This window comes from Shewanella scandinavica (assembly GCF_031932065.1).
In the GTDB taxonomy this organism is placed as follows: Bacteria; Pseudomonadota; Gammaproteobacteria; order Enterobacterales; family Shewanellaceae; genus Shewanella; species Shewanella baltica.
The window spans coordinates 1-57,671 of record NZ_JAUOES010000009.1; the positions used below are offsets into that span (position 1 = coordinate 1).

At 46.0% G+C, this 57,671-nt stretch carries 52 protein-coding genes, 2 tRNA genes and 1 riboswitch; of the genes, 25 read left to right on the forward strand and 29 right to left on the reverse strand.

The features are described from left to right. The 3 genes from Q4Q50_RS09570 to Q4Q50_RS09580 form a co-directional block, all read left to right on the forward strand. The coding region (locus Q4Q50_RS09570) for an integrase core domain-containing protein (protein ID WP_311899159.1) at positions 1 to 232 on the forward strand (232 nt) is incomplete at its 5' end. Positions 233 to 773: 541 nt separating this feature from the next. Then, a tRNA-Phe gene (locus tag Q4Q50_RS09575) sits at positions 774 to 849 on the forward strand. A gap of 7 nt (positions 850 to 856) precedes the next feature. Next, positions 857 to 932: transfer RNA gene (locus tag Q4Q50_RS09580), tRNA-Thr, on the forward strand. Positions 933 to 1,318: 386 nt separating this feature from the next. On the opposite strand, the gene Q4Q50_RS09585 is transcribed toward Q4Q50_RS09580, so the two are convergent. Further along, on the reverse strand, positions 1,319 to 1,504 hold the full coding sequence (locus tag Q4Q50_RS09585; RefSeq protein ID WP_006082535.1) for a hypothetical protein: 186 nt from the start codon (positions 1,502 to 1,504) through the stop codon (positions 1,319 to 1,321). Positions 1,505 to 1,657: 153 nt separating this feature from the next. Between Q4Q50_RS09585 and Q4Q50_RS09590 the strand changes: the two genes are divergently transcribed. Beyond that, positions 1,658 to 2,002, forward strand: a complete 345-nt coding sequence (locus Q4Q50_RS09590) for a DUF3634 family protein (RefSeq protein WP_012587157.1) — start codon at positions 1,658 to 1,660, stop codon at positions 2,000 to 2,002. Positions 2,003 to 2,097: 95 nt separating this feature from the next. On the opposite strand, the gene Q4Q50_RS09595 is transcribed toward Q4Q50_RS09590, so the two are convergent. From Q4Q50_RS09595 to Q4Q50_RS09650, 12 genes are all read right to left on the reverse strand, one after another. Next, complete coding sequence (locus tag Q4Q50_RS09595; RefSeq protein WP_311899160.1) at positions 2,098 to 2,328, reverse strand: hypothetical protein; 231 nt, start codon at positions 2,326 to 2,328, stop codon at positions 2,098 to 2,100. Between the two features lie 305 nt (positions 2,329 to 2,633). Further along, complete coding sequence (locus Q4Q50_RS09600; RefSeq protein ID WP_107402331.1) at positions 2,634 to 3,179, reverse strand: DUF3833 domain-containing protein; 546 nt, start codon at positions 3,177 to 3,179, stop codon at positions 2,634 to 2,636. Then, complete coding sequence (locus Q4Q50_RS09605) at positions 3,167 to 3,781, reverse strand: chalcone isomerase family protein (RefSeq protein ID WP_012587154.1); 615 nt, start codon at positions 3,779 to 3,781, stop codon at positions 3,167 to 3,169. The genes Q4Q50_RS09600 and Q4Q50_RS09605 overlap by 13 nt, the downstream gene beginning before the upstream one ends. Before the next feature lie 85 nt (positions 3,782 to 3,866). Beyond that, positions 3,867 to 4,448 (reverse strand): DUF2878 domain-containing protein, encoded by a 582-nt coding sequence (locus tag Q4Q50_RS09610; protein ID WP_259527796.1) that lies wholly within the window; start codon positions 4,446 to 4,448, stop codon positions 3,867 to 3,869. 81 nt (positions 4,449 to 4,529) lie between these two features. Beyond that, positions 4,530 to 5,816 carry an SAM-dependent methyltransferase gene (locus Q4Q50_RS09615; RefSeq protein WP_012587152.1) on the reverse strand — a complete coding sequence of 429 codons (1,287 nt, stop codon included), beginning with the start codon at positions 5,814 to 5,816 and terminating at the stop codon, positions 4,530 to 4,532. 1 nt (position 5,817) lies between these two features. Then, complete coding sequence (locus Q4Q50_RS09620) at positions 5,818 to 6,612, reverse strand: DUF1365 domain-containing protein (RefSeq protein WP_371830297.1); 795 nt, start codon at positions 6,610 to 6,612, stop codon at positions 5,818 to 5,820. A gap of 11 nt (positions 6,613 to 6,623) precedes the next feature. After that, positions 6,624 to 7,874 carry an NAD(P)/FAD-dependent oxidoreductase gene (locus tag Q4Q50_RS09625; protein WP_011847385.1) on the reverse strand — a complete coding sequence of 417 codons (1,251 nt, stop codon included), beginning with the start codon at positions 7,872 to 7,874 and terminating at the stop codon, positions 6,624 to 6,626. Continuing rightward, entirely contained in the window at positions 7,871 to 8,671 is an 801-nt protein-coding gene (locus tag Q4Q50_RS09630) for an SDR family NAD(P)-dependent oxidoreductase (protein WP_311899162.1), read from the reverse strand. Before Q4Q50_RS09630 ends, Q4Q50_RS09625 begins: the two co-directional genes overlap by 4 nt. Further along, the gene (locus Q4Q50_RS09635; protein WP_006082545.1) at positions 8,671 to 9,117 is read right to left on the reverse strand and encodes a nuclear transport factor 2 family protein; all 447 of its coding nucleotides are present in this window, start codon (positions 9,115 to 9,117) and stop codon (positions 8,671 to 8,673) included. The genes Q4Q50_RS09630 and Q4Q50_RS09635 overlap by 1 nt, the downstream gene beginning before the upstream one ends. A gap of 23 nt (positions 9,118 to 9,140) precedes the next feature. Continuing rightward, positions 9,141 to 10,643 (reverse strand): deoxyribodipyrimidine photo-lyase, encoded by a 1,503-nt coding sequence (phrB, locus tag Q4Q50_RS09640; protein ID WP_311899163.1) that lies wholly within the window; start codon positions 10,641 to 10,643, stop codon positions 9,141 to 9,143. After that, the gene (locus tag Q4Q50_RS09645) at positions 10,630 to 11,643 is read right to left on the reverse strand and encodes a MerR family transcriptional regulator (protein ID WP_311899164.1); all 1,014 of its coding nucleotides are present in this window, start codon (positions 11,641 to 11,643) and stop codon (positions 10,630 to 10,632) included. Before Q4Q50_RS09645 ends, phrB begins: the two co-directional genes overlap by 14 nt. A 60-nt stretch (positions 11,644 to 11,703) precedes the next feature. Beyond that, complete coding sequence (locus Q4Q50_RS09650; protein WP_006082548.1) at positions 11,704 to 12,657, reverse strand: YbgA family protein; 954 nt, start codon at positions 12,655 to 12,657, stop codon at positions 11,704 to 11,706. Positions 12,658 to 12,958: 301 nt separating this feature from the next. Here Q4Q50_RS09650 and Q4Q50_RS09655 point away from each other — a divergent pair, with 301 nt between their 5' ends. Continuing rightward, complete coding sequence (locus Q4Q50_RS09655) at positions 12,959 to 13,465, forward strand: hypothetical protein (protein ID WP_311899165.1); 507 nt, start codon at positions 12,959 to 12,961, stop codon at positions 13,463 to 13,465. Between the two features lie 24 nt (positions 13,466 to 13,489). Here Q4Q50_RS09655 and Q4Q50_RS09660 read toward each other — a convergent pair whose 3' ends face one another. Genes Q4Q50_RS09660 through Q4Q50_RS09670 form a run of 3 tightly spaced genes read right to left on the reverse strand, consistent with a single transcriptional unit; the run spans position 13,490 to position 15,247 of the window. Further along, entirely contained in the window at positions 13,490 to 13,774 is a 285-nt protein-coding gene (locus tag Q4Q50_RS09660; RefSeq protein WP_107402340.1) for a heavy-metal-associated domain-containing protein, read from the reverse strand. After that, the gene (locus Q4Q50_RS09665; protein WP_311899250.1) at positions 13,771 to 14,088 is read right to left on the reverse strand and encodes a hypothetical protein; all 318 of its coding nucleotides are present in this window, start codon (positions 14,086 to 14,088) and stop codon (positions 13,771 to 13,773) included. The genes Q4Q50_RS09660 and Q4Q50_RS09665 overlap by 4 nt, the downstream gene beginning before the upstream one ends. A gap of 16 nt (positions 14,089 to 14,104) precedes the next feature. Next, positions 14,105 to 15,247, reverse strand: coding sequence for a transglutaminase-like domain-containing protein (locus Q4Q50_RS09670; RefSeq protein ID WP_311899166.1), 1,143 nt, complete (start codon positions 15,245 to 15,247; stop codon positions 14,105 to 14,107). Positions 15,248 to 15,981: 734 nt separating this feature from the next. On the opposite strand from Q4Q50_RS09670, the gene Q4Q50_RS09675 reads away from it, so the two are divergent. The 3 genes from Q4Q50_RS09675 to Q4Q50_RS09685 are packed head-to-tail and all read left to right on the forward strand — an operon-like array spanning position 15,982 to position 19,142. After that, the gene (locus tag Q4Q50_RS09675; RefSeq protein ID WP_311899167.1) at positions 15,982 to 17,058 is read left to right on the forward strand and encodes a porin; all 1,077 of its coding nucleotides are present in this window, start codon (positions 15,982 to 15,984) and stop codon (positions 17,056 to 17,058) included. Positions 17,059 to 17,067: 9 nt separating this feature from the next. Beyond that, positions 17,068 to 17,478: a type 2 periplasmic-binding domain-containing protein gene (locus tag Q4Q50_RS09680; protein WP_006082554.1), complete on the forward strand. Its 411-nt coding sequence runs from the start codon at positions 17,068 to 17,070 to the stop codon at positions 17,476 to 17,478. A gap of 44 nt (positions 17,479 to 17,522) precedes the next feature. Next, entirely contained in the window at positions 17,523 to 19,142 is a 1,620-nt protein-coding gene (locus Q4Q50_RS09685; RefSeq protein WP_311899168.1) for a methyl-accepting chemotaxis protein, read from the forward strand. Between the two features lie 164 nt (positions 19,143 to 19,306). On the opposite strand, the gene Q4Q50_RS09690 is transcribed toward Q4Q50_RS09685, so the two are convergent. Then, positions 19,307 to 20,578 (reverse strand): SLC5/6 family protein, encoded by a 1,272-nt coding sequence (locus Q4Q50_RS09690; protein WP_311899169.1) that lies wholly within the window; start codon positions 20,576 to 20,578, stop codon positions 19,307 to 19,309. A 256-nt stretch (positions 20,579 to 20,834) separates the two neighbouring features. On the opposite strand from Q4Q50_RS09690, the gene Q4Q50_RS09695 reads away from it, so the two are divergent. From Q4Q50_RS09695 to Q4Q50_RS09705, 3 genes are read left to right on the forward strand one after another with little or no spacing between them, the layout of a single operon-like run. After that, positions 20,835 to 21,218, forward strand: a complete 384-nt coding sequence (locus Q4Q50_RS09695; protein WP_126492465.1) for a RidA family protein — start codon at positions 20,835 to 20,837, stop codon at positions 21,216 to 21,218. A 24-nt stretch (positions 21,219 to 21,242) separates the two neighbouring features. Next, positions 21,243 to 22,517 (forward strand): L-cysteine desulfidase family protein, encoded by a 1,275-nt coding sequence (locus Q4Q50_RS09700; RefSeq protein ID WP_311899170.1) that lies wholly within the window; start codon positions 21,243 to 21,245, stop codon positions 22,515 to 22,517. Between the two features lie 50 nt (positions 22,518 to 22,567). Further along, on the forward strand, positions 22,568 to 23,227 hold the full coding sequence (locus Q4Q50_RS09705) for a helix-turn-helix transcriptional regulator (RefSeq protein WP_006085738.1): 660 nt from the start codon (positions 22,568 to 22,570) through the stop codon (positions 23,225 to 23,227). Between the two features lie 51 nt (positions 23,228 to 23,278). Here the strand turns inward: Q4Q50_RS09705 and Q4Q50_RS09710 are convergent, their stop codons facing one another. Both Q4Q50_RS09710 and Q4Q50_RS09715 read right to left on the reverse strand, forming a co-directional pair. Further along, positions 23,279 to 24,868: an RCC1 domain-containing protein gene (locus Q4Q50_RS09710; RefSeq protein WP_311899171.1), complete on the reverse strand. Its 1,590-nt coding sequence runs from the start codon at positions 24,866 to 24,868 to the stop codon at positions 23,279 to 23,281. A gap of 203 nt (positions 24,869 to 25,071) precedes the next feature. After that, positions 25,072 to 25,986: a polyprenyl-phosphate transporter gene (locus Q4Q50_RS09715; RefSeq protein WP_259481833.1), complete on the reverse strand. Its 915-nt coding sequence runs from the start codon at positions 25,984 to 25,986 to the stop codon at positions 25,072 to 25,074. 224 nt (positions 25,987 to 26,210) lie between these two features. Here Q4Q50_RS09715 and Q4Q50_RS09720 point away from each other — a divergent pair, with 224 nt between their 5' ends. Continuing rightward, positions 26,211 to 26,711, forward strand: coding sequence for a hotdog fold domain-containing protein (locus tag Q4Q50_RS09720; RefSeq protein WP_006085741.1), 501 nt, complete (start codon positions 26,211 to 26,213; stop codon positions 26,709 to 26,711). A gap of 293 nt (positions 26,712 to 27,004) precedes the next feature. Here the strand turns inward: Q4Q50_RS09720 and xapA are convergent, their stop codons facing one another. Then, on the reverse strand, positions 27,005 to 27,832 hold the full coding sequence (gene xapA / locus Q4Q50_RS09725) for a xanthosine phosphorylase (RefSeq protein WP_311899172.1): 828 nt from the start codon (positions 27,830 to 27,832) through the stop codon (positions 27,005 to 27,007). Between the two features lie 136 nt (positions 27,833 to 27,968). On the opposite strand from xapA, the gene Q4Q50_RS09730 reads away from it, so the two are divergent. From Q4Q50_RS09730 to Q4Q50_RS09750, 5 genes are all read left to right on the forward strand, one after another. Continuing rightward, positions 27,969 to 28,886: a LysR family transcriptional regulator gene (locus Q4Q50_RS09730; protein WP_311899173.1), complete on the forward strand. Its 918-nt coding sequence runs from the start codon at positions 27,969 to 27,971 to the stop codon at positions 28,884 to 28,886. A gap of 65 nt (positions 28,887 to 28,951) precedes the next feature. After that, a complete protein-coding gene (locus tag Q4Q50_RS09735) occupies positions 28,952 to 29,389 on the forward strand; it encodes a nucleoside deaminase (RefSeq protein ID WP_071938312.1) in 438 nt (145 codons plus the stop codon). A gap of 168 nt (positions 29,390 to 29,557) precedes the next feature. Beyond that, positions 29,558 to 30,754, forward strand: coding sequence for a DUF418 domain-containing protein (locus Q4Q50_RS09740; RefSeq protein ID WP_311899174.1), 1,197 nt, complete (start codon positions 29,558 to 29,560; stop codon positions 30,752 to 30,754). A 38-nt stretch (positions 30,755 to 30,792) separates the two neighbouring features. Next, positions 30,793 to 31,332 (forward strand): DUF1294 domain-containing protein, encoded by a 540-nt coding sequence (locus Q4Q50_RS09745; protein WP_311889363.1) that lies wholly within the window; start codon positions 30,793 to 30,795, stop codon positions 31,330 to 31,332. An 82-nt stretch (positions 31,333 to 31,414) separates the two neighbouring features. Continuing rightward, a complete protein-coding gene (locus Q4Q50_RS09750; protein WP_261273167.1) occupies positions 31,415 to 31,882 on the forward strand; it encodes an Sbal_3080 family lipoprotein in 468 nt (155 codons plus the stop codon). Between the two features lie 74 nt (positions 31,883 to 31,956). Here Q4Q50_RS09750 and Q4Q50_RS09755 read toward each other — a convergent pair whose 3' ends face one another. Beyond that, the gene (locus Q4Q50_RS09755) at positions 31,957 to 33,312 is read right to left on the reverse strand and encodes a short-chain fatty acid transporter (RefSeq protein WP_311889364.1); all 1,356 of its coding nucleotides are present in this window, start codon (positions 33,310 to 33,312) and stop codon (positions 31,957 to 31,959) included. 234 nt (positions 33,313 to 33,546) lie between these two features. Here Q4Q50_RS09755 and bamJ point away from each other — a divergent pair, with 234 nt between their 5' ends. Continuing rightward, complete coding sequence (gene bamJ, locus Q4Q50_RS09760; protein WP_115334165.1) at positions 33,547 to 34,017, forward strand: BamJ family beta-barrel-assembly machinery protein; 471 nt, start codon at positions 33,547 to 33,549, stop codon at positions 34,015 to 34,017. A 96-nt stretch (positions 34,018 to 34,113) separates the two neighbouring features. Here the strand turns inward: bamJ and Q4Q50_RS09765 are convergent, their stop codons facing one another. After that, positions 34,114 to 36,720 carry a glycosyl hydrolase family 18 protein gene (locus tag Q4Q50_RS09765; RefSeq protein WP_311899175.1) on the reverse strand — a complete coding sequence of 869 codons (2,607 nt, stop codon included), beginning with the start codon at positions 36,718 to 36,720 and terminating at the stop codon, positions 34,114 to 34,116. A 113-nt stretch (positions 36,721 to 36,833) separates the two neighbouring features. Beyond that, positions 36,834 to 36,922, reverse strand: a riboswitch (cyclic di-GMP riboswitch). A 311-nt stretch (positions 36,923 to 37,233) separates the two neighbouring features. Next, positions 37,234 to 38,019 (reverse strand): ROK family protein, encoded by a 786-nt coding sequence (locus tag Q4Q50_RS09770; protein ID WP_115334163.1) that lies wholly within the window; start codon positions 38,017 to 38,019, stop codon positions 37,234 to 37,236. Between the two features lie 392 nt (positions 38,020 to 38,411). On the opposite strand from Q4Q50_RS09770, the gene Q4Q50_RS09775 reads away from it, so the two are divergent. Next, positions 38,412 to 40,199 carry an aminopeptidase P family protein gene (locus tag Q4Q50_RS09775; RefSeq protein WP_311899176.1) on the forward strand — a complete coding sequence of 596 codons (1,788 nt, stop codon included), beginning with the start codon at positions 38,412 to 38,414 and terminating at the stop codon, positions 40,197 to 40,199. Between the two features lie 225 nt (positions 40,200 to 40,424). On the opposite strand, the gene Q4Q50_RS09780 is transcribed toward Q4Q50_RS09775, so the two are convergent. After that, positions 40,425 to 41,690 (reverse strand): HD-GYP domain-containing protein, encoded by a 1,266-nt coding sequence (locus tag Q4Q50_RS09780; RefSeq protein ID WP_311899177.1) that lies wholly within the window; start codon positions 41,688 to 41,690, stop codon positions 40,425 to 40,427. A gap of 580 nt (positions 41,691 to 42,270) precedes the next feature. Here Q4Q50_RS09780 and Q4Q50_RS09785 point away from each other — a divergent pair. Then, entirely contained in the window at positions 42,271 to 43,839 is a 1,569-nt protein-coding gene (locus Q4Q50_RS09785) for a methyl-accepting chemotaxis protein (protein WP_259562213.1), read from the forward strand. Positions 43,840 to 44,245: 406 nt separating this feature from the next. Beyond that, entirely contained in the window at positions 44,246 to 45,547 is a 1,302-nt protein-coding gene (locus Q4Q50_RS09790) for a DEAD/DEAH box helicase (protein ID WP_311899178.1), read from the forward strand. A gap of 234 nt (positions 45,548 to 45,781) precedes the next feature. Here Q4Q50_RS09790 and Q4Q50_RS09795 read toward each other — a convergent pair whose 3' ends face one another. After that, a complete protein-coding gene (locus Q4Q50_RS09795) occupies positions 45,782 to 46,672 on the reverse strand; it encodes a hypothetical protein (RefSeq protein WP_311899179.1) in 891 nt (296 codons plus the stop codon). 360 nt (positions 46,673 to 47,032) lie between these two features. On the opposite strand from Q4Q50_RS09795, the gene Q4Q50_RS09800 reads away from it, so the two are divergent. From Q4Q50_RS09800 to Q4Q50_RS09810, 3 genes are all read left to right on the forward strand, one after another. Next, on the forward strand, positions 47,033 to 47,680 hold the full coding sequence (locus Q4Q50_RS09800; protein ID WP_311899180.1) for a peroxiredoxin-like family protein: 648 nt from the start codon (positions 47,033 to 47,035) through the stop codon (positions 47,678 to 47,680). 99 nt (positions 47,681 to 47,779) lie between these two features. Beyond that, positions 47,780 to 48,415, forward strand: a complete 636-nt coding sequence (locus tag Q4Q50_RS09805; protein WP_311899181.1) for a DUF2913 family protein — start codon at positions 47,780 to 47,782, stop codon at positions 48,413 to 48,415. 159 nt (positions 48,416 to 48,574) lie between these two features. Further along, positions 48,575 to 49,327 (forward strand): substrate-binding periplasmic protein, encoded by a 753-nt coding sequence (locus tag Q4Q50_RS09810; RefSeq protein ID WP_006082582.1) that lies wholly within the window; start codon positions 48,575 to 48,577, stop codon positions 49,325 to 49,327. A gap of 209 nt (positions 49,328 to 49,536) precedes the next feature. Here the strand turns inward: Q4Q50_RS09810 and Q4Q50_RS09815 are convergent, their stop codons facing one another. The 3 genes from Q4Q50_RS09815 to Q4Q50_RS09825 all read right to left on the reverse strand — a co-directional run bounded on the left by Q4Q50_RS09815 (position 49,537) and on the right by Q4Q50_RS09825 (position 52,924). After that, a complete protein-coding gene (locus Q4Q50_RS09815; RefSeq protein WP_311899182.1) occupies positions 49,537 to 50,058 on the reverse strand; it encodes a YdhW C-terminal domain-containing protein in 522 nt (173 codons plus the stop codon). Between the two features lie 81 nt (positions 50,059 to 50,139). Next, a complete protein-coding gene (locus Q4Q50_RS09820) occupies positions 50,140 to 52,263 on the reverse strand; it encodes an aldehyde ferredoxin oxidoreductase (RefSeq protein ID WP_311899183.1) in 2,124 nt (707 codons plus the stop codon). Positions 52,264 to 52,279: 16 nt separating this feature from the next. Next, on the reverse strand, positions 52,280 to 52,924 hold the full coding sequence (locus tag Q4Q50_RS09825) for a 4Fe-4S dicluster domain-containing protein (RefSeq protein ID WP_006085762.1): 645 nt from the start codon (positions 52,922 to 52,924) through the stop codon (positions 52,280 to 52,282). Between the two features lie 355 nt (positions 52,925 to 53,279). Between Q4Q50_RS09825 and Q4Q50_RS09830 the strand changes: the two genes are divergently transcribed. After that, a complete protein-coding gene (locus tag Q4Q50_RS09830; protein ID WP_311899184.1) occupies positions 53,280 to 55,649 on the forward strand; it encodes an OmcA/MtrC family decaheme c-type cytochrome in 2,370 nt (789 codons plus the stop codon). Between the two features lie 228 nt (positions 55,650 to 55,877). On the opposite strand, the gene Q4Q50_RS09835 is transcribed toward Q4Q50_RS09830, so the two are convergent. Continuing rightward, entirely contained in the window at positions 55,878 to 57,656 is a 1,779-nt protein-coding gene (locus Q4Q50_RS09835; protein ID WP_006082587.1) for a flotillin family protein, read from the reverse strand. Positions 57,657 to 57,671 lie beyond the last annotated feature (15 nt).

The following is a 57,671-nucleotide window of genomic DNA, read 5'->3' on the forward strand; positions in this document are numbered from 1 at the left end:
GCCGTCAATGACGGATGGTTATGATTGCTACCAAAATGCATTAGCAGAAAGAGTGAATGGCATACTGAAGCAGGAGTTTTTACTGCACCGATGTAGGACATTTGCGGAGCTGAAGATACTTGTTAGAGAATCGATAGCAATATACAACGATATGAGACCGCATCTGAGTTTGAATATGGCAACCCCTAATCAGGTGCACAATAGAAAAGGCCAGCTACTGGAGCTGGCCTAAAAACTGTCAACCTATCTTAGGACGAGACAGTTTTTTGTATCTTAAATTTGAAGTGTTCAGTACAAAGCGCAACTGACTTACTCTCGATAATACCGGTAGGTTTTGAACTCGACTTTTGGCCGTTCAACTCATGCCTGTTTAACAGGCATAATTGCAGACAAACATAGCTACCAAAATCTGCTGTCGATAAAAGTACCTAACACTCACTAAACTTCGCCATCAGACGATATTCCCCTCCCCTTCGCATACATTGCATGCCTTAAGTGTTAATTTTCTTTCTTAAAACATAGATTAAACGAGCACTGAAGTTAACCTTATCAGTCTAAAGGCAAGGCTATCATCACTAAAATGCTGAAACTTTCAGCGACTCAATATGAGTAAAGTGGAAGAATCAAATAAATGTTCGATTTTTGTTTAATAGTTAATCAGTCATTTAAAAAGGGCTTGCACAGCCAAAGCGAGCACTATATTATACGCGCACTTCGAACGAACAAGGTCTTTACGACTTAGTTTGGAGTAGTTAACTAACGCTTAGTTAGTTGCCCGAATAGCTCAGTCGGTAGAGCAGAGGATTGAAAATCCTCGTGTCCCTGGTTCGATTCCGGGTTCGGGCACCACTATTTAGCCGGCATAGCTCAGTTGGTAGAGCAACTGACTTGTAATCAGTAGGTCCCGAGTTCGACTCTTGGTGCCGGCACCATATAAACAACGAAGCCACTCAATGAGTGGTTTTTTTGTATCTAAAATTTGAGTTAGTTTAAAGCAAAGTGCAACTGACTTACTCTCGATAATTCCAGTAGGCCCCGAGTTCGACTCTTGGTGCCGGCACCATATAAACAACGAAGCCACTCAATGAGTGGCTTTTTTGTATCTGAAATTTGAATTAGTTCAAAGCAAAGTGCAACTGACTTACATCAACACCAGCAGTTTGTGTTGCTTGCCCTAAAAAAACTCACTATCGAACCCCGCCTTACTCAAGGACTCGATAAATTGCGTAAACAGAGCATCAATACTCACATCATAAAAAAGCCACTCATTGAGTGACTTTGGGCTCTTATACAAACTATCAGATCAAGCAGCTCGCGCTTATTTAATTAGCTCGAGTGGCATAGGCCTATCACCGGCTTGAACTTGATGTTGAACATGGCGCCACCCTTGAGTGAGCTCACTAAGATGTGCTTTTCTCTCGGGGAATTGCGCAGAAAGTTTTTCGATAACATCGATTTGCTTCTTACACAATAATGACCAACGATCTGCATTTGATAAGTACATGGCGTTTTCCTTAACTGAGGGGTTACTTTTCCTTAGCCAGTTAAGTCTAGGCGGGAATGATTTTATTGCCAATTCAAAATTGCGTGTTAGCGCACTGTTAAAACAAGTCACTCAGGAGTATCTTTGACCTATAAACATAAGATAGGAGGCGTTATGACAGCCGATATTTTCAAACTCATTTTTGTCGCTATTGGTATATTTCTCGTTTACAAACTGATATTTGGTGGCAAGAAAGGTCTGACTATTTTTGAAATGCATTTTAAAGATGGCCGCATGACTCAACATAAAGGCAAAATCCCCGAACGATTCGAGCGGGAATGCCGCCACATTGCTAAAGTAGAAAAACTGACGTGTACTGTTAGGGCTGAAAAATCTGGAGATGTACGCTTACATATTTCTGCCAACGTGAGTGACAATGTGAAGCAAAGGATCCGTAATCTGTTTCCGTTTGAATATTATGACAAAAAATCGATAGATAACAGTCGTCAAGCAGGCTAGTTCTTCGCCTTTCCCCTAGCAACCTCAATACTTAAACCTCAATGCTTATTGAAGGTTAAGTATTGAGGTTGCAGCGAGTCCCTAACTCACTTTGCTTATTGAAACTTAACTGGGTACCTAGGTTTTAAAAAATCGGATCCTAAACGACCATCTTCCCTCGCATCTCGAATACGGCGTTCATTATCTTGCACCATAGGATCGCTGGCTGGATGATAGGGATCGGCTTTTGTCTCAGCTTGTTCCTCAAACATAACATCAAAGGATGAACAAGCAGTTAACGATAAACTCAACAAGGCACCCCATAGAACTAAGTATTTTTTAATCATTTATCTATACCAACTTAAACTCGGAATAATTAAATAATAAACAATGAGTTACACCAACATGACTCTTGTATTTATCACTTTATGCCGCTAGCAAAAAATGCCTAGCTGCCACTTTGGTTTGAGCTGAATACTTTAGTGCAGACAAAAGGTAATTATTAGCCAAGCTATACTGTTTAACTCAAGTTAAGTCTCAATCAAAATTTAGGCCTTAATGAACATGTAAGCCTTAATAGACCTAGTGAATCCAAGACAGGCTGAGATAAATGTAATTAAGCTAAGCAAAGCAAAGCAAAAATTGGCTCATGTTATTTTTGGATTACTAAAGTCACCTGGGCGACTGTGATGCCAAATTTAATAATATCGCTCTGATTTATAATGGTATTGTCATTCACTAAGAACATCCAATCGTCGAAATGAACTTGGTATTCATCGCCATCCACGGGTAATAACATATCGTATTTCCAACGTAGCGCACTACCACTGGATTGACCATCGGCGGTGCCGATAATGTCACCTGCAGTTCCCGAGTATCGCCCTTCCCCTAGCGCTTTAATGCGCCACACACGAGTTTGAGTTTCGCCATCATCATAAACAAACCATTCATTGATGACGCCCTCGTTTCCCTGCCAACTGGCTTCCATAGTGACATTGAATTTACGGATCACTTTGCCACTAAAATCATGCACTATTCCAGACGCTTTTAATGGCCCATTAAAGAATGATTCCAACACCAGTGTAGGATGAGTATCTTTATAATCCGTCACTTCCACCGATGAGCAACTCGATAGCAGACCTATCATTATTAGGCCTAGCAATAACTTTTGACCGATAAGTCGTATTAACAATCGCATGGTTTTTCTCCGAGTAATTGCGCCCGCAAACTCGGACGGCTAGTGTCTTTCGATAACCAAATCGCTAAAAATGCCTCGGCAAAATTAGCATCGTGGATAATGTCGAGTGGTTGATGATTAAAGAAAAACTGGCTTGTTTGCCCATCCATAACCTTAAAACTTAAATGGTCGCCCTGCTTCACATCAGGCCAAGTGGCGGTTAATAAACTCAACCAACGCTGGATATCATTTTCGGCAAACGCTAGATGCTGCCATTGATCCTTGGTCGCTTCTAACAGATCTTCAGACTCTATATCTCGATAATATTCAATATCTAGCAGCAGAGGATATTGCCCCTGTTGATAACGGCCATTTACCGTCATCAGTCTCGCCTTATACAAACTAAACCACAGCCAATCCATTTCTCCGCGCCCTACTTCCTGAAAAGTCTGCGTCACATCGGCGGCATCATTCAGCTCGATAGTAATGTTTTCAAAATCTGGCGTTTTCGCCTCTAATGCTTTTAGAGGTGCGGTCAATAAACTGAGCGCCAATAAACTTAAGCAGCTTGAATTCAAAAATGAAAAACCAAGATTTGAGCTGCGATTACGAACTGACGACATAGGATCCCCTTTGACTGCATGATGTCTTACAACACGTATTGACTAAAAAATGACTTAACCGGACTCAATTCCTAGATTTCAATAATTAACGTCCAAACACAGTAAAAGAGCGAGCCTTAGTGCTTCGATTAAATCCATAGGGATTAGCAAGTTGGATTAAAAATGGCAGCAAGACTATCCAAACAAAAAATAACACCACAGCAGAAATGACATTGCCGTAGGACAAAGTCACCGCATTAAACTGCGCGCCCGCGACATAGCTTAACGTGCCAAATATTCCTCCGAGTAACGCCTGCAATATCAGCGGTAAGGGTCGCATAAACGCTAAGCTATGATTTAAACTCAAGCCAAAGTGCAGCCATAAACAGCCAAGCCACCAAGGGAAGGCAGCAAACTCGAACAGTCCTAAAACCGACAGCACAGCGTCAATGCCAATCCCTAGGGCGGCAACCTTGAGCATTAATCGCAAATCCACTTGACGATACTGGCCCTTACCCGACGAGGACAACAGGATAAAGTGAAGCAATAATAAAGGTATAGTTAGCAGCAGTGACAAGTTAAGCCAAAGCACACTAGACCACCACACAGCCTGAAAACTCAGGGCGTTATAGAGTATAAAACCCTGATGTTTAGGCAGATGCCGAGAGTTAGCTAACATTGACTTCATCTTTGCCTCACTTTTATCTTGCTACAACTACAGCGACAATTTCATTTAAACGGATGCACCTAAACGAACTACTCTCAACGGCTAATCTAGCCGGATTGCCGCAGGAACAGCTTGGCTAAGCTGACTATTGCCTAGAACGCGATAGTCCGGACGTACGGCAACTAAATGCACTGTGCTTGTGGTGCGTTCTAAAAATCCACCTTCACAATAACTTAGGTAGAATTTCCACATGCGGATAAAGTCTTCGCCATAACCTAAGGTTTGGATTTCACCCACAGCATGATCAAAATTCTCATGCCAATGCCTCAGCGTTTTAGCGTAATCGAGCCCCATATCATTGAGCGACCAGACCACCATATCCGTCTGTTTGGCAATGTGTCCGACCATTTGACTAACAGAAGGTAAACAGCCACCGGGGAAAATATAGCGCTGAATAAAATCCACACTTTTGCGATAACTGTCGTAACGTTGATCGGCAATCGTTATCGCCTGAAGCAGCATGCGCCCATGGGGCTTTAACAGTGATTCCAGCTTTTTAAAGAAACCCGGTAAATATTCATGCCCTACCGCTTCAATCATTTCAATAGAAACAACCCTGTCGTATTCCCCCGTCAGATTGCGATAATCCTCGGTCAGCAGTGTCACTTTATCGCTCAGCCCTTCGCTTTCAACGCGCGCTTTGGCATAGGCGTATTGCGCATCTGAAATCGTCGTTGTTGTAACGTGTACGCCATAGTGCTTGGCCGCATAGATAGCCAGCGCGCCCCAGCCAGTACCAATCTCAAGCAAGGTTTGACCGGGCTGTAAATCGAGTCGTTCGCAGATAGTCATCAGCTTAAACAGCTGGGCTTCCTGCAAACTGGCTTCCTCATGGGGATAAAGCGCACTCGAGTACAACATTTCACGGTCGAGGAATTGCTCGTACATGGCATTACCCAAATCGTAGTGGGCCAGAATGTTGCGCTTCGAGCCCTCCTGCGAGTTACGATTCAACACATGCTTCACGCGGTTTATCGTGCCGGTTAACCAAGAAAACTTAGCTTCAATCCTATCAAGCAAGGCTAAATTGCGGGCAAACAGTTGCACGACTTTGGTGAGATCTGGGCTCGTCCAATGGCCTTGAATATAACCTTCTCCCGCACCAATAGAGCCTGAAAGCATTATTTGGCGATAAAAACTGGGATGTTTAACCACCAGCGTGGCATGTAAATCGGTATGACTCTCACCAAAACGATAACTCTTATCGCCCTCAACTAAGGTCAAGCAACCGTGGGGCAGACTTTCCAGCGCCTTGAGCAAGACTTTACGCGCAATACTGTCGGGCAGTTTCCCTGTGGCGACTGAGGTTTGCGAAGCAGTATTTTCCATGTTATTTCTCCATCTGAGCTGGATGCGGCACAAAGGGCACACGTTTGAAAAAGAGTTTCAGCGCTTGCCAATAAATCCCGAAGAAGATCTTGAGAGTCATAAAAGGAAAGCGAAATAAAAGCGTCCGTAAATTGGCCGCCGTGATTGGTTGGCGTTTCATCATTAGATTGGCATTAAACAGTTTTTTACCATTTTCTTGCATCGACTTGTTTTCAATACCAATATTTAAGTCTTCACTCGGCGCAGCCACATGCCAGAGATAACGCATATCGAGGGTCATAAAAGGGGAAACGTGAAACACTTTGTCAGAAGGTTTGGGCGCGGCTACATCCACTAAATAGCAATGGCGTTGATCCCAAGGCGTGTTACTCACCTCGGCCAACATGTATAAAGGCGTTTTATCTTGATAACAAAAGTAGAAATTTACTGGGCTGAAATACACGCCAAAATGACGGATCTGACCCACAAACAAAACTCGGTCGCACAGCTTATCTGCACCTAACTCGGCCACTTGCGCCAGCACTCGACTCTTAAGTGCCGCGGTGCTCGGATCGGCAACTGCCACTTCACCGCTGTTATTGGATTTGGTCGTAAAAGACGTTAAATAGTCTTTCGGATTAAATCTCAGTAAAGCGCGGCGCTGACTGGCAAAAACTCGCCCCATGGCACTGATCTTATCGACTTCATCTAAGTCAATCGCCAGCAGCGCCATTGCATAACTAAAGCTATGTTTAATCGGCGTAAAACGGCTGTGGGATACAGTGCCATAATAAATGCCGCTATTTAGCTCTGTCATATTTAGATCGGTCATAGGCTGACACCAAAATGGGCGCACACATCCAGTGCACTGCGAACGCCATCTTCATGGAAACCATTGTGCCAATAGGCTCCAGCAAAATGGGTATGATTTTGACCCGATATTTCCTCACGGCGGCCCTGCGCCTTAAGGCTGGCTTCGTTAAACACTGGGTGGGCATAATTGAAGCGGCGTATCACTTTCGCCTCATCAATCAACTCTGACTGATTCAAAGTGACACAAAACGTCGGCGCATTGGCTGGTAACTGTTGCAGTATGTTCATGTTGTAAGTTACTGACGCTGGGCGTTTTAGATTGCCATCTAACCGATAGTTCCAACTCGCCCAGGCCGCTTTTCGCTTAGGCAGGATACGCGTATCCATGTGCAGCACCACATCGTTATTCTGGTAGCTGAGATCGCCTAAAATGGCGCGTTCTGTTGGCGTGGGATCGTTTAACATCCGCAGTGCTTGGTCGCTATGACAGGCTAAAATCACCTCATCAAACTCCAACCATTCACCGTTAACCTCTAGCTTCACCCCATTGCCATGACGTTCAATACCTGTCACGGGGGAGTTAAGGCGAATATTGTCTTTAAAGGGCGCAATAAGATCAGGAATATAGCTACGCGAGCCGCCCTTTAGCACATACCACTGGGGCCTATCACTGACATTTAATAAACCATGGTGCTGGAAGAATCGAATAAAAAACTTCAACGAAAACGCACGCATATCTTCTATGCTCGAAGACCAAATTGCCGCGCCCATGGGCAAAATATAGTGCTCGGCAAAAAAGCGCGAAAAGTTTTCACTGTCTAAATAATCACCTAAGTTACCTTCAGGGTAAATATCCTGTTGATAGAGTGCCTTACAGCCTTTATTGAAGCGTAGAATTTCTTTTAAAAAGGCCCAAAAGCGCGGATTCAGCAGGTTACGCTTTTGGGCAAACAAACTCCCTAAATTGTGGCCGTTATATTCAAGCCCTGTCAGCGCATTATGGACGCTGAAACTCATCTCAGTCGGTAATATGGTCACGTTAAGGCGAGCCAATAAACGCTCAAATCGTGGATAGGTTCTGTCATTAAACACGATAAAACCTGTGTCTATGGCGTAGGTTTGGCCTTGGTGCTCCACATCGACTGTCGCCGTGTGGCCGCCGATATAGTCATTGGCTTCAAACACTGTGACCTTGTGCGACTCGCTTAATAGATGGCCGCAGGTTAATCCAGAAATGCCGGTGCCGACGATGGCGATATTTTTCATAAACTCTTGTCCTTAAGCGGCTTGGCTTGAGTATCGTTTGCAATCATTTTTTGCCACACAAAGGCAGGTAAAAACGACATCAACTTCAATAGATAAGTAAAGCGTCGCGGAAAATGGATCTCGCGCTTGCCACCTTTAAGCCCATTGCGGATTGCCTTAGAAGCGGTTTGCACACTCACTTGCATTGGCATGGAAAAATCATTTTTTGCGGTCAGTGGCGTCGCCACAAAACCAGGGCAAATCAAGCTCACACCTATGTCATTCTTAGCAAGATCAAGCGAGAGACTCGAGGCGAGATACTGCACGCCAGCTTTAGAGGCGCCGTAGGCTTCAGCGCGAGGGAAAGGTAAATAAATAGCGCTGGAACTCATTAAGCCAATACGTGACCCCCTTGGCATTAAAGGTAAAAATGCGCTGAGACAATATCCCATCGCAATTAAATTGGTATGGACGACGCGCTCGAATAACGCATCATCGAAGGCCTTAGCATCGTCTATGTACTCACAACTGCCCGCGTTTAAAACCACCAAATCGAGCTGACAATCGGTTTTCGCCAACAGCTCGGCTAAATCGTGGCCAGCTTGTTGAACTTGGTCGCGCTGGGATATATCAAAAATTAACAACGTGACACCTACGAGTTCATTCAAGGCTAACGCATCTAATCTTTCTTGGGAGCGGCCACAGGCAATGACGTGCCAACCTAAGGCTAAATAATCCTGCGCCAGTTGCAGCCCAATGCCTGAGCTTGCACCTGTAATAAGCACGGTATTAATCTTCAATGGCTTAACAACGTCCATTACTTAGCCGCCCTGTCTTTAAGCAAGCGGATAAGCCCGCCCATGCAAGGCAAATGCTCGTACAACATTTGCCCTAAGTCGAAGTAATCCCTGTGAAAATAAATCTTGTCGTTGAATTTAAGTTGGCTCATGCCATCAACACGGATAAGTCCGCCTTTATTCAACTTAGGGTGGCTATATTCCATCTGCCAAAACAGCGCGGCTTGATTCGCATCCTGCTGTACTTCTTTGATCTCAAACTGAATATGCTTAACATTCTTATATAACTTCGCGAAGTACTGAGTTAACGACTCTAGCCCTTTGATCTGATGCATAGGATCGGTAAAGCTAATACTGTCGTCGTAAACTTGGCTCAACAGGTGCAAGTTATCTTTATTCAAGGCTTGATAAAGCTGAATAAAATCATCAACAAGCGTATTAGTCTCAGTCGTCGCTTGGTTTGTCATCTGGTTATTGCTCCTGATCCTATTTATTGGGCCGCGGCCTTTTTCAATACGCCTAATACGGTTAATGCCCTTGCTCTTGCTGCACTATGCTCGACAATCGCACTCGGATAAGCCGTTTTAGTGTTAAATAACGGCTGGTCAAACAAGGACGGTGTCTGCGCTGTACTGGGTTGATGTAATTGCTTAATTCCCCAAGATGCGAGCTCTGGTAAGTACTTACGGATAAAGCTGCCATCTGGATCAAACTTTTCACTCTGGCTCATAGGATTAAAAATGCGGAAATAAGGCTGGGCATCGCAGCCACATCCTGCGGACCACTGCCATCCGCCATTATTCGCGGCCAAGTCACCATCGATGAGCTTTTGACGGAAATAACGCTCGCCCCAACGCCAATCAATCAGTAGATGTTTCGTCAGGAAACTCGCGACCACCATACGCAGACGGTTGTGCATCCAACCCGTTTGATTGAGCTGACGCATTGCCGCATCGACAATCGGATAGCCAGTACGACCTTCACACCAAGCGGCAAACTCCTGCTGATTGTTTCGCCACTGCACATGGTCGGCTTGTCGATTGAAATTATGATTCTTAGATAAGTCAGGAAATGCCACCAGCAAATGACGATAAAACTCACGCCAGATCAACTCATTTAACCAAGTACGGGCTGGACTAGTATCGTCGACAATCACCTCAGGGAAGTCATGCAGCAGCGCGGCAACGCATTGTCTTGGGCTAACGACGCCAATGGCTAAATAGGGTGAAATTGAACTGGTACCATCGATGGCAGGGAAATCCCTATCTTGCTTATAATCCTGTACTTTCTGCTGAATAAATGCTGAAAGTATGCGCTTTGCCTGCCCTTCTCCCGCAGCCCAAAGTTCACTCGATACTTTAGTGACATTGTTAAACAAATGCGGCTTTGGCTCGGTCAACACAGGTCCAAGCGGCGCCGGAACTGGAAGCGGCAAAATGGCATGGCGGGCGGCAATTTCTCGCCACTTACGGCTAAAAGGGGTGAACACCTTATACATGTCGCCGGACAAGTTCAGCACTGTGCCCGGCTTAAGCAAACAATGCTCTTCGGTTAGCACCAGAGGAATGCCCGCCTGAATACAGGCTTGGTCGCGCTGTTGCTCGTTAATCTCAGGCTCACTGCCGGCAAACACGCGGCTAATACCCTGCTGCTGGCAGTAATCACTGATAAACGCTGGCACATCGGCAAAGGTATCTAACTGAATTAATTCGAATGTAATCCCCAAACTCGCCAGCCCTTGGGAAAGCAAATTGATGTGACGTTCGATAAAATCTAACTGAATGGGCGCCACATCATGGCGTTGCCACTGAGTTGGCGTAGCGATATAAATGGCCTTAAGTACCACGCCATTCTCCCGCGCCCAATCACAGGCTGCACTTAGCGCCTGATTATCGGCAAGGCGTAAATCTTGGCGAAACCACATCAGTGCATTATTGCCCTGCACTTTTATTGACATTGAATCTATTGGCATTGAATCGTTAACTGATGTCATTGTTTTCTCCACTATTGCCCTGCTCGCTTTTCCCTTTGCCTTTGTGACTTCTGTTGACCTTCCCCACTGAGCGAGACGGCATTTGTCCAATAAAGTCAGTCATCGAAGGCGCCCAGAAGGCCGATAAGGAAGTCAAGGTCGGTACAAAGGGGCCAACAAATCGGCAGGGGAAACTCATTTGTGCCAATACAGTGAGCATTTCAGTCTGCTCAGACCCCGAATGATTTGGATCAGGGATCAGCAAAAGTGCATCGACGTTAAGCCTGCCCTGCAGCAGCGGTAAACTGCCTATGGCCTGCTCCCCAAGGTCGATTACCGATACTCGAAGCGACGCTAACTCAAGCAATAGCAACAAAGAAAACAAGCTTTTAGTGCGAGTAGAGCTAGGCGGCGTGGCAGCGCCGCGGGATAACTGCACCACAGCCATTCGCGCCGCAATGGCCTGTCCGGTAAAGGCATAACGCCCACCCACTCGGCTGAGTAATTCGCTTTTTAACCAAGCGACAATCAATTCGGCATCGAGCCGCTCATCCACTAAGTCATCGAGTTGATTAAGCCAAGGTTGCAGTAACTTTTCTTTCACTAATTGAAACGGATATAAGCCAAATGCATCGTCTAATATCTGCTGCAATTTATGCTGATTGAAGTCGAACAATGCTGCATTCAGCGCAGTAATTTGCTCACCCCACAGATCGACAACTTGAGTTTCTACCATTTCAATAGACAAGGATTTGGCGGCACTCATCAGCAAAGGTTTAACCTTGCTGATCGCAACACCTTTAGCTAACCATGTATTAATCTCATGGATTTCTTGAATATTTTCACTCGTATATAATCTGTGTCCCTTGGGCGTGCGCGCAGGGATCACTAAACCAAAACGGCGCTGCCATGCCCTTAAGGTCACGGCATTCACGCCCGTTAAGGCCGACACTTCACCAATGGGGAGTAACACGCCATCATTGGGCTCATCGTTGGTTATGGACTGGGTATCTTGTTTCATATATCAGTAATAACTCACTAAATTCAAAGCTAAAAACTACTCAGTACAACAAAGCCAATGCTAATAGGCATAGCGCAGCTTTAACGCCTCAGGATGGGGATTCAAATACACTTGCTCTTCAATGTAAGGCGTTGGGAATTCCCGCAGATAATGATTTATGAGCGTGATAGGCACTAACAGAGGCAATAAACCTTCGCGATATTTCATAATCGCTTCAGACAGTTCTGTCTTTTGCTCTTTGCTCAAATGCTTTTTAAAGTAACCCTGAATATGCTGCAGCGTACTGGTATGATTTTTACGGGTCGCATTGATTTTCAGCGCCGTCATAAAGCCTTCAAAGTAGCGGGTTGCGCTTTGTTCAAGATCCTCAATATTGGCCACTATCGGCCCAAGCTCGCGATACCATGTAGGGCTGTGCGCCATTAACAGATATTTATAGCGGGAATGAAACTTCACTAACTTATGCTTAGTCAGCCCTTCATGCTTCATCAGATGCCAATCGTGATAGGCATAAACGCGGGTAAAAAAGTTCTCACGCAGCACCATGTCATGCAAGCGGCCTTCTTCTTCCACAGGCAATAGTGGATAACGCTCCATTAACTTGCGGGCGAACACACCAATCCCCGACTTAGAGCCATTGTTCGTGCCAATTTTGTACTCTGTCACCCGCTCCATGCCGCAGGTTGGCGACTTAGCGCAAAGCAAGTATCCGCCGAGGAAATCGAGCTCTTCAACCTTGTTTTCGCTGTATTCATTGAGCTTATCGGTCACATCTAAGCTACCGTCACCGCTCTGCACTAAGATGGTTTCACCATCACGGACTAGACGGATACTTTTACGGGGCGCACCTAGGCCAATCGCCATTTCAGGGCAAATAGGCACATAATCGAAAAATTGCTTAATCTCTTGATTACAATAGGTAGAATTTTTATGTCCGCCATCAAAACGAACCTTCTCCCCTAATAAGCAAGCACTGATCCCAATCTGAATTCGCTGCGGGTTAAACTTGTACATAAGTCGACTCCTTGTATCACTATGCCTTCAATTACGGACCATAGTTGTACAAGGATCAAGTTTTTGTATAAATATTTTTTAAAAGCCTCGTTCAAGCGTGACTTCTGATAAATCAATCACAAATGAACCATACATAAACCCCACATAAGCCTGAGTTGGCCTCTAACTTGCTTAATAAAATACCGAGCATCATTAGATTGAGCTGAACGCCCAGTAGCACCATTTAACCGTACAGCATTAAAGCCAAAGGTGACCAAGGGACTCAAGCGCAACCACTGGGCCATACCAAAAGGAATCGGACATGAGCACTATCAACCCCAACAGCTATACCAATCCCTATGCTAATTTGGCACTCACGCAACTCAAATCGAGTCAGAGTAGCCAAGCCAATGATCCCACTTTGATGGCGGCATCGGGTCCAACAGCGAGCCAAGATACTGTAACCCTCTCCTCATCTGCGCCTGTAGCGACAGCCGATACCTATAGCCATCTCGCACCTAACGCCAAACAAGGCTATACGGGTAATGTGCAAGCTATTGCTGGCAACCCTGAGTCAGATAAAAGCACCGACAAATTGGCTGAAGCCATGCAGACGATTCTCGATAAACGTACAGGTATCGATAGGGAAAAACTGAAGCAGCTAGAGGCTGAAATGGAAAAAATTGCCAACGATGAAAACCTGTCTGAAGAAGAAAAAGCTAAGCAACTAGAGTTACTGCAAGCGCAAAAAATGGATCTGATAAAGGAGTCTTCAGAGAAAAATGAACAGAGGCAGCGCAGTGTCGATCCCGAGGTGTATTACAGCTAATAAAGCAATGCTAGGCCAAGACGCTTAAGCTTGTTTCTCTATCTTGTTAATACTGCCCTTATAACCCGTTTCATCAACGGCCTTGAGTAAATTATCGAGATTAAAATCCTCTGGCACAGTCACTATTGCTTGCTCAGTTTTCAACGAAGCTTTGGCCTTAATCACCCCATCGGTTTTACGCAGGGCTTTATTCACGACAGTGACACACAGCGGACAAGTCATGCCCTTAACATTCAAGGTAACCAGCACGTTTGCCGCCCAGCTCGACGCTGAACACAAGCTCAAGGCGAAAAATAACACTAACTTCATTCGAACACCTCTAATAACCAAGGTAATACAAAAGGATATAACTGAAATGCCAGCACGACAGGCACAGTTAACCAGTACAGCCACACCATCTGAGTACGACTCAACATCGCAGTACACAGTGGTTTTTTTGCAAAATAGAGCCGCCAAAATCCCATCAGGATAAGTCCAGTAGACAGTATCAACATAGGCACTTGCAGCCAGCTCAGTTGCTCAATCCCTGACAGGCTCGCGGCCGACACCCCGAACACCAAATAAATAAGCGGGGCAATACAGCATAGGCTTGATGCAACCGCAGCAATCACTGCGGCGGCCATCGTCGCTAAGAGTCCCTTAGCGTTGTTCGATTGACTGGTAGTCATAGGCAAACACTTTTGGCTCATAATAATTCACAGGATCGCCATCGACTTCCGCATAGGGATAACCAAAGTTATTCAGTGGTGTCTGCTCGGCTTCAGGGAATAAATCAAAGTCGCGGCCATAGTTAAAGCCAACCCAATTCATTTCCCAGTTACCAAAGAGGTAATCATTCACTGCCTGAACCGCAGGATCGCTGTGTTCTTTTTTCTCTGTTAAGCGCATTTTAGTCACATCGGCAGGATCGGCTGGCAACCAACCATAACCCGCTAAATAGAACATAGCGCGGCAATGTTGACCGCCACTGACATCGGCAGCCCCTTTGTCATCGGCGCTCCCAAAGGCCTTTTTAGAATAATGACCCATCTTGATCGCCTGACCCAAGCGAATACCAAACATTTCACGGGCAGGGATACCCACAGCGCGCATTAACGCCACAAATACCGAGTTAATGTCGGTACACTTACCGCCTAACTTGCCACTTTCTAAAATGCTGGCCACATCACCTGTACCACAGCCAATCACACTATTGTCACGGAACATATTAGCGCTAACCCAAAGGTAAATCAGTCGCGCTTGTTTCAGTGGCTCCGTTTCGCTACCGACGATTTTATCCGCCGTTTGCTTCACAATACCGTTAATCGGCATATGTTTAGTCGGCAGTAAATAACGTTCTACATCTGCAGGATAGTGGATCTGTGTTGGTGTGCGATAGTGAGTCAAAGCGCCGCTTTTAACCGGTTCCCAATCTAAGGTTTCAATGTCTAACTCAACGGTCATTGTCATGCTGTCTTTGGCATCTGGCCAAGTCGCAAACAGCGTTTTAGCGCCATAACTGTTGTTTGAGCTGATATAGGCATCTTTAAAACTGCCGGTGAAATTCAGCTTACTAACCCGTTGGAATTGCGTGTCTTCAGGCAAAGGGATCCACAACTTAACCACGCCCTCAGAGCCTTCAGGAGCAACAAGATGGTAAGTGTTGGTTAAGATAAAACGGCGGCGTCCATCACTTGAGCTAGGTTCAACGACACTCGATTTAGAGGAAGATGCCAGTACCGGCGTGATAAACCCCGCAGTCGACAAAATAGCCGCACTTTTTAAAAAATTGCGTCTTTGCATTATGACATTCCTTTTATTGGATCATGTTAGAAAGAAGAGAACTCAACATCACAGAGCAAGATTATAGGTTCTATGGCCCTATGCAGCAATCAAACCCAATTTAGGCTGCTCACCATACAGTACAAAGGCCGTAAATCGGAGAAAAAGACGCAGTAAAATATGCCGCAGCGCCACATACTCATGAAAATGGGATAAATATCGACTTTTCTTAGAAGAGCAATTTTAGAATACTAAGACTATGAAAAATTAAGAGGATTATATAAGCTGAACAAATTTAAGCCGACTAAAACAAGTATTATTCGTATTACTTCTATAATCTCACCGCAAATTAATATAAACATTAGTCGAAGTTAATATTTATGAGGGAGATAATTCCTAGTTATTTATAGTGCAAACGTGCAGAGTTCTCATTTAATAAAATGAGTTATTCTCTTGGCCGAACTATTATTTTATTCACAAAAAATGAAACTGAATTTTCTAGCTAAAATTTATACGCTTAAATCTGCAATTTAAGTGTGTACTAAAATTGCGGACTCTAAACTTGCCCGAATTCAGGTCTAGATATTTGGCACATCTAGCGCTTTCAACTCCATAATCACAACATAAATTTCAAGCCCATCGTCCGAAATGGGACTTAGACCACCGTGTTACAAAAATGTTCCATAAAAGTTTGCGTATGTTCACACCTGTTCTAGGCTTAAAAACGAATATACCTCACTTTAAAGGGCTTTTTTATGAAACATAAGTTTTCATTAGGTCTTTGCTCACTCTTGCTCAGTTCCTCCGCTTATGCAGAAGTGAACATTTCAGGTTTTGCCTCAGTTGTCGCGGGTCAAGTTCTCGAAGGTTCTGGCGTTGCTGAGTTTGATTTAGGTCCCACCTTTCTCGCCGACTATCCACTCGTTGGTGCCTACGATGAAGATATTAGCTTTAAACCAGATACCTTATTTGGAATCCAATTTTCAGCGGATTTACTCGAAGGTTTAACTGCCACTGCACAGGTCGTCTCACGCGGTGCCGATGATTTTTCTGCAAGTTTTGAATGGGCTTATTTATCCTACGAGATCAATGATCATTGGACAGTACAAGGCGGCAAAAAACGCCTACCTCTCTACTATTACAGTGATTTCTTTGATGTTGGATATGCCTATCCTTGGATACGTCCACCCGCAGATAACTACACATGGCAAATATTTAACTACACAGGTGTCAGCGCGCTATATAACTATTTAATTGGCGACTGGACAATGTCAGGGCAAGTCTATTACGGTAGCGAAGATAGTGAACCCAATAAACTGTTATCTGACTTTTTCTTCCTCGAAAATACCCGAGAAGTGTGGAAGGACATAGGCGGTATTGTTGTCCAATTCAATAAAGATTGGTTAGATATTCGCCTTACACATATGCAATACACTAATGAACGTTATATTGGTGGAATTCAGCAGGAATGGAATGGCAGCACCCAACGTTCAGGCAAGTTTTATGGCCTGTCAGTTAACGTAGATTATGAGAACTTCCTCTTTCTATCAGAGCTTAACCGCTTAGATCTCGATGGTAGTAATCTAGATACTTACTTGCTCACTTTCGGTTATCGTATCGACTCAGTGATGCCATACATTTCCTATTCGGACTTCAATGATGGTGAAGGCGGCGAAGTGCACCATACAAGCTCGGCAGGAATACGTTGGGATTTCCATCCTTCGGCAGCCTTTAAAATTCAATATGATGACGTTAAAGATGATGGCGGCCCAGGCATGAAAGTCGCAGGGGATTCTAAATCCATCAGTCTTGGTATTGACTTAGTATTTTAGGAGAGAGATATGAAAAAATTACTTTGCTCAATCCTACTCAGTTTACTCTCAATGCCATTATTTGCTGGCGTAGTTGTCATAGTGAATCCCAGTAATGCGGATGCAATAGATCAAAAATCAATCGAGAATATTTTTTTAGGAAAAACAAAGACCTTCCCCGGAGGAGCCCAAGCAGTACCGGTCAATCTTGACAGCGCTATGCCCTTAAGGGAGACATTTGACACTAAAGTATTGGGCAAGTCATCCAGCCAACTTAAGTCATATTGGTCACAGAAAGTGTTTACGGGCAAAGGAACGCCACCCAAGGAGGTCACTAGTGGGGCGGAGATGATAAAATTAGTTGCATCTAACCCTAATATTATTGGCTATATTGATAGTAGTGAGGCCAATGATTCGGTAAAAGTTATTGCCGAGTTTTAGATTGGAGTGCCGGGCTTTAGCTCGGCACAACTTGGGGGCAAGGGATGAATTTCTTTAATAACATTTCTATTTTTAAAAAAGTTATCGCGATATTTATTTTAGCAGTCATCATTTTCGCTTTAAACTTAAGCATTAGTGTTATCTCCATAAATAAAAATCGCACCACTCTTAACTATATGGAGCAGCAAGTTTACCAAAGGGTTGAACTCGCCAATCAAAACGTGTTTTTTATCCAACGACTCGATGAGCTTTATACTCAATCCGTTTCTTTTGCCGACGAAGACCTGTTAACCAGTGCAGGTACTATGTACGAATCTTTACGCAAAAACCTCCAACAGTTAGACAATGTAGATCCCTCACAAGCCAATCAACTCAACAATCTATCGGCAAAATTAACCCGTTATAACGATATGACAATTAAGCTGGCTAAAGGCATGCTGGCAGGTACGATTGATATGGCAAATATTGGCCAAATCAGCCAAGAAAAATCCCAAGCCTATGAAGCAGTGCTCAATGAAATACAAAACTATAAACAAGAAAAAGTACTCGAATTTAAACAATCAATAAAAGAAGCGGGCGACAGATCGGAGCAAAGTTTATGGCTCACCCTCTCCATCGGTATCGCTTTGCTGATCGTGATGTTTATTGTCACTATCGCCATTGCACGCGCCATTAGCTCTTCTGCCCGTAATGTTGCCCAGTCATTGAGTGAGCTCGCCGATGGTAAGGGTGATCTTAGCCATAAACTTAACGTGTCTGGTAGTGATGAACTCGGCCAAGTATCGAGTAACTTCAATCGATTCCTTGGGTTACTCGGTGATTCAATTCGCAGAGTGGTGAATGTTACCGATCCCTTGCTTGCAAGCTCGCACTCACTCAAACAACGTATGGAAGATGCGACGCATGCAACTCAGAGACAAAGCCATGATGCCAGTGCTGTGCAAGTCTCAATGGAAGACATGCGCCACTCCGTCATTGAAATTTCACAAAATGCGCGCCAAGCCGCCAGTGCTGCCCAGATAGCCGAAAAAGAAGCCATGCAAGGTATGACTGTCGTCCAGCGGACTATTGATATTTCACAGGAATTAAATACGGGGATTCAGGCAGCTTCTAACTCGATTAATGAACTTGCCAGAGACACTGAAAATGTCACCTCTATCTTAAATGTGATTACCTCGATTGCTGAGCAAACTAACCTGTTGGCACTGAACGCTGCCATCGAAGCTGCCCGCGCGGGTGAGCAAGGACGGGGATTTGCCGTGGTAGCGGATGAAGTCCGTGCCCTCGCCTCTAAAACCGCAGATGCAACCACAGAAATTCGTCATGTGTTACAAAACCTTAAAACGGCGGCCATTTCTTCGGTTAGTACCATGAATGTGGCCATGTCTAAATCATCAGAAAATGAAACCAATGCCCAAAACACGGGCAGTGCATTGAAATCGATTCAGCAGCAGATTGTCAGTATCAATAGTATGAATACCCACATTGCCTCGGCAACGGAAGAACAAGCCTCGGTTGCTTCTCAAGTGGTCGATAACGTCGTCAATATGAACGCCTCATTCGAACAGACATTGCAAATTCTGTCGCAGGTTCGCAATGTTTCTGAGGGATTAGTCGATTTTGCCGATGAACTGAAAAACGCCACCTCACAATTTAAACTTTGAGGACAACTTATGATGATTGTTTGGGATCATGGCTTGTCATGATGGCTTGAAATAATTGCTTGAAATGATTGTCTAAGGTCGTTTTCCCCGCAAAAAACCGGTATTGAGTAACTCAATACCGGTTTTTATGCATCAAAGCTTAACTTCCCCCCATTTTAACCCTGCTAACTAAACGCCAAGAAAGGTGATACACACAGCAATAAACCTGTGATGATAATGATGTACAGCGACGCACCTTTGTACTTATGCAGTGCAGGCACTTGATACACTAAATAAGCAGGGATCAAACACCCGACCAAACCAAAGATTGGACTGCAAATCGATGTAAAGCTCAGCACTGGCGCATTCAATACAATCGCGCCCCACGACAGTAGAATCGTGAAAATCATGATGCCGTAACCGACAAGCTTTTTGTTGATGCGATCTTCAGGCATATACCGACGCAGCATATTCATGGTTAGCCCTTGGCAAGCTTCTCTAAAACCAAGATACACCCCAAAGTAAGCCGTCATGACGGCAAAAATGTTCAGTGTCAGACTCAGTAATTTCAGCGTTTGCCCCTGCATACCTTGGGCGACCATGGCCAAGGCCGAGATATTTTCTTCCGAAGCACGCACCGCTTGTTCATGACCCATAGCGAGCGTGAATGATACGGCATAAAAGAACACCACGACAAACAAGACACCAAAGGCAATATTCATCGCGCGCATCGCTTTAAAGCGCGCCACGGCTAAAGATTTTTCCCGTGAACGGTATGAAATCACCATAGGGCTTAAGCTTTGAATAAACAGAATCGATGTCAGCGTAAAAGGCAGCATAACGACCGCATCTTTTAACCAATCTCCCGTTGCCGGAATAGCGCCAATATTATTGATATCCCACTTGTCCACCATCAATAGCCCTAACACAGCCACTACGCCCAGCTTAGTCAGTACCATAAAAGTGGAGATCTTAAACAGTAGATTTTCGCCGCGGGATGCTAAAGCAACTAAGCCGCAGATCAGCGCTAACCCGTAGAAGGGATTATGTGACAACAAGTCTTTCGTCACCCCAAAGCTCTGCAAAAAAGAAGCACTGTCGTTAGTAATGGCCGTTGAATACACAAACACCCAAATAACCAGCATGATGAAGTACAAACCGCCCAACAACATGCCCCAGTTTTTACCTAAGTAACCCGAAATCACACTCGGGTAATCCTTACACTCAGGTGATTCAGCTAAGGTATTGATGAATAACCGCTGAAACATATACATGGCTGGATAGCCAATAATGCCTGACAGTAAGAACACCCATAGACCCATTAAACCGACCTGAACAGGCAAGAACACGATCCCCGCGCCAATTGCCATACCGATACTCATGATTATCCAGCCCCAATCCGTACCATCGAAGCGGGTATCTGCTTTCCACTGTGCAGCAGTAATTGTTGCATCCATTATTTCACCTTTACCTTGTTGCTATTATTTTGTGCAAATATATTTGAACAAAACAAACTCAGCAACCATTATACTCAACTTTTGTTGAACAAAGAGTTAACGCTCACAACTTAGCTAAAAACGGGATAAATAGCGCACAAATCACACTAGCAAGTGAAATTTATTAAAAAATAATTGCAATAAATGCAAAAAATACAAATAATGTTGCACATCAGCCGACCGCGGCATTCAATTTTATTTGCACGTTGGAGAGACAATGAAAACCATTATCCACGCAGAAAACGCTCCCGCAGCCATTGGCCCTTATTCACACGGTACGAGCTATGGCAATCTCATCTTCACCTCTGGCCAACTACCCGTTTGTAAAGAGAAAGGCGGCGTGGTTGACGGTGGGATCACCGCACAATCGATTCAGTCGCTAGACAATCTCAAATACGTGCTTGAAGCAGGTGGCGGTAGCTTAGAAACGGTTCTCAAAACCACTTGTTATCTTGCTGAGATCAGTGACTTTGCCGCCTTTAACGAAGTGTATAAAACCTATTTTAAAACCGACTGCCCTGCGCGTAGCTGTTTTGCGGTGAAGGATCTTCCACTGGGTGTTAAAGTGGAAGTTGAAGCGATAGCACACGTGAAAATTTAAGTATTAACAAAAGGTTGTAAGCTGATGAAACCCCAATGGCTGCAGTATATTAACATCATCAAACAAGTCGTTAAGCCCGCATTAGGCTGCACTGAGCCCATCGCCGCCGCTTACGCCGCCGCCGTCGCTCGCGCCTTACTGGGTGTTGAGCCCGATTCAATTGCTGTACAAGTGTCTGACAATCTTTATAAAAACTCTATGGGTGTGTTTGTACCTGGTACAGGCAAAATTGGTCTGGCAATTGCCGCTGCTGCAGGCGCCATTGCCGGTAATCCAGATGCGGGCTTAGAAGTATTGGCAGCGATCACGCCGGAGCAAGTCGCCAAAGCACAGGCACTGATCGATGCGGGTAAAGTCACAGTCGAGCGCACTGAAACCGCAGAATTTATTTATTGCTGCGTTATCGCAAAAAAAGGCGACCGCGAAGCCCTAGTGAAAATCTGTGGTGGCCATACACTGATCGCCGAGAAGCGCCTCAACGGCGAATCCGTCTTCAGTGCCGATAGCACGCAAGCTAAAGCCACGGGTTCCATCTGTGAAGGCGTGGATATCACTATCGAATCCATTTATCGCTTCGCCCAAGAAGTCCCCTTCGAAGAGATCAAGTTCATCCTCGAGGCCTCTGAGTTAAACGGCAAGTTATCCGATGAAGGCATGGCCAATCCCTATGGACTCGAAGTCGGCCGCACCATGAAAAGCGGCATAGCCGCCGGCATTATTGGTGAAGATTTACTCAATAAAATCGTCATGTTAACGGCTGCAGCCTCAGATGCGCGCATGGGCGGTGCTAATTTGCCCGCCATGAGTAATCTTGGCAGTGGCAACCAAGGCATCGCCGCGACCATTCCCGTGGTATTAACGGCGCAATGTTACAAGGTTTCGGAAGAACAGCTAGCCCGCGCCTTGATCATGAGCCATCTCGGGGCGATTTATATCAAGTCCCATTACCCACCGCTGTCGGCATTTTGTGGCAATACAGTCACCAGCGCCGCCGCGTCTATGGCCATGGTGTATTTGGCGGGAGGTTCGTTCGAACAATCCTGTTTCGCGATTCAAAACGTGATCAGTGACAGCTCGGGCATGGTGTGTGACGGTGCTAAAGCTTCCTGCGCCATGAAGGTCAGCACGTCCTCCAGTGCGGCCGTACGCTCATTTTTGATGGCACTCAGTAGTCACAATGTCTCCGGCCAAGGTATTATTGCTACCGATGTTGAAAAAACCATTAAAAACATTGGCAAAATGATCCTCAATGGCATGTCATCCACAGATGTCACTATTATCGATATTATGTCGGCATAATGATTTTAACCCGCTGAATAATGGCGGGTTAATAACCAAAGGTTGAAATTGTGAAACTGCAAGATTTAACGCAAAGTGATCTGGATATTCTGAAATCGGTCGAAAATATCGTCGATGGCATCGCAGCTATGTATGGTCAGCACACAGAAGTGGTATTGCACAGCCTAGATGCGAAACATCCGTCTGTGGTCAAAATTGCCAATGGCCATGTCACAGGTCGAGAAGTGGGTGCGCCGATAACCAACCTTGCCTTGCTTAAACTCAAGACAGGTCAGGATATTTCTAACTCTTACTTAACTAAATGCGCCAATGGTAAGACGCTAAGATCGATCACTACAGTTATCCGCAACAGTAAAAATCAGCCCATAGGTTTGCTGTGCATTAACAGCGACATGGATGCGCCGCTGCAATCTGTACTGCGCACTATGATGCCGGATAATCTCTTCAGCACTGAAGTAACCAGCTCACCAGAGATATTTGCCCGCAATATCGATGAAGCGCTCCATAGCACTATTGACAGTATCAACCATGAAGTGCGCTCCAACCCTGGGATTTCACCCTCACAGAAGAGCCGTGAAATCGTCAATCAATTGCATGAGTTAGGTATTTTTGAGCTCAAAGACAGCGCCCAAGTGGCCGCGACTCGTTTAGGAATTTCGGTACATTCGATTTATCGCTATCTGCGGGAAATCAAAGCCAATCAAGCTTAATTGCGTGCATGATTGAATCAACGGGCTGAAATGAAATATTCCAGCCTCGTTTTAATATGACATATCAGCATCAGCTTCACCGCCACTCCCTAACAGATCCCAAGTCAAAACTTTACCATCAGAAGTGAGCGCTATCATGTTTGATATGTTGCCACGCACCTCAATGACATCGGTTAGATCAATATCTTGTTTTTTAGCATGCCAACTCAGCCCGCCAAATTGCCAAACAGAAAGGCTCCCATCACGTCGCTTAGCGGTAAATCCCATAACACTTGGGATAAGCTCGATAACCTCAGAGACACCAAGCTTAGGTCCCGCGCTATCCTCTACTACAGTGCCATCCGCTTTCAACGCAGCATAACTCTGATTTAACGTAACCACTTGAACTACATCGGTAATCTCTTGCATCATAGGTTCACCACTTAAATCCTCTGCTCCTTGCCAACCTATTGATGTGCCATCCTCTCGCAGCGCAACAAACCCCGTATCTATCGCATATAGTACGCGTACATGTTGTAACTTATTTTGCACGGCCGAAGCATTACCGCCATGGCGTTTATGACCCCAAACTACAACATCGCCATTCGCTTTTAACGTAGCATAAGCGCCATCATTAGCTACAATATCAATGACTTTTTCTTGGCTATTAGCAGGCGAGTTCGCTAAGGCTAACGGAAAAAGTACACGACTCTCTGGCAAAAAACCTTCACCCCACGCATAGACTCTTCCATCAGCCATTAATGCAGTAAAACCAAATACTGAATGAACAACTTTGGTAACTGCCGTAAACTCACTGAGTCTAGCCAGTTGTCTTTGGCTTTCTTGACCATCATTGACGCTCCCCCAAGACATTAGCTCCCCGTTTTGAGTCACGGCAGTAAAGGCACTTGGCGCCGCATAAACAGCTTTAATATTCTTAAGTTTTGCGGCAAGGTGTTGACTATTACCACCGTGATAGGCCGAACCCCAGGTCACCACAGTGCCATCCTGTAGTAACGCAGCAAATGCTGCATCATTGATACTCACACTCTGCACATTCTTCAACGCTGGCGCTGAATAAATTCCGTGATTTAATTCATCCAAAGACCCATCCACGATAGACCAACTGATGACGCTGCCATCTCGTTTTATGGCGGCAAACAGATCATCACGCATTACAAAATCTGCCACTTGCGTGAATTTATCTTTAAGTAATGCTGGTGCATCCCCCATATCCCAAATCACCAGTCGATGGTCTTGGGTTAATGCCGCAAAACCACACCCATTTGTCGAAGCAAAAATGCTTTTTACATTGACTAATTCAGCCGCCACGGCGCTATGGTCGCCACCGCACTGACGATCGCCCCATGTCACCACGCTGCCATCTAGCCTAAGTGCCGCAAAAGCACCTTTATTACTGTAGATATGCCGGACATTCTTGAGGGAGTTGTCAGTTGTGAGATTGGTATTATCGGCTTGAGCATATTGGCCATATTGAGATGCCTTGCCCTTGGGCCCATACTGCTGCAAGGTGTTTTCCATCTGCGTGCGTTGCTCAGGTGAGAGCCCGACATCTTGCTTATTGATACTATTGGTAATCACATGGGTTAACGCGAAGAAAGCGAGCGCGGCGCCCGCCCATGAAACGGTATTCTTATTCACAAAACATCCTTATCGTAACGACAAACTCATACTGAATTTATACAGGTGCCTTCAACCAAAGCCACACCTCTGTAAAGGCTAAGTATTGTACAAAAAAACCATGAAAATTAAATATCTGTTGCCTTTGGGGCGAAAACAACAAAGCAGCGAAGGCTCGCTGCTTTGATAGGGGAAACGTTATATCAAGGGTATTAAATAAAGGATTAATCCCTTTTACCCACTTTCTCTAAACCCCATACCAGTGCAATCGCTGCCAGCATACACACAATCGCAAAGGCGAGTTGCGAAGGTTGGCCCGTCACTTGCTCAAAATTAAGCGGCGAAATATTTTGCTCCAGCAAAGGCACTTGCTCACCGTGGGAGTTAGTCCGCCAAGTTAAGGTTTCTTTCCATGGCCAAATTTTACCTAAGGTGCCTAACATTAATCCGGTTAGAAACACGATAGTGGCATCGTGGTGCTTACGCAGCAGTGCCGACAATAGATGACTGAATGTCAGTAATCCCATCACAGCGCCAACGGCGAAACAGGCCAAAATATCCAGCTGAATATTTTTTGCCGCGGCTAAAACCACGGGATATAAACCCAGTAATAATAAGATAAAACTGCCTGAAATCCCCGGCAATACCATGGCACAAATCGCAATCGCGCCACCGAAGAAGATATTAATGTAACTGGCTTCTACCGCGACCGGATTTAACACAGTTATCGCCCATGCGGCCAGCACACCTAAGGCAAATAAACCTAATCGTGCAACAGTGAAACCACTCACTTGCTTAAGCATATGCACAACAGAGATAATAATAAGCCCAAAAAAGAACGACCAAATCGGGATCGGATGCGTCGCCAGTAACCAAGAGATCAGCTTAGCAAAGGTAAAAATACTGGTCAGGATCCCCGCCAGCAGACTCACTAAAAAACCACCATTAATATGGGCAAATGCCCCTTTTATGCCCTGCGACTTAATCACGCCCCAAAGGGAAGGATTGATGCGTTTTACACTGTCGAGCAAGGTATCGAGAATACCGGTAATAAACGCTATGGTGCCGCCCGAAACGCCTGGCACGACATCGGCAGCGCCCATGGCCATTCCCTTAAAATACGTCAGCAAATATTTCACTGTGAGTCCTTGTAGTTAAATCAATATACCATTGCCGCTAAACGACAAATTGGCCGCAATTATACGGTGTTACACTAAAAACCGCGAAATGAAGTTTGCTTAATTGAGCCGACTGGTATTTCTTGTTATCCTAATGTTACACTCATCCGACCAGAGCAGTCCAAGCTCAACTTGGAACAGGCTCAAGATAACAATACCCTTTTGCATCATTATTAAGGATGACCATGAGCCAGACAGACTCTTCTAGCACTGCAGAACAAAAACCAAATAAAGTGCTCGCGCTCTACCATAAGACGCGCCGTTATCCCTTCGGCCAAAAACTGTTTTCAATCATGGTTTCACGCATGGCGCCCTATTTCGGCACCATCAAACCACTGATCACTGAATTACGCCTTAATCATTGCGCCTGTTTAATTAAAAAACGCCATGCCGTTCATAATCATATAAAAACTGTGCATGTGATTGCGATTTGTAACGGCCTAGAAATGGCCATGGGCGTGATGGCCGAAGCCTCAATTCCAAAGCATTTACGTTGGATCCCTAAGGGCATGAGTTTGGATTATACCGCTAAAGCCGGCAGCGATATTTTGTGTATCGCCGAAGTGACGCCAGAACAATGGACTCCCGGCGATATGCTCGTCCCCGTTACCGCCTACGACACCCAAGGTGTGGTTGTGGTGAAAGGACATATCAAGTTGTGGATTTCAGAAAAACCACAGAAATAAGCGTTTTACACGAGCGCTGTGCTTAATGTCAGCATCTAAAAAGGGAGCTAAGCTCCCTTTTACTTTTTTAGCCTTCAGCCGTATTTCGTTAAAAAACTCGGTTAGCGCAATTGCACGGCGCCTTGCTCGCTCACTTTTAAGTAAGGATTTTTAAGTGCGGATTTTTAAATCCGAACTCTTCAATATGAGCTCTTAAATACGAGAGCTTAGTTCGACCTGTTAAATACGAGCTTTTAAAATAGCAGCCCTTTATCGCAGCACTACCCTATATAGCAGCCCAGTTAAACAAGATGTTAAGCAAAATGACTGGCGGTAAAACGCTCAATCAAACGGATAAAGTCGGCTTCGGCAAGCTTGGCACATGTTAAGGTTTGTTCATGGGATAACTGCACATCCCCCAATCCTTCGGCCATATTGGTAATGGCACACACAGCCAAGACGGGCAAACCACAATGCGCCGCCGAAATCACCTCTGGCACCACAGACATTCCCACTACATCGCCACCGATGATTTGCATCATGCGGATTTCAGCCGCGGTTTCAAAACACGGGCCAGAGTAAGACACAAATACCCCTTGATTCACTGCAATCCCAGCCGCTTTTGCGACACTTAAGGCTTCTGCTCTCAGGTCTTTATCATAAGCATTGGCTAGGCTAAAAAAGCGTGGACCGTAACTATCATCATTTGCGCCCGTCATGGGCGTACCCGGCATAGTGTTAATGTGATCGCTGAAAATCACTAATGAACCCACGCCGATCCGCTCTGGTCGTAATGACCCCGCAGCGTTAGTCACCAGTAACAATTCACACCCTAAGCGTTTGAAAGTACGTACCGGCGTCGTCATCACTTTCATGCTTTGGTGCTCGTAAAAATGCCCGCGGCCTTTCATGCACACTATATCTACGCCATGTAAGCTGCCGAGCACCAGCTCTCCCGAGTGACCGACGACGGTACTCACGGGAAAGCCATCTAAATCTTCATAGGGAATCACCACTTTGTTATCTAAATTATCGGCAAACGCGCCAAGCCCTGAGCCCAAAATCATAGCAGCGCGGGGAGAGAAATTCGGTTTACGGGCTCGAATCGTCGCAAGGGCATTAATAACAGGATCATGACTCATACAAGGTACCTCATAGCAAAGGAATGAAAGAGTAAACGACCCATAGTATAAGCGGGCTTGGGGTTGCAAATAATCGCGATTAATCGCACTATTGTGCTGATAAAAAGGACAATAACTAAAAAGCAGTGAGCCTGAGATGAGCAAGATAAACGCACCAGAACTCGTCACCTTGAAGATGCTGCGGTATTTTCATCGAGTGGCTGAAGTGAAAAACTTTACCGCTGCTGCCGAGCAACTGCATCTATCGAAATCTCCGCTGAGCGCACAAATCAAAGAGTTGGAATCGCTCCTTGGCGTTGAGCTGTTCACCCGCAGCACTCGACAAGTGGAGCTCACACCCTACGGCCAATTGTTAAGAGAAAAGTGCGAGCAAATATTCGAGCTGGTGAATACCTCATTGGAGCAAGTGGCTCAGCTTGGGCGACTCGATAGAAACCATATTCGAATTGGTATCATGAGCTCGCTTTTTTGGATGGGATTTGGTGACATACTGAAAAGCTTTCGCAAGCAATGCCCTGAAAATGAGCTGATCTTTCAAGAGTTATCACCTGAAACTCAAAAAGTCGCCTTAGCGCATCAAGAAATCGATTTTGGCCTAGTGCGCTACGCCGACACCTTAAATCTGCCGAACCTCATCGCCGAAACCATCACCAGCGAACCTATGGTGTTAGCGCTGGCAAATAAACATCCCTTAGCCAGACGTAAAAGCATCGACTTGAGTGAACTCAAAGATGAGCCCTTCACCTTACTCAGCCGTGCCAACTCCGCCTCTAGCGATTTGATTATCGCCAGCTGTCAGGCCGCAGGATTTATGCCGAAATTAGTACAGGAAATGGTCGAGCCCAATAGCTTGATGGCCATCATCGCTGGCGATAATAGGGTATCCATAGTGCCGCAAAGTTATGCTTCACAACCTTGGCCTAGGGTAAAGTTTATTAAATTAAAACAAACCATCCCCGCCGATATCTGCCTGATTTATCGACCAGAAATAGCTTCGCAGCCAATTCTCGATAGCCTGAGGGACTTATTAAAGCAACAAATCAAAACCATTTAGATTGTCCATCAAACGAGTGCTATGCTGAGTTTAATATTCAGGGTTCATATTTTAAGGATATCAAGATGGATGAATTTTTAGCGGCAGCCATTGAAGAGGCCAAACAAGGACTCGCCGAGGGCGGTATCCCCATTGGTTCAGTATTAGTGATAGATGGCAAAATCGTCGGGCGCGGCCACAATAAACGGGTACAAAAAGGCAGTTCAGTACTGCATGCCGAAATGGATTGCCTCGAAAATGCCGGCCGATTTAGCGCCGCCGAGTATCAAAGAGCGACCTTGTATTCCACCCTATCGCCCTGTGACATGTGCAGCGGCGCGGTATTACTTTATGGCATACCTAAAGTCATCGTCGGTGAAAACACCACCTTCCAAGGACCAGAAGCCTATGTTAAATCCCGCGGTGTGGATGTCACTGTGGTCGATAACGCCGAGTGCAAACAACTGATGCACGACTTTATCGCTAGCCATCCCACACTCTGGAACGAAGATATCGGCGAGTAGTGGATCTTCACTCTTCTCAGTCACTTTCTATATTTCACTTGCTATCTTTTTTGTATTTCACTTTTTGTATTGGCTGTATTTCATTGGGGGCTAGCGCCTGCTAGGCTAGCCCTCCCAAATCCCAGTGAAAAGTGGAACATGCTTACTAGCGAAAGGAACTCAGCTAACGTGCCAGCCAACTTACCTAAAGACCCTTGGTCAAGAACAGACTCCACGCAGCCAGTCGTCATGACGATTCCTGCACAGCGTAATGCCAATCTCGATGCCATTCGCGGCTTAGCCGTGTTGGGGATATTTTTTATGAATATCTATTTTATGGGCATTACTTTTTTTGGCTATGCGCCCCACGAAACGCCGCCGATGTCGGATCACATAATCAAAGTGTTCAGTAACTTTTTCATCGAGGCGCGCTTTATCAGTCTGTTTTCCATCTTGTTTGGCGTCGGGCTTTTTATTCAATATCAGCGATTTAGCGCCAAAGGTCTAGAAGCTTATCCTTTACTGCGCTCACGTTTGAAATGGCTAATGGTGTTTGGCTTACTCCACGGCATCATTATCTGGCCAGGTGATATTTTATTAACCTATGGGATAAGCGGATTTTTAGCTTTGTGTTACAAAGATTTAAGTATTGAAGCCCTTAAGCGCAAAGCGAATATTTTTATTTTAAGCGCCTTAGTGATCATCACGCTGATTAGCTTTACGGGCAGCGATGAACCTTTCACTCGAGAATCGAGTCTATTTGCAGAGCAATACGGAGCATGGACCTCAAGCTATGCCGACCAATTGTTCCTGCATTTGATACAAGTGGGTTATATGGCGTTGGTGATCCCTTTTACCATAATGTGGTTTACGGCGGGCTTAATGTTGCTCGGCATGGCCTTGTATCAACAGGGAACTTTTGAGCGGGGGTTTAGCAAGCCACAACTGCTGAAATTAGTGCTCGCCAGTGTGACGGTATCGCTACTCGATATCGGTTTAGACTTTAGCAATAATCCTATTCTAGTGACGTTTTCAGATGTGTTGATCATGCTAAGCGCTATTCCAATGGCGCTGATTTACATTCATATTATGGTTAAAATTTGCCAGAACAATCCTAATAGACTGACTCCATTGCAAAATGTTGGCAAGCTTGCTTTTAGTCTCTATATTCTGCAATCCATCGTTGGCGTGTTAGTGTTTAGGCACTTAGCTCCAGAATTGCTATTGAGTCTAGACAGATGGGGATACATGGCCATGGCACTGGTTTATTCAGTAGTGCAATTACTGTTAGCCAGCCTGTACTTACGCTATTTCAAGCAAGGGCCATTGGAAAAACTTTGGCGCCACCTCGCGTTTAAAAAATACGCTGCATCACAAGAACGCTAGCAAGCTTAAAAACACTGACACGAGATTGATACCAGATAATGACGAATTCAAAACCAGCCAAAACGGGCAACAGCGCTTCACCTCAAACTAATCGTGCTCAAAAGAATCGACCACAAAGCAGTCGTGCTCAGAACAGTCGCACTTCAAACAATCGTGCCCAAACAAACAATCGAGCCCAAAGTAGCCGTACTCAAAAATCCAATGCAGCCACTTCAGGCTCAAGCCTTATGCCGCTGTTATTGGTGGTGATTTTTCTTGCTGGTTTAATCGGCGCAGCGCAGCAACATATGCTGCCCTACGGCATTGCGGGCATGTACCTCACACTGAGCCTGCTAACCTTTATCGCCTACGCTATCGATAAATCCGCCGCAAAACGCGGTAAATGGCGCACGAAAGAAAGCACTTTGCATCTGCTCGCCCTCGTGGGTGGTTGGCCCGGCGCCCTGTTTGCCCAAAACGTGTTAAGGCACAAGTCAGTTAAAGCCTCATTTAGAAACGTCTTCTGGCTAACCGTTGTCGCTAACTTAGCCGTGCTGGGTTATGGCATAAAAACCGGCGCCGTAGATATGTTTATCTAGCAAGCTATGGATTCTATGAAAATCTAAAGTTTGTCACTAAAACGCTTTAACTTATTTTAATACAAAAACAAAAGGTTAAATTATGAAAAAATTTTTAGTTGCAGTTTTGGGTGTTGCAATACTATCGGGTTGTGCCGCACCTCGCTATACAGCAAAACCAATAGAAACAAATACTAACAATGTAGAAATAGTCATTATTAAAGATAAAGAAACACGTGACGGCTTCCAAGAAACAATGGAGACATGGCTAAAAGCAAATAATTACACCTACACAGTGCAGCCTGATGATTCTAAACATGATTTAAATAAACTCACATTAGAATATGAAGGCAATTGGACTTGGGACTTGGCATTATATTTAAAAAGCGCTGAAATTAACGCATTTCAGAATGGCCAAAGAGTTGGCAGTGTTAAGTTTCAAGTACCCTATACTGCGAACCCGAGTAAGTTTGGTAATGCTGCGAATCGTATTAGCTATATGATGTCAGCTCTATTTGGTCAAATCACTGCTGATGAAGCAACAAAAAAAGTAAATGGTTCAAGCGATTAATATCATTGAAACCTTAACTAAAAAACAGGGTAATCATAGAATTACCCTGTTTAGTTTTGCACTGTTTATTATCTTTAAAACCAGCTCAACGCGATACTGATAATCACGCCTGTGATCATCAACTGCATTAAACAAAATCCCATAATATCCCGCGCTTTTAAGCCCGCAATTGCCAGCACGGGCAGTGCCCAGAAAGGTTGAATAAGGTTAGTCCAGGCATCACCCCAAGCTACGGCCATAGCTACCCGAGCAACATCGGCGCCCAAGGCTTCGGCAGCGGGTAACATAATCGGCGCCTGCACGGCCCATTGCCCCCCTCCCGATGGCACAAAAATATTCACAATTCCTGCACTGATAAAGCTCCAAAATGGCAGGCTCTCGGCACTGGCTATGGCCACAAAACCTTCCGAAATACTTTGGGCTAAACCCGACTGCACCATCACCGCCATAATGCCCGCATAGAAAGGGAATTGGATCACAATCCCTGCGCCGCCCTTAATGGCCTCATTCAAGCTGGTTAATAAACTGCGTGGCGTTTGATGTAAGAGGATGGCGAGAAACAAGAATAAGAAGTTCACTAAGTTAAGGTTTAAGCTGCCGCCCTGTACCCAAAAGTAATAGCCTAAGTACACAAGCCCAGCGCCACCGACGCTCCAGCCGAGTAAGCGGCTATTTTCAAGCTTATCCGCAGGTCGGCTTTCAAGCTGACACTCGCTCACATTGGCAGGGGTAAACTCCAGCGCCGAAGCTGCGGGGTCGCTGCCTTTGTCGTCAAGGGCACTTGGGTCGACATAAATGCTGTCCTTGTCTTCAGGCAGCATAAAGCGATTCACTAATGGCATGACCACAAAAAGAATCGCCACTAACAGTAAGTTAAAGCTCGCGAAAATGGTTTCACTGGTGGGGATAATGCCAATTTGTGCTTCAGAGAAATGCCCCGCCGTTGCTATGGTTAATGGGATAGAACCCGCAAGCCCACCATGCCAAACCACAAAGCCAGAATAGGCGCTGGCGACCAGCAGCCGATAATCCACTTTCACTTTACGCGCTAAGGCTTTGGCAAATAACGCGCCCACCACTAGCCCGAATCCCCAGTTAATCCAACTGGCGGCCAGTGAGACCAAGGTCACTAAAATAATGGCTTGCGGTGCCGATTTAGCGAATCCTGCAATCGCATCGAGCAGCTTTTTAATCGGCGGCGAGCTTGCCAGCATGAATCCCGCCACCAGCACTAACAGCATCTGCATCGAAAAACTCAGCAAGGTCCAAAAGCCATCGCCCCAATAATTGATGACTTCCAGCGGAGTTTTGTGTTCTGCGACCACAGCTGCAATTAACACCACTAAGGTGAGTAAAAGGACGAAAATATAGGGATCGGGTAGATATCGGTCGACGAGTTTGACCAAAGGTTTTGCCGCTTTGTTTAACATAGACTTTCCTTGTTTATTATCTAAATTCTAGTTTTTATCTGTTTTTATTGAATTTTTATTGAGTATTAAGCCAACAGATTAAGCGATCTCTAAAGCGGGATAAAGTCTTGAGGGGATTTTTAACGCCTTGAAGTGGTAGCAACAGATATCCCCCTCAATGCAGGTGCGAGTGCCAATAGCATCTCAAGCTAAAAAACTGATAATATGGCGAAAATTAACTAAGGTGCTCTTTATATGAAAATGTTACTTGCCGTTGCTGTGATTGCTGGGGTGATTTTTTACTTCTTTACCTCGATGAACGGCCAAAAAGCCGCCCAAGAGAATATCCGTTTAGGCAATGAATTTTTAACGCAAAACAAAACTAAAGAAGGTGTTATCACCACAGCTTCGGGTTTGCAATATCAAGTGTTAACTCAAGGCGATGGCACAGTTCATCCTAAAGCCAGCGATACAGTGACAGTGCATTACCATGGCACTTTGATCGACGGTACTGTGTTTGATAGTTCGGTTGATCGCGGCGAGCCTATCGCATTTCCGCTTAATCGGGTGATTAAAGGTTGGACCGAGGGCGTACAACTTATGGTCGTTGGCGATAAAGTGCGTTTCTTTATCCCGAGTGAACTCGCCTACGGCAACAGCAGCACGGGCAAGATTGGCGGTGGTTCAGTGCTCATTTTTGATGTAGAACTGCTTAAGATTGATTAAATCTGTCTGCAATGAGCCTAATCGCATAATAAAAAGCCCTGCATTATCGCAGGGCTTTTGTCTCTATAACTCAAATAATATTAGTATGTTGGATGATTAAGGACAGCTTGCAGCGCCAATATCAACCCACACCGCCGCAACGCCAGGTACATCACCTTTAGTCCAGTAACTCGCCTTCCATAAACGACCGTTATAGCTGGTAGTTTGACCGCCGTTGTACACCACACCCGCATCCCAACCGAGATCAACTTGGCTGAGTAGCTGCCATTGATCAGCGGTGCGAGATGGCGTATTGCCCTGCGTCCAGTACTTGGCTTTCCATACCAACTGACTGTGACTCACAGTATCGCCCGTGTTGTACACCACACTGGCTTGCCAAGCAGGATAGTTACCGGCATTAGGATCGGTAGCATCACAACCACCACCGATTACTTTTGGCGTCACGGTCAGATTCGTCGATGCGCTCGCATCTAAGGCACCATCGGAAACCAGCACGCTCAAACCATAGCTGGTCGCTTCGATGACATTAGGCCCAGTGACCACTAAGGTGGCACTATTTTGTCCGGTTGCCGACACGCCAGCGGGCACAGTCCAAGCATAAGTTAAGGCATCACCGTCGGCATCAGAGGCACTCGCCACTATGCTAACAGTTTTACCCGCTTCCACTGTGGCAGTGGCAGCTACACTCACCACGGGAGCTTGGTTCGGAGTATCCACCTTATTGGTCACTGTCACTGAATCTGTGGCAGATAGCCCTTCTGGATCAGTCACTTTGAGGCTAAAACTATAGGCAACATCAGTTTGCGTTGCAGCCAATTGAATCGCCGCATTCGCCATATCGGCGTTTGCGATGGCAATCGTTGGGCCAGACACTTGAGTCCAAAGATACGTCAGCGCCTCATTTTCAGGATCGCGCGATCCGCCACCATTGAGCACCACATCGGCGGGACCTGTGACATTCACATCCGCACCTGCATTGGCAATCGGCGCTTTATTCACCGGTGGCGTAGTTCCTTCGCCATGACCTAAACCTTCGTGCATCGCATTTAGAATATCGCCGTTATCGGCATCAATTTCCCATGCAAATAAACCACCTAGCTGATTGGCAAGCACATATTGGCCCTTGGCTTTAACGGAACGCGCATCATCGAAAGTGATTAAATCTCCCGTAGATGCCTTGAACAATGATGGCGCCTCGGCCGTTTCGTCATAGCTGTAAGTCCAACCGCTCCCCATGTACTCGTTCACTATCTGGCGATAATCCACCACGCCATCTTCCCATGTGCCTTTCACTTTGCCCGTCGCTGTCCCTGTGAATGGGTTATTGCCCGTGTAGCCATTCACGCCTGTCCAGCCGCGGCCGTACATAGCGGCACCAACCACAATTTTTCCTGGGGTAACACCTTGAGTTAACAGAGCTTTAATACCCTTGTCTGTGGTGTAGCGGGTATCAGGATCCCAACTCGCCTCATAAAGATTGGTTTGATGACCGAGTTCAGTGTTCGTCCAACCGCCATTGAAGTCGTAACTCATCAAGAAGATGTAATCCATGTACTGCTGAGCGGCCTGATAATCGACCTTTGCCATTTTTTGAGCATCGATACCAATTGCGGAAGTCAGTTCATAGGTACGACCCGTCTCAGCACTTAACTCGTCGAGCATGGCGCGCAGTTCACGCATCAGGGTCACATAGGTTTCACCGTCATTGGCATTACCTAAGTTTGGATTCGCACCGCCACCACCTGGATATTCCCAATCAATGTCGACACCATCAAAGAACTTCCACGTTTGCAGGAATTCCTTCACCGATGCGACAAAGGTATCGCGCTTAGTTTTATCGCCAAAGTAGAAGAAGGGATCAGATAACGTCCAGCCACCAACCGAAGGTAAAATCTTTAGATCAGGATGGGCTTGCTTAAGCGCCATCAATTGACCGAAGTTACCTTTGTAGGGATCGGAGTAGTCACTCACGCCCGCCTGTGGCATTTGGACCGCCGCCCAAGGATCATGGATAGCGACTTTAAAATCTTCACGGCCACTACAGGCACGTTGCAACGCTTGGAAACTGCCGTCGATTTCTTTCAAGCTATCGTTAATGCCATCACCACCACAAATAGGGGTAAAGCCATATAAAATATGAGTTAAATTTTGTGCTGGGATCTTATCGACTGGGAACTTACGGCCGTACACACCCCATTCTACAAAGTAACTGCCGACCACTTTGCCCGACCTGTTATCGTATGGACGATTGTTTTCTTTAAGCGGAGCATTGAGTGGCACTAAATGGCTGCCATCGGTATCGGCCACGAGGATTTCTTTGGCATCGCTCGCCGTACAACCATCGCTGTTACACAGTTGCACTTGCATCTGATAACGGCCGCCTTTGTTCACCTTAAAGTTAGCGGTGCCCGAAGCGCCAGAGGGGCCCTCCCAAGCGACATTACCGTTGAGCAGCACTTGGGCTTTATTGCCCACATCACCACTCCAAAGGTTCCAGCTGACGGACACGTCGGCAGCATCTTTAATGGTCACCAACTGATTGTAAGCCGTAGCGGCTTGATTAACTTCGATAATAGCGAACTTGGTTTCGCCCCAACCTATAGTCGGTTTGCCGGGCGCTGCGGCAAATGCACTGACACTCACGGTAGATGCCAGCGCCGATGCCACCAGCAAGGCTGATGTTGAAATTTGAGTCTTGAACATGAGATATCCCTATTGAATTTTTATATGAATCAATAAGGCAAACAAAGCGTAGACAGGAAACAACACTCTCTTAAGACCATGCAACACGACAGACAATTGCACGAAGAAAAACCTGTGGTATCCCCGCTATCATAGGTACAGACGAACCCTTAGACCGGAGGCTTTGCGTCCCAGTTTTTCAACTGGTTTGCCTTTTACACGCAATGACAACGTTGTCATCGCGATAATCAGCATAGACGTAAGCGCAATAAAAATGCAACAAAATATTATCAACTAAGGTAGTGGTCTGATAAGAAAGCAATTAAATACAGTTCAACTATTTCTAATATTTACTTTGATAATTAATGATTTGCTGACTATTTTAGCCATAAAAAACAGGACACGATAAGCCAAAGGCATCACCTGTCCTGTTATCAATTTCACTATTTATGCTGCTAATACTGCTTAAATTGCTAGGACTAAGCCACTGTAATCTAATAGTTCAAAACCAGAAGCGAACAACATCTATGATCTTTATGCGCGAGGATAATCCCTTGCGAGCATCACAGATAAACCTCGGCACACTAAGGTTTCCATATCATCGACGCGGTTGATTTTCATCTCAGCTAAGGGCGCGCTCAATGCCATTTGCTTTAAGCTTTCGAGGCAGCCTTTGTAGTAAGGAGCACTGTTCATCATGTTACCCGCGAGCCAAATCCGATTGGGATTAAATAAATTTACTGTCCACGCCAGCCCCATACCAAGGTAACTGCCCGCACGGTATAAATCATCCTGAGTGGTGATGTTACGGCTGCGTACAGAATCGCCACTGGCGAGTTGTTCTAAACTAAATTCGCCTGATTCTGTCATCACGCGGCAATGGCCCAACTCCCCTGCCACCCCTGTCGCTCCAGTAAAAGCTTGCCCATTAAACGCAATCGACATCCCTATCCCAGTGCCGCACATGACCAACAACTCACAGGCATATTTGGCATCGCACGTGGCTTGCATACCCGCATCCATATCGTTGCAAATAAACTTAAGCTCGCCTTGAGTTTTCACTGTGTCAAAACTCAAACCATTGAGTCCGGGTAACGATTTACAGGCAACCAAACGATTATTTTGTACGAGTCCTGGTACGCCAATCGCTAATTGGTAATGCTGTAAATCGTAATCGCGTTCAAGTGCAGCGATTTGATTATTTAACTCTTCAATTTTAAAACCTTCGCCTGTGGGGATTTTATATTGTTCTGTATGTCCCGCGAGCTGAAGTTCGAACAGGGCTGTCGTACCGCCCACATCTATTGTTAGTATTTGCATCGCTTACTCCACTGATACATGCGCCCCACTCTGACCCCGAGCGGAGATGGCAAATGTTAGCATAGGGTCCAAATGTTAGCGATTGAATAAAACTTAAGTCGCTAATTTGTAAGGAACAAGTCTACAAAAAATATGACTGACATTTTGTTTTACTCAGGTTTTATGCTAAGAATCACACAAATAAATTAAGGGTAAAACACTTAGCTTGCTCATCACCGTCAGCACAAATTCACGATTGTATACAAAATCCTTTATTCGCTCCGCTTGCATCTCGCGCGTTAGGCTTGCGATAATCCGAGCTGGTTAGAACTCAAATCAACATAGACCTACTTATCCTTAGGCAAGCTTTGCCTACCGACTCGCACAGCGTGCCAGTCTCACTTGGAGCCCATATGTCACATTCTATCGCCAGCCGCCTCGGTGCCATTCGCAGCGAATTATCTTCCGCCAATCTCGATGCTTTTATCATTCCCCGCGCCGACGAGTATCTGGGCGAATATGTGCCAGAACATAACGAACGTTTGTACTGGGCAACCAACTTCACTGGCTCGGCAGGTATGGCTATCGTATTGAAAGATAAAGCCGCTATCTTTACCGACGGCCGTTATACGGTTCAAGTTCGTCTGCAAGTGGATGCCGCACTTTTCAGCTATGAAAGCCTGACCGATACACCACAAATTGAATGGTTATGTGACACGCTGCCAGCGGGATCTCGCGTTGGCTTCGATGCACGCTTACATACTTTAGCTTGGTATGAAAATGCCAAAGCAACCTTAAGCAAAGCCCAAATTGAATTAGTGGCGGTTGAGCAAAATCCTATCGATTTGCATTGGCAGGATCGCCCCGCACCATCAAGTGCGCCAATCACGTTATTCAGTAACGAGAGTGCCGGTAAAACCAGTCTGCAAAAACGTACTGAAATTGGCGCCTTAATGAAAAAAGCCGGTGGGGACGTTGCTTTGATTGCCGCGTTAGATTCTTTCTGCTGGCTATTAAACATTCGCGGTAACGATATTCCGCGTCTGCCTGTCGTGCTCGGCAGTGCCCTGCTTCATGCTAATGGCGATATGCAGCTGTTTACCGATTTAAGCAAACTCCCTGACGGCATTGAGGAGCATGTCGGTGCAGGCGTTAGCTTTAAAAGTGAAGCGTCCCTCGCCGATACGCTGGCGAGTTTATCAGGCGTTAAACTGCTTGCCGATCCAAACTCAGCTAACGCTTGGGCACAAAACCTCGCCCGTGAAGCGGGTGCTAAATTGATTGCTGGCATTGATCCCGTTTCTTTGCCTAAAGCGCAGAAAAATCCCTCAGAACTTGCCGGAATGCGCGCTTGTCACATTCGTGATGGCGTTGCTGTGAGCCGCTTCCTTGCATGGTTAGATGCCGAAGTCGCCGCCAAGCGTATGCACGATGAAGCCACACTTGCCGATAAATTAGAGAGCTTCCGCCTGCAAGATGAGCGCTATCGCGAGCCAAGTTTCGACACCATTTCTGCAGCCGGCCCCAATGCCGCCATGTGCCATTACAATCACAACAATGGCACACCAGCGATGATGACGATGGACAGCATCTACTTAGTGGATTCTGGCGCGCAATATATCGATGGCACCACAGATGTGACCCGTACTATTGCGATTGGCAAAGTCACTGATGAACATAAAAAAATGGTCACGCTAGTGCTAAAAGGCCATATCGCGCTAGACCAAGCTCGCTTCCCTAAAGGCACTTCAGGCCAGCAACTCGATGCATTCGCCCGCCAGTATTTATGGCAACATGGCTTTGATTACGACCACGGCACTGGCCATGGCGTGGGTCACTTTTTAAGTGTGCACGAAGGTCCGCAGCGCATAGGTAAAAATGTCAACGGTATCGCACTGATGCCCGGTATGGTGCTTTCCAACGAGCCGGGTTACTACCGCGCTGAGAGTTTTGGCATTCGCTTAGAAAACTTAGTCGTAGTGCAACACTGTGAAGCACTGAAAGGCGCTGAGCGTGAGATGTATGAGTTCGATGCACTGACTATGATCCCTATGGATGCCCGCCTAATCGATAAGAGCTTGCTAACGCAAGGGGAAATCGACTGGTTCAATGCTTACCATCAGCAAGTGTTTAATACACTTTCGCCGCTGATGTCCGGTGATGAACTCGCGTGGTTAACGCAAGTAACTAAAGCGATTTAGAGCGATTTAGCACTCCTGCGGATAAGTAGCGATTTAAGTCGTCATTTAAATCATCTTCTAAATCCGTTATATGCTACAAAATAAAACGCCCAAGGCTATAAGCCTTGGGCGTTTTTTTAGCACTGCTTCTGTACTTTCAAGCCTAGTCCTATTTCAATAGTATGCTTTCAGGACATGGTTTCAAAACACGATTTCTATTTCAAACATGATTAAAAACACGAGTCGCTAAACCATAGTGGGCTGCGCCATAGGCTGATAAGCATCATCCAGCGATGCCTTAGATAACACTTCAAACTCCTGATGAATTGCCATAAAACAATCAACTAATTCAGGATCGAAATGCTTACCTTTGCCTTCAATCATTAAATCGATAGCTTCTTGGTGGCTAAAGGGTCGCTTATAACATCGCGGCGAAGTCAGCGCATCATAGACATCCACCAAGGCAACGATGCGCGCCGAAAGCGGAATATCCTCACCTTTCAACCCTAAGGGGTAACCACTACCATCCCACTTTTCATGGTGACCCGAAGCAATATCTTGGCCCATCTGAATAAAAGTACATTGGGGCGCATATTCCAACAAACTGCGTAACACTTGGCCACCAATCACAGGGTGGGCTTTGATCTGCTCAAACTCCTGCGGGGTTAATTTACCCGGTTTGAGCAGAATCGCATCGGCAATACCAACTTTACCTATGTCGTGCAAAATGGCCGATAGACTAATATCTTGAATAAAATCATCGTTCAATTCAGCCGGTGGATTGTCGGCCTGCAGTCGCTGCGCCGCGAGCATTTTTGAATACTGCCGCATACGTAGTAAGTGCGCGCCCGTTTCGTTGTCTCTGTATTCGGCAAGTTTGGCTAACCCTAATACAGTCGCTTGGCGTGAGGCTAAGGTTGAATCGAGTGAATCCGCCAACTTACCTAATAAGTAAGTGATGGTTAGGGTCAACATGGCATTGGTTACAATAAAATTGACCACGACAACGGCCCAAATACCCAAACTGTAACCGTGAATATCAGGCCAGTTTAACCAGCCAAAGTGATAGGCAAGCCCAATCAGTACCAGACTCAGCCCATTTAAATATTGGGCATATAAGCTCGCGCGACTTCCTAAGAAAATGCCAACTAATGGCGCAAAGATATATAACCAGAAGAACCCCGCACCCGATGGACCAATCGCAATCAAAAAACCAACGCCAATAGCAAACCCCAAGAAGCAGCCACAGCCAAAACGCGTGCTATCAGCAAGCTTAGGAAAATACAGCAAAAATAGTAAAAAAAGATAAGCCAGCGTATCGAATACCACCATAGACCAAAGATCGGCGATGACACATAAATACACGCTGGTGATATATACGGGCACGCAGAGAAGCGCAAGAAAGCCAAATAGACGTTCAAAAATCAAACGTCGCCAATGGGGCAGTGCCGCTGCTGTCCCCAAGGACGTGGTAGCCAATTTAGCTACGCCACGTCTAAGTGATATCGCCATGGGAAAATCCTCTTATGTTGCATTCCCGCTAGGAGCTAATGAAGCTGAACTTATGAACCTAAGCTAATGAACTAAAGGGTGAGAATGAGATGACAAAACTGAGGCAAAACCAGATAAATCACACACTCAGCAAGTCATAGTTTGTTGCCCATTAAAGAATAGACTAAGACGAATAAAGCGCCCGAATGAATGCCGCGATATGGCAACCGAATCAACGACATTAGTCCAATATCGCCGAGCAGATTTAGTCGATAACATGAGCGTCTAATATCCACTCAATATCTGAGGAAAAATAACCCTATACAAAATACTGAAATTTACGTTTCAGCAGGATAAACGCTCGTTTAATTCTGTATTCGCACTACTTAAAATTTTTATATTTTGCAATAGCTTATAAATACAACGAACGATTGATTTTCATAGGTGAGCCATCAAAAAGCGCTCTCCTATACCCATACAAAAATGATAGTCTTATCACATAACAAGCTTACCCCAATGAGAGTAAGCGCAAGAAAATTAGCGCCTAACACCGCGACACTGAACCCCAATAAACCATATCGGCCCTGAATGGACACACTAAATGAGCCAGAGTAACGCATCTGCCAACAGAACACTGAATGCACAGAGATCAGATCAAGAAATTCGCTTAACACCACAGGACGAACTCATTTCCACCACCGACACTCGCGGTGTTATCACTTACGTTAATGCCCGTTTTGCCGAAGTCTCAGGCTATAGCGCCCAAGAGTTAGTCGGCAGTGCCCACAATATGGTTCGTCATCCCGATATGCCGAGCGCCGCCTTTAAAGAAATGTGGGAAAAGCTTAAGTCGGGCCAATCTTGGCGCGGCATAGTGAAAAACCGCTGCAAAAATGGTGGCTTCTATTGGGTCGATGCCTTTGTCTCGCCATTGTTTGAAAACGGCACCATTGTCGGTTATCAATCGGTACGTATTCAGCCTCAGGCCGCCTACGTCAGCAAAGCAAATGAGATATACCAAAGACTTAAACTGGATAAATCCATTTCTAAGCCCTTAAGCTTAATGCAAAAACGTATCCTCTCGGCGGTTGTCGCCTCAACAGGCTTACTGATCGCAGGCTACTTTTGGGGCTGGGGCGTGATTATCGCGGGGGCGGTTTTGATGAGTTTAAACTTGGCTATATTCTACGATGAGGCCTTTCGCATTCCCGCTAAACTGATTGAAATGCAAACCAAATACGACTCTATCAGTCGTTACATCTACTCGGGTGCCGATACGTCTTCTATCCTCGATTTCCAGCTCATCATGCTGCAAGCCAAAATGAATGGCGTACTGGGGCGCACACAAGATCAAGCCAATCAATTGCACGCGATTGCCGATCAATTAGTGGTCGCGACCGAGCAAACCTATGTCAGCCTAGATCAAGAGAAAAGTCAGTTAGAACAGCTCTCTGGCGCGATGGAAGAAATGAGTTCAACCATCACAGAAGTGGCGCAGAATACCCATCTCACGTCCACCAGCATCAATACCGCCTACGATCTCTGCCTTAAAAGCAGCGCCAATATGAAGGCCAATACTCAAAAAGTGGAACAACTGGCCAAGTCTGTTGCCGATGCCGCTAACAATGCCCATCAATTGAATAAAGAAGCCGAGCAAGTTGCTAATGCGATGGGCGAAATTGACTCCATCGCCGAGCAAACCAATCTTCTCGCCCTCAATGCGGCCATTGAAGCTGCCCGTGCGGGTGAACAAGGCCGTGGGTTTGCCGTGGTCGCCGATGAAGTGCGCGCGCTGTCGAGCCGAACCCAACTGTCGACCAACAGTATTTCAAAAAGTGTCGATAAGATGTTCACTATGCTCAACGCATGGGCCAAAGAAATGGAACAAAGCCGCCAACACGCGGAGCGCTGCGCTAGCGACATCCAACTATCCGCCGACAATGTGAATACCATTTACCAAGAAGTGAGTGATATCCACACCTTTGCCCAGCAAAATGCGGTCGCAGCGGATCAACAGCGTCAAGTTGTTAATGAGATTGCCAGCAACATACACTCCATCACCCATTCAAGCGCGGAGAACTTGGCCGCGACCCATCTGATTGGTGATGCAGCCCATCTGCTTAAGCATAATGCCGAGAAAGCCCTCGGCTTGAGACGCACCTTCGGTTAGTCATAAGCAAGATATAAAATGCCGCAGCCAAAACTGCGGCATTTTTCTATCGCGTTATTTTAGCCCGTTCTTTCCGCCAGCCGTCACTCAACCTTAAATCATACTCTACTAAGAGCATACTCAATCCAGTACTGATCCAACCCAGTGCTTGCAGAATTGGCCCTATCCCGCCTGAGCCGTCGCTAAGGCTTTTATCTCTTGGCGATAAAATGATGCAGATAAAATGCCAAAACACTAAAAAGTTCAGGTTTTAACCGAAATTTTTGCTATACTCCGCGCCCGCCATTTTTCTTATAAAATCTGTGTGGAAGAATGAGCCAGTCGGCACGCCTCTCTCCTTAGTCGAGTAAATAATAGAGGCTCGCGGTGCTTGAATGTTTGAATAAGTGAACGATAGGAATCCAAAATGAGATTTGAATCTTTTAGTTTTTCCCCCGAGATTTTGCGCGCTATCTCAGATTGCGGTTATCAACAAATGACGCCTATTCAGCAGCAAGCGATACCTGCTATCCGCCGCGGCCAAGATGTCTTAGCCAGTGCCCAAACCGGTACGGGTAAAACCGCCGCTTTCGCGCTGCCGATCCTGCAAAAGATGGTTGAAAATCCAAGCGAAACGTTAAAGTCGAATGCCCGCGTATTAATCCTTACGCCGACCCGTGAGCTTGCGGCTCAAGTGGCTGACAACGTTACGGCTTACTGCAAGTACTTAAACTTCAGCGTGTTAACCATTTATGGTGGCGTAAAGATAGAAACACAAGCGCAAAAGCTGAAACGCGGCGCCGATGTGATTGTTGCCACCCCAGGTCGCTTACTTGAGCACCTTACCGCCTGTAACTTAAGCCTGTCGAACGTCGACTTTTTAGTCCTAGACGAAGCCGACCGTATGTTAGACATGGGCTTTAGCGCCGATATCCAAAAGCTCCTTCAAGCGGTAAATAAGAAGCGTCAAAACCTGTTGTTCTCGGCCACTTTCTCAAGTGCGGTGAAAAAACTCGCCAACGATATGATGGTTAAACCGCAAGTGATCAGCGTTGATAAGCAAAACACGACGGCCGATACGGTTAGCCAAGTGGTTTATCCGGTTGAACAACGCCGTAAACGCGAACTGCTTTCTGAGCTTATCGGCAAGAAAAACTGGCAACAGGTCTTGGTATTTACTGCGACCCGTGAAGCCGCCGATACGCTAGTCAAAGAATTAAATTTAGATGGCATCCCATCTGAAGTAGTCCACGGTGATAAAGGCCAAGGCAGTCGTCGCCGCGCCCTGCGTGAGTTTGTTGCAGGTGATGTCCGCGTACTGGTTGCCACCGAAGTTGCCGCCCGTGGTCTGGATATTCCAAGCCTTGAATACGTAGTCAACTATGACTTACCTTTCCTCGCCGAAGACTATGTCCACCGTATCGGTCGTACAGGCCGTGCGGGTAAAACTGGCGTAGCCATTTCATTTGTGAGCCGCGAAGAAGAACGTACCTTAGCCGATATCGAAAAACTGATCGGTCAACAAATTCGCCGTGTCACTGTGCCAGGTTATGAAGTGGGCAGCCGCGAATTGCTATTAAAGCAATTGCAAACCCGCCGTAGCTTTGCCAAGAAGCAACAAAGAACCGACAATGTTGGCGCTCAAGTTACTGCTGAGAAAAACATGCAAGGCCGCCGCGTAAAAATGAAGGTGGGTCAAGCACCTAGCAAAGCGAAAAAGCTGAAATAAACAACTAACATAGGCAATGCACCTCGCCTATCCAGTCTCGTTATTAAAGCAAAAAAGCGTCCCAAGGGACGCTTTTTTATTGAGCCGAATTAATGAGCTACAAGCCATAGGCTATAAGAGTGACTCGCTCTAAAGATGGCTTATCTCAGTCCGAACTCTGTGACGGACTCAATCGGCAAGTTATCCCCTACCTCATTTGCACAATACTTAACCCACGGAACTGAGGCCGATCACTTATTCCAAAAAACCACCAAATAACTGTTTAAGCCTTTGCTCATCAATGGGATTTTCGCCGCGCCAGCCCGCAAGCGGTAAGATGATGTCAGAGCGAATACTGCCCGGGTATTTGATATTGCAGATCTCCTCAAATGGCGTAAACGCTTCATAAAGCGGCTCAACATAGGAATTTGGCATGATGCCAAGCTCAGCTAACACCATCAGTTGGCCACGGAAACTGTACTTATTAAAATTGGGGATAATCTTGGCTTTCTTCACCCTTTGCTCGAGTTTTCCGGGTGTTTCATCTAAAGGAGCCTGACGGATAGCTTCAATTAATGCACTGAAGATGGCCACATCCTCTGCATTGGGTTTACAAGGCGATAGCGTACAAAATTCTTGTAATTCTATGAGGTTGTGCGCCCAGCGCTCGTTCCACACACTGCCAGCGTAACAGGAAAAGATTTTTTGCCCCTGCTCAATCCAGTTAACGCGCTTGATGGAACACACAGGACAAATATCATTAGCGGTTGCCATCGAATGTTCTGGTAGCGCCTTCGCAAACAGATAGCTGAGAATGGGTTGACGACCGCGCGGGAAACTTGAAAAACCACATAAATAGGCCGCCAACAGATTTTCCAGTGACAAATTAGGCTCTAGGAGTAGTTTTTTATAGGCAAGAACGGCCTCATCATGGCTTAGCTTAACCCTGTTATTGACCGGATAGCCACTCTGTTCAATCAATGCGATTTCGGTATCAGATAGGCCTTGATAGGAGTAGATATTAGTTCCCGTATCGACATCAAACACATCGCCATTATCGATTCTTTGTTGATAACCATGCTCGTCTTTGCGGTACGACTTTTTATAATAGACTTTCTTTAACGCCTTAAATAATCCCTTATCCATTTACCACTTTCCTATTGAAAAAATTACCAAACATCACTTCAGCCTTTCAAGGCTGTGGCAATATTATCACTTTCGCGTTCGGCGCCCCACCTTAGCTCACTCGAGCTGCTGACTCGATTAGCTCACTCAATTAGCCCACATTATCGGTTCACACCATTGACTTATATGAGACTAAAACGAGCTTTTGGGTGATTGAGCTGCATTGCTTTAAAAACACCACTTAATCTGGATACACACTGCAATAAATTGCAGCATTCGCCGTTCTTATAACAGTCTTCCCCATTCACGCCCCAACAAGCGTACAAACCAGAGCCAATCGCTTGAATTAATAGAATAACCCATAACAAAGAGAGATTACTTATGCCGTCCCTACTACAGCGCTTTTTACTGACCACCAGCCTACTGCTTGGCAGTTTTACCACACTAGCTCAACCTATCGCTAAGGATGAATATTCGGTTAGCCCACTGCTCAATGGCGAACAAATTCCCGCAATTACCTTACAAGATATGAATGGCCAAAGCGTTGATTTAGCAAAATTAACCGCACAAAAACCAACCATTTTCTTCTTTTACCGTGGTGGCTGGTGCCCATTTTGTAACAATCAAATGGGACAACTAAAAGCCATTGAACCTGAGTTATTAAAAATGGGCTTTCAGTTAGTGGGGATTTCACCCGATACACCAGCTCAACTTAAGGCTTCGGCGGCAAAAAATGAACTTAAATATCTGCTACTTTCCGATGAAAAAATGCTGGCATCCCAAGCCTTTGGTTTAGCTTTTTACACTAGCGAAAAGGTGACTGAAACTTATACCGCACGCCTTAATCTCGAGAATCCTTTATGGATCACCCCAGAAGGTGCCAAACGTTTAGTCTTACCTGTACCCGCCATTTATATCAGCGACGACAAAGGTTTGATTCATTTTCAATATATCAACCCTAACTACAAAGTGAGGCCCGCGCCAAAGCTGATTTTAACCGCCGCGAGTTTGGTGGGATCGCAAGAATAAATATCGGTTTAACGACCGCTTTGCTAAACTAGCTCCGCCGCAATCAATATCGTCCAAGTTCAAATAGATAACATCACTTCAGCCCGCGGCGGAGTCATAATGAATTCTCAAACCTATAACCAAGCTGTGCTCGAACTCGCCCTTGCGGGTCTTGCCGATTTAACCGCTTCAGCACAGACCAAGAAAGCCCAGCGCACCTCCGCGCAGGAAAGTCATTTTTTGTGTAATTGGATGGTCGAGTCCTTAAAGGAAAAACGCTTTTCTAAATTAGTAGCCGACGATCTCACGGCTTGGATACGTTTGGCTCGCAGCCAAGGTGCGGGCGCCGAACTCAAGCGTTTACTAGAAAGGATTGTGCATCAATATCAAACAGTTGAGACATCGGAGCAAGCTTTGGGTACGGCATTAAATGCCATGATAGCAACCTTAAAGCAAGCCGAATGGTTAGTCTTTACTGACACTGAAATCAGCGCCAAGCTCAAACTCGATGGTGATGGTCAATCTAGCTTAGTAATTGATGCAAAAGAATTTAATCAACATATTCAAGATAATCAGTTGGTCAAACCAATCAACTTATATGTCCGCGCCGATGAACAGACACTAACGCGTATCGCCCTATCCCATGGGTTATTACTGAGCCAAGGCAATAAGAAAACCAGCTTGGTTAAGCACCATAAAACCTACCAAATTTTTCCGCATAATCAGCAGCCAGCCCTGTGTCAGCTATTGGCTTAGGCGCCATAGCGTAAAGTGTAATGGCGTAAAGGTGAAAACTGTTTAACTATGGCTGATGTGACTGATTGTGACCCAATAAACAATTTATTCACACAGTTTAGGTAGAATGGCCATCGGATAGGCCTTGGCTAAAGCAGAGATAACAAGGATAAAAGCAATATGGTTAAGCGATGTTTGCAGTATAAACACTTAGTTCGATTTGCCTTGTTCGCCCTTTGCTTTACTCAACCACACGCCTATGCGGAGCAGCTCAAATACAATATCACTGGCTCCTATTCTTGGTATCCGTATTTTATCGGCGACCAAGCAGAGGCGCCGGGGATGATCACTGAGCTTATCCCGATGATTTTATCCCTCGCTAAAATCGACGGTGAAATCCTCACCCTGCCGCCAAAGCGCACTAATAACGCACTGGAAACCGGTCAACTCGACTTTGATATCGTCAGCCCGAGTTGGTTTGAAAAGCAGGATTTGGGGCCGCTGTTTGTCAAATCCGCCCCCATAATGCAAATCACCGAATATGTGGTCACCCTGCCTGAAAATGTCAGTAAATATAAGGATATCGACCAGATAAAAGGTAAACAAATCGGGACTGTGCGCGGTTATTTATACCACGACGATAAGGACTTTATCCGTGCCGACTTTACCTCTGAGCAAGAGTTAGTCAAAGCCTTAGATAAACACAGAGTCGATGCGATTATTTCCGGTAATTATCCAGCCTTGTATTGGTCGACTCAGTTGCGGATCCCTGTCGCCCTTGCGGCGGTGCATTCCGATGGGGACTTAGTGTTTAGGTTACGTAAGGAACATGCCGATTTGCTGCCTGCCATCAATCAAGCGATTGCGACCCTAAAAGCCAATGGCAAGATTGATGCGATAGTCAAAAAATACACCCAAACACTGACAAGCTGATCCTATGCTCAAGCATTGGCGTTATTAAGACCACAGTTACAGCTTGGGCTTAGCTCAATCGTTTTTTTCGTTATAACATCATCGGCATGCCATCTGTCCACATTTCCCGTCATCAATAAAAAAGCGCCCGCAGGCGCTTATCGATACAGATCCAAGGTTGATCAACACTTATCAGTGTTGATCAATAGCTCAACTTAGTCAGCTTAATGTCAGTTTGACCATTCACAGGGATCGTAATTGGCGAGGACTGCGGCATAGCTGTGGCTCAGTCCTTGAGTCGAGTAATAGTAACCTTTGCCCTGTTTATCCACGGCATAATGGATATCTTCCGCCCCAAGCTGCTGCGGCAATTGCTCACGCACATTAGCTAATTGGGGCCCATCATAAAGATAGGGGGCAAAAGTCAGCACGCTCTCCTGATACACCTCAGTATGGCGGCAACTATTGCGGCGAATTTGAGCAATGATGGCCTCAAATGCATCACCGCGCTCCAGTGCTAACCATTGCTCGGCATAACGCTCAACGATACTTTTGTCGGAATAGAAAAAATGCCGCTTATCCGACAAGCGCATCTGCACATCCGCATAAGCCTCATTGAGGATTAGCTGAATATAACCCGCAACCGTTTGCTTATTATCCCAGTCCAACCCAGCCACGGCGGCAATTTGCTCCGCCGTGACTAAACGTCCGTGTTGGCTAAATACTCGGATATAACCGACGAGTTCAATCATTTTTTCACTCATAATGTCCAGTCACAGTGTTCACTCATAGTGTCCAGTCATAGCGCCAATCATAGTGCCCAACTAGAGTTTTCAAGCGGGTAGTAAACCTCGCGCCGCTAATTTGTCGGCGACAAAGCCCAGACTAAACTTGTCGAGTGTGGCCCGCGTTGGCGCTCCTGTTTGAATGTCCCAACCAAAGGCTTCGTAGAACATGTCCAGCGAGGTTTGCATGTCGGCGCGGTCCATCTTGATGGTGCCCTCTTCACCAAAATTTTTGTCTGGGTCCATATCGTAAACCCAGTCACTGAGCACATCGTGCTCTTCACGCATATTGCCCTCATTCATCTGCAACATGGTTAAGGCGCGGTGCAGATGCAAGACTCTTTCCGCCTTGAAATCTAACTCAGTTTCACTGGTTTCAATCCCTGTAACTAGGCTGAACATTTGCGATTCTATGGTGCTATCGCCTTCATAATTACGGTTCTTATCGGGCGATGCCAAAAGCGGGAACATCCAATTACACAATGTCAGCGAGTCATGCAGCACGTTTTTCACTAAAGACCACTTAGCGAAACGAACCTTAGCGGCATTAATCGGGGTATACCACTGCACCTTATCAAAGGCGCCCTCGCCCCATTTTTTCTCGGCGATAGCGACTGTCATATCGTGGGGTAACCCACTGTTAACGATGTTGATGTGGGAATGGCACTGGGCATCGCGGTTAAAGACGACGTTGATTAAGGTGCCCACCTGACCTGCAGTTTCACTCGCATGGTGCACGGCGGCGTTGGTTTTTCGGTTAAAGACCTTGGTTTTACTCTCTTTATGTATGTCCCAATACCCTAATGCGGGGTTTGTGCCATCTAAGCCCCAACGCGCGATTAAGTCATACAATCCATCCGCCATATGGGAAATCTCGCCTTCTTTGTAGGCAATGCGGCGATAGAAATCAATTAAGAAGGCAGGATCTTGATTATCCCAAAGCGCCCAAGGAATGCTGTTGTATTCCTCTTCTGGCAGTAAATCTTTGAACATATCGTGTGTTTTTAAAAACTTAAAGATATGAGAAATCAAACCATAGTTACACCAAATGCCGTAGTCATCGAGGATCTGTGCCCCCAAAGCTCCCGCCATCGCATGTGCTTCAGAGCCGTTTGTGGTGCCCATCAAATACTGAGGCACGAGGAATCCCATACAGACGTTGGCAATATGCTCGGTCTTACGACCATATTTACTCTTCAGTTCAGGGACTTTAAGCTCGCAGAAACAACGTATTGGGCATGAATGGCAACCGCCAGTGCGCTTCATCCACTTGTTGGCATATTCGACGCCTATGTAACTTTCGGCCATCGAAGTACGAAATCCAATACGGTTACGCTCATTCCAAGGCACTTCGCCTAAATCAATTTCTTGATCAGCGGCGCCCCACTTAAGGCTAGGTCGTGATTTCCAGCGACTGATAGGGGCTGAGTACTCGGCCCAAGATTGCGGCGTCGAAGGCACCACACCATTATTATTGGCGCCGATAATCCCTAAAATATGGTCATCTAAAGCACGCATCTTTTCATTATTGGCGGCAATTTTAACGGCGCCGGTACCGATAATGCCGATCCCTTTACAATTTTTTGAGCCCATAACTGAGCCATGACCACCCGCAGAATGTCCGCCCTGAGTCATGATGACAGACAGAGGCACTTGGTTTTCACCCGCTTGGCCAATGGCCGCCACTTGTGCATTGGGGCCCATCATTTGCGCTATCATGGCGTGGGTATCGAATATGCCTTTGCCCCATAGTGCATCGGCGGGTTCTAAGGTGACCTTGTCATCGACAATTTTTAGCCACACAGGGCTCGCCGCTTTGCCTTCAATTGCAATCGCATCGAAGCCGGCAAATTTCATTGCAGGTGAAAAATGGCCACCAAAGTGACCGTCGGCAATAAGGTGTTTTTCAATCACCGGACTACGGGAAGTAATCGTTGTTCGTCCAGTACAAATCACGCCTGAACCCGTTAATGGCCCCGCAGAGAAGACAATAATATTCTCAGGATCGATTGCCTTTATATTGTCCTTATGACCATCCCACAATATTTTATAGCCAATACCCATACCACCAATATAGTCATAATATTTTTCTATGGGATCATACGAAATCGTATTTGTCGTTAAATTAACTCTAAGGACTTTTCCTGCCCAACCACCAATTATATTACTCATCATATTTCACCTCGATTCAAGAAACTAAGCCGGTATATTTTTCATATTGTTCTAATGCAGCTTCGGCTTCATCCCAAGGATAAAATTTAATTGCCCCAGTAGGACAAACTTGAGCACAAGCAGGCTGGCCATTGCATAAATCGCATTTCACGGCTTTCATTTTACTGCGGACGACTTTAATCACTTGCTGCGGACATTTATCAGCACAATAACCACATCCAACACAGAGTTCTTCATCAACCACTTTGGCGCCGGTTAGCGGGTTGGTTGAAATAGCCTGTTGCGGGCACACTTGTGTACAAACTTCACATTGGCGGCAAGTGGCAGGAATTATGGTGCCATCACCGCATTCGCCATGCTGTATGTGATAGTTGAATTGCATGCCATGCGGGCCGAAGTTCATGTTATGTTCGACTTTTACGCGCGCCAGCGTTGGACTACTGTCGCCCTCGTGGTTCCAGCTGCAGGCAATCTCGCAGCGTCGACAGCTCACACACACCACAGGGTTGACCACCATTAAACCACCGGCCATGACTTCTACGACTTCCTGACTGTCATTGTCGCTGCCACAACCGGTAAGAAAGCTAATCAGTGTCCCGTGATATACAGTACCGACAGCAACGCCCATACTGCTTTTAAGTATTCCTCTTCTGGTAATCATATTCGATCCTTTATTAGTCAAAGCAATATAATTAAAATATGCATACACTTTGATTCCCGACAATTTATGCTAGAGTAATATCTATTATTATTTTACGTCTGCGTCACACTTACCCAAATTGGGGCAGTATTAGATCAAGTTACACGACTTGTGTCTGACTAACGCTTTTAAGAATCAACAATTAAATATATCGAAAATCAAAATAATGCTTCAATTCAAATTACTTCAATATAATTAATCGAAAAGGTTTAAAAGCGATTAATTAACTGCCACTCAATGCATAACTCAGTTAATATCTAAAACGCATACATTCCGATTAGAGTCCCGACAGAATCTAATTAAAAAGGAATGGAAAATGATGAACACGAATACCCGTTCTCAATGGAAAATCTTTACGCCAATTGTTGTTGCAGTCTGTCTGATGACCGCCTGTTCCGATGGTGAAGAGGGTAAAGAAGGCCCACCTGGAATTGTGAGTATCAGCATAGAACAGGCCGATACTCTTAAAGCGACAATCGAAAAAGTCGCTATCGATGCGCAAACTCAAGTGCAGGTCGATTTCTTTCTCAGTAACGCCAATGGCATTGCCGTCACTGGACTAGAAAACCTTAAGGAGCTCGACACCTTAGGCCTTGGTATCGCCAAGCTTGCACCGCCGCAGGCGCACTATCACATCACTCAAGCCACAGCTGACGCTGCGGCGCAGAATAGCGCTGTCACAACGAGTGAGACCGCCAGTACGACAGATACCGCATTGCAATGGACCAGCTACATCAACAACCAAGTGGAACCCGCGACCAATGCCCAAACCAATGCCGTAACACAATTCCAAGCGGGCATAGAAAGCAGCTGTAAAACGACGTGTTTAACCTCGTTAGGCGCAGGTCTATACCGTTATACCTTTAGCAAAACTCTGACGGCATACCCGCAATTTTCGGGGCTCGATACCCAATACACGCCAGAACTGACCCACAGGATTTACCTAGAACTCAAACCGTTAGCCAATAGCCCAATCGACACTCAGTTGATCAACAGCGTATACGACTTTGTTCCCGCCACGGGGCAAACCGTCGCAGCGGACATGGGCCGCAAAGTTATCGCACCTGAGCAAGCCTGTTTTAGTTGCCATAATGCCGATTTGGCCAATGCCGATACCCGCCTTTTGATGCACGGCAGTAAACGTTTTGCCTTTGAGGGCTGCGTGGTGTGTCACACGACTTATTCTGGCGATCCTGAAACCGGTAACAGCTTAGATATGGCGACATTGACGCACCAGATCCACCAAGCTAAATATCAAATCGTCGGCCACAAGGGACAGTTATATGACTTCTCCAATGTGACCTTTCCCGGCGACATGAAGCAGTGCCAGCAATGTCATATCGCTGACGCAGCGGCGCAAAGCAGCAATTACAATATCCCCAGTAAAACCGCCTGCCTTAACTGCCATAAAGCGCAAATTCCCGCCGACTGGAATGGCACTGTCGCGGGGTTATTCCATAATAGGGATATTTTTGCCAAGCCATGGGCACTCAGCTGTAGTGGCTGTCACCCCGATAGCAATAATCCCCAAGGTGTGGGGCTATTTCACAATGCCGCAGTGAACACGGCCGCTAAACTGGCGAGCGATTACCAAATTAAGTTACTGAGCTCGCAGCTCAGTGTTGAGGCGCAAACTCTAGTCGTCACACTGCAAGTGCAGCAATTGGAGCAACTCCCCGCGACTCAAGCCATGATTAAATCTTTCTGGTTAATTGCCGCGGGTGAAACCAATCACGCCAACATGCCAGTCAATAATGGCCAGCGTAAAGTGTGGGATTTATTGGCAAACACGAGCGATGTTGCCTTAAATATCACGGCGCCGAATCAGTTAACGGTCACTATATCTAACTTGTCGACAACGGACTTTGGCGATCTAAGCCAATCTAAGCTCTACACTAAATTGGTGCTCTGCGCCGATAAAAACACTGGCTTTGCCGTTGACTGTAATATCGCCAATCACAATGTGAACCTCAGCGCGTTGAATACGCTCACCCTGCAAGGTCAAACGGTTACGACAAAGGCTAAGGTCGATGAAAAGGCTTGTCGCCAATGTCATGATCAAGGCTTAGAGGATAGAGTTCTGTCGGCGCATCAAATGAGGGGGATTTTTGAGCCCACTAGCAGCTGCGGCACTTGTCATGCACCGCAAACCGCAACCGCGCTAACAGATGGACAATGTCAAAGCTGCCACAGCAATGATGCAATCATGTATCTCAATGCAGGCATAATGCATACTCCAGGTGCCGACCAAATCAAGCCCTATCGCACCATCAACAATACCTTGAGCTACAGGGAGTTAGTGCATTCACTGCACGCAGGAACCCGTACTGTCGTCGGTTTTGACAACCCACGCCCAGAACTCACCTACCCTAATGCGAAAAACAACTGCAGTGTTTGCCATAGCGCTGGGCAACTGGATCTCGCGGGACTGAGTGCAGAGCAATCCCTGTTAGTTGCCGCACCCGATGCGGTCAACAATGGTCAAATTGCCGAGTATTCGCCAACCTTGGCAACCTGCGCCGCCTGCCATACACAAACAGATAGCTTAGTGGTTCATGCACGTGGCTTTGGTGGGGTTTATCAAAGCGATGCCAGCGGAGGGCGAATTTACCAAGCTGGGCAAGAATCCTGCGCCATCTGCCACGCCGAAGGTCGTTCATCGGGTGTCGATAAGGTGCACCAATAGGCTGGTAGATTTTATCTCGCCCAAAAACAAAACCGCTCGCAATAATGCGAGCGGTTTTATTTAATCAGGTTGATTTATCAAGCTGATTTATCGTGCTGATTTACCAAGCCTTGACTCAGTGCTGACTTCACTCAGCGCAAAAGCTTACTGGGCGGATTTAATCTCATAAAGCTAATCTCATAGGGCTAACCTCATCAAGCTAACCTCATAGAGTTCGCTAAGTCGACCTTACAGCTTAGGCACGCTTTGACTCTCGACCACATGCGTTTGGCTGTAATCTTTAAGCTCTGCATGAGACGACTTCACACCACTTAACGCCTCGGCGGTTAACGTATTATTGCCGTTCAATAAATCATTCAAGGTGCCTGTATCGCCGTTCACTAAGCCCAGCTCTCTGAGCATGGCATCAACCACCGGCGCATTAGCGCGATAGTTTAATGCGGCACTGGTGACTTGCTCGGCAATACCACCTTGATGGTGAGCGCCTTCGCCACCCGCGGCAAATTGATTGCCAGCGCCATAGCCTTGAAGAATTTTAATGCCTTCGATGTTTTCCAACGGTTTAACGGCTTGTGCCACAATTTCAGGCAACGCTTTTAAAATCGCGAGGGATTTTTGCAGGGCAATTTGCTCATCACTCAAGACGTTTTCAGCTTCGTAAAGTGCTTGCTTACCCGCAGCTTCAACGGCATAGACTTTCTCATCTGCTTCGGCCTGCAGTTTTTTCGCATCGGCGCTAGCGCGCGCTTCAATCAAAATCGCACTCGATCTGTCTTCAGCGGCACGTTTCTCGGCTTCGGCTTGTACTGTTACGCCTACCGCATCACGCTCAGCTTCTTTACGGGCGTCAATCACTTCAATCTCTTTACGACGATTCGCTTCGGCCACTTGGCGCGCTGTGATTACCGCTTCTTCTTTTTCAACTTTCAGCTTTTCGGCTTCAGCTGCACGGGCTCGGGCAGCAGATTCTTCTTCAGATTTGGCCGCAACCGCAATGCGTTTTTCCTGCTCAGAAACTTCGATATCCCTTTGCTGTTGAATGCGCGATTGCTCAATCGACTTATATTTTTCAATCTCGCGGGTTTCGATGTCTTTCGTCTTTTCGATTTGAGCCGTTTCGATAGCGCGTTCTTTAGCAATTTCGGCTTCGCGTTCTTCACGGGCCTTGTTTTCTTTCTGCTTAATGATTTCCGCTTTTTGATCGGCGCGTTTAAATTCCAAAGACTGTTGCTGGATCAGGCGTGCTTCTTCTTCCGACTTTTCAATCTCTAGGGATTCTTTTTCGGCTTCGAGGTTTCGTTGCTCGATCTTAATCCGGTTATCCTGTTGGATATCGTTGGTTTCTTTACGTTTCTCTTCAATGATTTTCGCCAGACGTGCACGACCTTCGGCGTCGAATGCGTTGTTTTCATTGAAGAACTGTAGATCAGTTTGGTCAAACCCGGTTAACGAAACCGACTCAAGTTCGAGACCGTTTTTCTCCAGATCGTTAGCCACGTTGTTTTGCACACGTTGCACAAAATCGGCACGCTGCTCATGCATTTCTGTCATGGTCATTTCAGCGGCAACGGCGCGCAGCACGTCGACAAACTTAGACTCCATCAGCTTTTTAAGCTCTTCAACGCGGTTTGTGCGCGTACCTAAGGTTTGCGCCGCCATCGAAATACCATCTGAATTTGGAGCAACTCGCAAATAGAAGTCGGCCTTCACATCGACACGCATTCTGTCTTTGGTGATCAGCGCATCTTTCTGAGTTTTTTCCACTTCGATACGCAGGGTATTCATGTTGACCGAAATGGTTTCATGCAGCACTGGCAGTACGATAGCGCCGCCATCTTTAATGATTTTTTCACCGCCAAAGCCGGTACGCACAAAGGCCATTTCTTTGGTTGCACGTTTATATAACTTGGCAAAAATTAACCCGATCACGATAAAGCCAAGTAACACCATACCGGCAACGAGCAAAATAAAACTACCGGATGAACCGATATCAGTTAACACATCCATTTGATTTCCTTTCAA

Coding starts and splice junctions, on each gene's coding strand:
- Q4Q50_RS09685 (WP_311899168.1), top strand. CDS start 17,523: ATGAATTTCTTTAATAACATTTCTATTTTTAAAAAAGTTATCGCGATA.
- Q4Q50_RS09690 (WP_311899169.1), bottom strand. CDS start 20,578: ATGGATGCAACAATTACTGCTGCACAGTGGAAAGCAGATACCCGCTTC.
- Q4Q50_RS09805 (WP_311899181.1), top strand. CDS start 47,780: ATGAATTCTCAAACCTATAACCAAGCTGTGCTCGAACTCGCCCTTGCG.
- Q4Q50_RS09735 (WP_071938312.1), top strand. CDS start 28,952: ATGGATGAATTTTTAGCGGCAGCCATTGAAGAGGCCAAACAAGGACTC.
- Q4Q50_RS09590 (WP_012587157.1), top strand. CDS start 1,658: ATGACAGCCGATATTTTCAAACTCATTTTTGTCGCTATTGGTATATTT.
- Q4Q50_RS09750 (WP_261273167.1), top strand. CDS start 31,415: ATGAAAAAATTTTTAGTTGCAGTTTTGGGTGTTGCAATACTATCGGGT.
- Q4Q50_RS09615 (WP_012587152.1), bottom strand. CDS start 5,816: ATGGAAAATACTGCTTCGCAAACCTCAGTCGCCACAGGGAAACTGCCC.
- Q4Q50_RS09650 (WP_006082548.1), bottom strand. CDS start 12,657: ATGTACAAGTTTAACCCGCAGCGAATTCAGATTGGGATCAGTGCTTGC.
- Q4Q50_RS09660 (WP_107402340.1), bottom strand. CDS start 13,774: ATGAAGTTAGTGTTATTTTTCGCCTTGAGCTTGTGTTCAGCGTCGAGC.
- Q4Q50_RS09675 (WP_311899167.1), top strand. CDS start 15,982: ATGAAACATAAGTTTTCATTAGGTCTTTGCTCACTCTTGCTCAGTTCC.
- Q4Q50_RS09695 (WP_126492465.1), top strand. CDS start 20,835: ATGAAAACCATTATCCACGCAGAAAACGCTCCCGCAGCCATTGGCCCT.
- Q4Q50_RS09595 (WP_311899160.1), bottom strand. CDS start 2,328: ATGATTAAAAAATACTTAGTTCTATGGGGTGCCTTGTTGAGTTTATCG.
- Q4Q50_RS09815 (WP_311899182.1), bottom strand. CDS start 50,058: ATGATTGAACTCGTCGGTTATATCCGAGTATTTAGCCAACACGGACGT.
- xapA (WP_311899172.1), bottom strand. CDS start 27,832: ATGAGTCATGATCCTGTTATTAATGCCCTTGCGACGATTCGAGCCCGT.
- Q4Q50_RS09665 (WP_311899250.1), bottom strand. CDS start 14,088: ATGGCCGCCGCAGTGATTGCTGCGGTTGCATCAAGCCTATGCTGTATT.
- Q4Q50_RS09765 (WP_311899175.1), bottom strand. CDS start 36,720: ATGTTCAAGACTCAAATTTCAACATCAGCCTTGCTGGTGGCATCGGCG.
- Q4Q50_RS09680 (WP_006082554.1), top strand. CDS start 17,068: ATGAAAAAATTACTTTGCTCAATCCTACTCAGTTTACTCTCAATGCCA.
- Q4Q50_RS09630 (WP_311899162.1), bottom strand. CDS start 8,671: ATGGACGTTGTTAAGCCATTGAAGATTAATACCGTGCTTATTACAGGT.
- Q4Q50_RS09820 (WP_311899183.1), bottom strand. CDS start 52,263: ATGAGTAATATAATTGGTGGTTGGGCAGGAAAAGTCCTTAGAGTTAAT.
- Q4Q50_RS09620 (WP_371830297.1), bottom strand. CDS start 6,612: ATGACAGAGCTAAATAGCGGCATTTATTATGGCACTGTATCCCACAGC.
- Q4Q50_RS09700 (WP_311899170.1), top strand. CDS start 21,243: ATGAAACCCCAATGGCTGCAGTATATTAACATCATCAAACAAGTCGTT.
- Q4Q50_RS09790 (WP_311899178.1), top strand. CDS start 44,246: ATGAGATTTGAATCTTTTAGTTTTTCCCCCGAGATTTTGCGCGCTATC.
- Q4Q50_RS09670 (WP_311899166.1), bottom strand. CDS start 15,247: ATGCAAAGACGCAATTTTTTAAAAAGTGCGGCTATTTTGTCGACTGCG.
- Q4Q50_RS09730 (WP_311899173.1), top strand. CDS start 27,969: ATGAGCAAGATAAACGCACCAGAACTCGTCACCTTGAAGATGCTGCGG.
- Q4Q50_RS09795 (WP_311899179.1), bottom strand. CDS start 46,672: ATGGATAAGGGATTATTTAAGGCGTTAAAGAAAGTCTATTATAAAAAG.
- Q4Q50_RS09605 (WP_012587154.1), bottom strand. CDS start 3,781: ATGTCGTCAGTTCGTAATCGCAGCTCAAATCTTGGTTTTTCATTTTTG.
- Q4Q50_RS09780 (WP_311899177.1), bottom strand. CDS start 41,690: ATGGCGATATCACTTAGACGTGGCGTAGCTAAATTGGCTACCACGTCC.
- Q4Q50_RS09625 (WP_011847385.1), bottom strand. CDS start 7,874: ATGAAAAATATCGCCATCGTCGGCACCGGCATTTCTGGATTAACCTGC.
- Q4Q50_RS09775 (WP_311899176.1), top strand. CDS start 38,412: ATGTCACATTCTATCGCCAGCCGCCTCGGTGCCATTCGCAGCGAATTA.
- Q4Q50_RS09720 (WP_006085741.1), top strand. CDS start 26,211: ATGAGCCAGACAGACTCTTCTAGCACTGCAGAACAAAAACCAAATAAA.
- Q4Q50_RS09835 (WP_006082587.1), bottom strand. CDS start 57,656: ATGGATGTGTTAACTGATATCGGTTCATCCGGTAGTTTTATTTTGCTC.
- Q4Q50_RS09800 (WP_311899180.1), top strand. CDS start 47,033: ATGCCGTCCCTACTACAGCGCTTTTTACTGACCACCAGCCTACTGCTT.
- Q4Q50_RS09655 (WP_311899165.1), top strand. CDS start 12,959: ATGAGCACTATCAACCCCAACAGCTATACCAATCCCTATGCTAATTTG.
- Q4Q50_RS09635 (WP_006082545.1), bottom strand. CDS start 9,117: ATGACAAACCAAGCGACGACTGAGACTAATACGCTTGTTGATGATTTT.
- Q4Q50_RS09645 (WP_311899164.1), bottom strand. CDS start 11,643: ATGAAACAAGATACCCAGTCCATAACCAACGATGAGCCCAATGATGGC.
- Q4Q50_RS09825 (WP_006085762.1), bottom strand. CDS start 52,924: ATGATTACCAGAAGAGGAATACTTAAAAGCAGTATGGGCGTTGCTGTC.
- Q4Q50_RS09770 (WP_115334163.1), bottom strand. CDS start 38,019: ATGCAAATACTAACAATAGATGTGGGCGGTACGACAGCCCTGTTCGAA.
- phrB (WP_311899163.1), bottom strand. CDS start 10,643: ATGACATCAGTTAACGATTCAATGCCAATAGATTCAATGTCAATAAAA.
- Q4Q50_RS09745 (WP_311889363.1), top strand. CDS start 30,793: ATGACGAATTCAAAACCAGCCAAAACGGGCAACAGCGCTTCACCTCAA.
- Q4Q50_RS09755 (WP_311889364.1), bottom strand. CDS start 33,312: ATGTTAAACAAAGCGGCAAAACCTTTGGTCAAACTCGTCGACCGATAT.
- Q4Q50_RS09785 (WP_259562213.1), top strand. CDS start 42,271: ATGAGCCAGAGTAACGCATCTGCCAACAGAACACTGAATGCACAGAGA.
- Q4Q50_RS09810 (WP_006082582.1), top strand. CDS start 48,575: ATGGTTAAGCGATGTTTGCAGTATAAACACTTAGTTCGATTTGCCTTG.
- Q4Q50_RS09830 (WP_311899184.1), top strand. CDS start 53,280: ATGATGAACACGAATACCCGTTCTCAATGGAAAATCTTTACGCCAATT.
- bamJ (WP_115334165.1), top strand. CDS start 33,547: ATGAAAATGTTACTTGCCGTTGCTGTGATTGCTGGGGTGATTTTTTAC.
- Q4Q50_RS09600 (WP_107402331.1), bottom strand. CDS start 3,179: ATGCGATTGTTAATACGACTTATCGGTCAAAAGTTATTGCTAGGCCTA.
- Q4Q50_RS09610 (WP_259527796.1), bottom strand. CDS start 4,448: ATGAAGTCAATGTTAGCTAACTCTCGGCATCTGCCTAAACATCAGGGT.
- Q4Q50_RS09585 (WP_006082535.1), bottom strand. CDS start 1,504: ATGTACTTATCAAATGCAGATCGTTGGTCATTATTGTGTAAGAAGCAA.